Origin of the sequence: Microcoleus sp. D2_18a_D3 (genome assembly GCF_036702455.1) — a bacterium.
Taxonomy (GTDB): domain Bacteria; phylum Cyanobacteriota; class Cyanobacteriia; order Cyanobacteriales; family Microcoleaceae; genus Microcoleus.
Genome location: NZ_JAUBTK010000010.1, coordinates 57672 through 115342, shown reverse-complemented (window position 1 = coordinate 115342; position 57671 = coordinate 57672). Strand labels below are relative to the sequence as shown.

Genomic DNA, 57671 nt, shown 5'->3' with positions numbered 1-57671 from the left:
TCTTTCTTCGCCTTAGCCTCCAAATTTTCCATCCGACTCCTCAAATCTTGATTCTCCTTTTTCACCTGGTCTAATTCCTCCCGCAACTGCTTTACGGCTGCATCAGAACCAGCATTTTTCTGCACTCTTTGCACAGCTTCATCAGCCATGCGGCGAACGCGGCCATCGGGAGTTTGGTCAGCTAAAGAACGCAAAATGCGAATTGCTTTGCGAGTTTGCATTTGTCCTAATCCCACTACTACAGAGACTTGAGTCAAGAAAAACGTCTCTTTAGATAATTCTGCCAATCGCTGCAAAATCCGTTCTAAATTGACCTTCGTTTGACCAGTCGAAATTGTGCCCAAAGCTCGAATTGCAGCCAAGCGCAAAGCTTGCGGAGTACCGGCGGCTGTGTATTTCAATATTAAATTCAGCGCATCTTCAGAAGTTTTCATCTGCGCCAAACCGGAGATCGCACCCGATCGCACTACCTCATTCCACCCCTGACGTTCTTTCAGCACCAATTTTAACTCTTTGAGTACCTGTTCGTCGGTCGGTTTTTCGTCGGGGTTAGCCGCTGCAATTGAGCCCATAGCACTCGCTGCTGCTGCTTCTACGTAATAGCTGTCGTCGCCTTTTTCGACGATCGATCTCAGCGCTTTATAAGTTTCGTGAGTTTGGATTTTACCCAGCGCATTCACCACAGCGCGGCGAACGCGAGCATCTTTATCTTTTAAACCACTTACTAAACCTTCAAAAACTTGGTCGAGTTTAATTTCAACTAACTGACCGGCAACTTCTGCCCGTACTGCCCAGAACGGCTCTTTCTTGAGAACTTCTGACAGCGTTTTCACCGCTTCCAGCCCTCCTTTTTTCGCCAAAGCTTGAGCAGCGTAAATCCGGGAAACCGGGTCTGGATCGAACTGCAACTGAGCTTTTAGTTCTGCAACTCCATACTCTAACGCAACAGTTTTTAAGTATTTATTGCCTACATCAAAACTGATAAATGCCGGCTTCTCTTCAAGGGGAAAATAGAAGCTTTGCTCGCGCTCATGCACTCGGACTGTGAAAGTTTTTAGGTTCGGGGTTGAACGTGCCCAACTGTCATCATCTGCTTCTTTTTCCGGCTTGTAACCGAAGCCGATCGGGATTTTCAAATCAAATACATCTTTGCTGTTGCCGTTGCCATTTTTGCTATCTTTTACCTGAGTTTGGGTGACAGTAACTTTTGCTAATTTGCTGTCGCCATCCCAGGAATAAGCAACCTTATAATCTGGATGACCGCCACGATAAACGTACTGGTCAAACAAAAACATGAGATTGCGACCAGTAGCCTTTTCTATCGCCCTGAGCAAATCGATCGTTTCTACAGTTTTGTGAGCGTTATCCCGCACAAAAGTGTGAATTGCTTTGTAAAATAATTCGTCGCCCAACTCGGCGCGAATCATGTGATAGACGCAAGCACCTTTTTCGTACAAATGGCGATCGTACAATTCAATGGCTTCGCGGTAAACGTGAGTAACCATCGGGCGGCGGTAGCGGGAACTATCTTCAGCTAAATAACTGCGGGCTTCATTTAACATATAGTAAGCCGCGTCTTCTTTGCCATATTCTTTATCAGTCCACAGCACCTCGGAATAAGAAGCCATGCCTTCTTTCAGCCAAGCGTGAGACCAATGTTTGATTACTACTAAATCGCCGAACCATTGGTGAGCCAATTCGTGGGCTACTAAGCTTTCAGTACCTCGATTGTCGAGGGCGGCGCGTTCGTCTAGCAAGCACCTATCTGTTAGCAAAGTTGTGGAAGTGTTTTCCATACCGCCGAAGATGAAATCATCGACGCAGACTTGAGCGTATTTGGGAAAAGGGTAAGGATAGCCAAATGCTTCAGAGAAGAATTCAATCATTTGAGGCGTTTTGCCCATGCTGCGCTTAGCGTCTGCTTCGCGGCTTCTTTCCACGTAATAATTAACTGGTTTGCCGTTCCATTCGTCTTTAATTTCGGCAAAATCTCCGACTGCTAAGGTCATTAAGTACGTCGGGTGTACCTGGGTTTGCGACCAGTGATAAATTTTCTCGTCTCCGTCGTTTTTTGTGCTAATTAATTCGCCGTTGGAGATGGCAAAAAGTTGCCTGGGAACTCGCACTCGAATTTCGGAAGTTGCCAACTGTCCGGGATAGTCGAAACAGGGAAACCAGAAGCGGGAATCTTCGTCTTCGCCTTGAGTCCAAACTTGTGTTGGTTTGTCTGGATAGTTTTTGTCCGGGCCGACGAAATAAAGGCCGCGTTGGGGTTTTTCGACCGAGTAGTCGATCGCAATAGTAATTGGTTGGTAAGCTTCTGTTGGTTCGTGCAGTTGAATTTGCAGCACTTCGCCGTCGCTGTCGAAATTTTGCTCGGTTTCGCCAACTTTTACCGATTCAATGTTGAGGTTGACCGCATCTAAGGTTAATTTGTCAATACCGCTGCGGACTGGATTGATGCGGATGCTGCAAGTGCCGCGAAAGCTTTGTTTGGGAATATTCAGCACTAAGTCGAGGAAAATGTGCTCTACTTGACCGGGGCGATCCGGGTTGTAATGCGGCCGAGCACCGGGCATCTCGAAGGATTTGTGAGCGTTTTCAGAATCGAAGTAAGTATTTGACATTGTGATGGCAAAGTTGTGAGTCGAGCGGCGATCGCTGGCAGCGCCGATCCGGCTGAACTGCCAGCTTATTATAGAGTAGCGCGTCCTAGCTGCTGTTGTCGCTAACTTGTTAAAAACTGGGTCTATCGTTGAGGGGATGGAAAATATGATTTTTTCGTTACAATATCAGCAAGGTTAATGTCTGCAATCATCAGCCTGTAATTGAAATTCAGAGGGAAATCTGCATGACAGCTACACTATCAGTTCCCAATTCCATCGAGTCTTGGCTGGGCGACGAAGCCGAAGACTTGCTCACCCATCAAGCAAAAGTTTCTAAAGATTTTTTGCACCTGCCTGGCCCGGATTGGGTCGATCGCATTTTTGCTCAAACCGATCGATCTCCCCAAGTTTTGCGATCGCTTCAGCAACTCTATTCTAGCGGACGCTTGGCAAATACCGGCTATTTATCCATCCTGCCAGTAGACCAAGGAATCGAACACTCGGCGGCCGCTTCTTTTGCACCGAATCCCATTTATTTTGACAGCGAAAACATCATTAAATTAGCAATTTCGGCTGGCTGCAATGCTGTCGCGACAACCCTGGGAGTTTTGGGAAGCGTATCTCGCAAATACGCGCATAAAATCCCTTTTATTGTCAAGCTCAATCACAACGAATTGCTAACTTATCCCAATCAATTCGACCAAGTAATGTTTGCGACCGTCGAACAAGCTTGGAATTTGGGAGCAGTTGCAGTCGGAGCAACAATTTATTTTGGTTCGCCGGAATCGACGCGACAAATCCAAGAAGTCAGTCAAGCTTTTGCCCACGCTCACGAATACGGAATGGCGACAATTTTGTGGTGCTATCTCCGCAACGATATCTTTAAACAAGACAAAGATTATCACGTTGCAGCCGATTTAACCGGGCAAGCAAATCACTTGGGAGTGACAATTCAAGCTGACATTATCAAGCAGAAATTGCCAGAATGCAACAACGGTTACGAAGCTGTGGCTAAAGCTAGCGGCCACAGTTACGGCAAAACAGACAAGCGCGTTTATTCGGATTTGACAACGGATCACCCGATCGATCTAACTCGCTATCAAGTGCTCAACTGTTATGCGGGAAGGATGGGTTTAATTAACTCCGGCGGTGCTTCCGGCAAAAGCGATTTTGCCGAAGCAATTCGCACGGCGGTAATCAACAAGCGCGCTGGCGGCTGCGGCTTAATTTCCGGCCGCAAAACTTTTCAGCGTCCTTTTGAAGAAGGCGTAAAATTGTTCCACGCCATTCAAGACGTTTATTTGTCGCCAGAAATCTCGATCGCCTAAAAATTTACCGCACAGAGATTGGCCTCAATATCACAACCTAAACGTAGGTGTGCACGACCCACAAATCTTCGTAAACCTAGGGTGCACACTGTGCACCTTACGTGATTAAAATTCCTTAATCTAAGTTGCAACTTAGCTGTAGTATTAATACTAGCTGAACATATATACAGACACAGTATATAATTTAAAAATGCCCCACAGCCTTGTTTTAAACCTGCGGCCAGTTGCACCAATTCCATCCCAGTTTTTAACGGGGCGGCATCTCCACGCTTTATTTTTGAACCTTGTGAGTGCTGTAGACAGCGATTTGAGCGCGTACCTGCACGACCAATCTCATGAAAAAGCTTTCACTTTAAGCCCCTTTCAAGTAAGCAGAAAAGAGGCTTACAAAAGCACCACGCCCCCGCCACAAAAGAGAGTTTTGGCTCCGGCTTCCCGCACAATTTCGCAGGATGTACAGTGGGAACACAAGCAAGCTATTCAGGAAAATACGCCGATTTGGTGGCGAATTTCTCTGCTGGATGACGGTTTGTTCGATCGCCTAACTCAACTTTGGCAGCAACTTAATTTCGCTCGCCCTTGGCATCTCGGCCCGACAAATATATACATTACTAATATTTTGAGCGAACCGCAATCAAACCAGCCTTGGGTCAACTTTTGTACTTACGCCGAATTGTTCGATAGAGCTTCGGAAACTGAGCGCCAAATTGCTTTAAGTTTTTGCACTCCTACTAATTTTCGGCAAGGTGTCTACGATAGTGCTATGCCCACTCGTGAGAGTATTTTTGGCAGTTTAGCTAATCGCTGGAACAAGTACAGCACGATTGCGATCGAACCTACTTTCACAGAAGCTATTTTTCCCAGTTTCTTCGATATCAGAACAGAAGTTAGTACGGATTCTCGCAGTAAATTTATTGGCTGCGTCGGCGATATTAGTTACCGAATTATGGGAGATATAGCTCCTGCTACTATCAAGCAAATTAACACTTTAGCAGATTTTGCGCTTTACAGCGGAGTCGGGCGAAAGACGCCGATGGGAATGGGAATGACGCGCCGGTTGCATGATTTTTAATTATTCACCTTTGGGCTGAATTTCACTGACTATTTCATAAACATCAGTGTCTGGTATTTTCGCAAACAAAGGCGCCATCTGCTTCAATATTTCCTGATAAGCTTCGCTTTGATTGGCTGCCATATCTTCTACGCTTTCCCAAAAAATGATGGCAATACCTTTGTCTGTATTGGGCAATTGCAGCAGGTATGCTCCCTTAAAACCTGTGGCATAAGTTGCAACGGCTTTTTCAAAAAGTTGTTCTGCAGCTTCAAATTTTCCGGGTTTAAATTCGCCAATGGCAACGTAGGCAAACTGATGTCGGAGAAAGTCGAGAAATTCTGACATATCTTTTTCCTCACTTAATAGCGATACACTAAGTTATATTTTACCCGATCGCCCGAAATTTGTGAATATCGCTGTTTATAAGTAGATCGACCTAAAAAAACCTAACAGCGATCGATCTTTCGATTATTCTGCTCTATCCAACCAAACCATTAAATCGGATAAACTAGAAAATCCGACTACCTCCTCTACCAAACTCTCTAATTGCTCAACCGATAATTCCCCAATCCGCGAAACTACATCGGGATTTACGGCTCCTACTCGTCGCTCCAGCAGACGCAGAATTAATGCTCTTTGACCTGCTCTAATCCCTTCTTGCATCCCTGCTTGACGGCCTTCTTGCATCAATTGAATCCTAGCTGGCTCCAAAGCTCGCTCCAAAGCTCGCTCCAGACCTTCTTCTACGCCCCTAGTAATTATTCCCCGCTGTTCTTCGATCGCCATTTCTTGGGCTTCCATATCCTCGAACTCTTTCAAGCTTAAGTTAGCCTCATTGGCAATTTGAAAAGCTTTTTCTAGTTCTGGAACTGTTTCCATTGTGGCTGGGATTGTTTCTAGATCGGGAGTATTTTTCAGAAAATAAATCCATTTATCTGTCAAAGTTGTGAGTTCATCTAACTCTTTTTTGAACTTCGGCAACTCGACAAAAAACATTTCAACTTGGAGATGGGGATAATCAAATAGTTTCTCTTTTTCCTTAAACACAAAATGAGAAATAACATCAGGTTGTTCTTTAAACATTTCAAAATCAGTAATCGTCAAAGCAATTACTGGTTGTAATCTAGGATAACCTTCTCTAATTTTGAGTTGGTTGGCATAGGTTTTGGCTAAGTTGTAGATGACTCGTTTTTCAAAAGCGGCTACATTCAGAACTTGCATTTCAATAATTACCGTCTTGTTGCCGGTAATTCGAGCTTTGACATCCAAATAACTATCTTTGAGTCCGCTAACGGTAGCAGCCGAGTAAGGGTCAATAATTTGCAAGTCTTGGATGATTGGCTCACCGGCGTAAATTAGAGCATTTAAGAAGCTGATGAGGATGTCTTGGCTGTCGGTAGAACCAAAGATTTTTTTGAAGGCAAAGTCTGTTTTAGGGCTGATAAATTTCATGATATTTTTCCTAATCTGTTTTATTGATTTATGAAAGATTTTGATGAAGCGCGATCGCTTCGGGGCTGCGAAAACTGGGTAGCTGCAATAGCCCACTTGAATTTATGAAAATACGGGTGATATAAATTTAACATACAAGTAAAAATAAAACCAACATAAAAGTAACAAAAATGACCAAAATATTAGTAATTGAAGACAATAACTTAATCCGAGAAATGGTATTAGAACTTCTGGCATCGCGCGGTTTTGAAGCTGTAGGCGCTGAAAATGGAAAAGTTGGTATCCAGTTAGCTGCCCAAATTCCAGATTTAATTTTGTCTGATGTCATGATGCCGGAACTAAACGGTTTTGAAGTATTCGCAGCCGTGCGATCGCACCCTGCAACCGCCAGCATTCCGTTTATTTTTATGACAGCCTCGGAGATGGAAAAAGTCCTGGAACTCAAAGCAGACGGCTATCTCCAGAAACCTTGCAGCGCCACAGAAATGCTCGCGGCGATCGCCACTCAACTAGAAAAACCGACAGTTAGCAACCCACAACATCAAAAAGTACAGGACAATTCTGCACCATCAAATCTCAGCTTGCGCGCCAGCAATCAAAAATCTCGGTTTGAGATTGCCTCGGTTTGCTCGCAATGACACGCACAGTAACGTTATGGATACATAAGTTGAGGGAATTTCAAATTGGTTCCCCCCAGGGGTGGCTTAGACTGGGTATGTTGAATTTGGTTAAATATTTATGAACGCACAACCCAAAGGCCGCCTTGTTTGGAATCACTCTACCCACCTTCCCGGTTTGATACCAATTTTAGAGCGCCTCACCCTAAAAATGGGCATTCAAACAGTCACGCCTGGGGTCATCAACAAAGTTAAAGGACACATCCCCCGCATGACATTAAGAGTGTCAGTACCCATCCGCGGGGGATTTAAAATCATCGCCAGACAGGGCAAAACCGTACAAGAAGTCTTTATATTAACGACTCTCACTCAAGGGGACTTGGAAGAGACGATCGCCCAAACCCTAGCCAAGTGACAATATTTTCTTAGCAAGCAAAGCCCGAGCCTTAACTGAAGTAGTTTCATCGCTTTGGGTGATTTCCTCAAGTCGGGCCGAAACTTCCGCTAACCAATCCGGTTTAACAGTCGCAGCACCCGCCAAAGCTTGCAAACCCCCCGCTGCTGCGTAGCGAACCACCCATTCTGGATCTCGGGACGCTTGCAGTAGCGTTTTCACAGCGCGAAGTTGAGCATCTGCAATTTGTTCTGCCGGCATCAATTCCCAGTAAATCGTCCCCAAACCCCTAACCGCCGCCCGCCGCACGCTCAAAGCAAAGTCATTCGCCGCTGCATCGAGCAAAATCTCCAAACCCCTGGGGTCGCCAATTCCCGCCAAAGCCCGAACAGCCCAAGCTCTCGCCCCGTAATTGTAGCCGTCAAGCTGTTCTAGAAGCGGCAGCACCGCAGCTTCTCCGAGTTGAATCAGCCCGTCAACGGCGGCAACAGCGGCGCCTGGGTTGTTGTAACCGAGGACTGTAATTAAGGTAGGAATTGCTTGTTTTGAGGAAGCTGCCGCCAGTGCTTTGACGGAGTTTAACAAGCCTTCGGAAGAATCTGCTTGTTCGACAGCCTGAATTAGTTCTAATGCCATTTATTTGTAAGCTTTACCGTGACTATTGTAATCCTTGCAGGAGTCGTAAATTTTTGACCCCACCCCAACCCTCCCCTTATCAAGGGGAGGGAGTAAGAAATTTACAAATGATTTAGGATGGCTATATTGTAATTGTAGGTTGGGTCGATCGCGCGATCGAACTTTTTGCAGCGTGGGTGAGGCGCGGCGATCGACTTGGAAAGCTTCCCCTGCTCGAAGTAGGACAGTCTTGGTTAAAGAGTCGAATCCGCAAAAAACTCGACTCCATACCCGCCCTAGGAGGTGTTGCGGTGTGCATCCTAACCGTCTTGGCGGTTCCGATAAAACTTAGCCCAAGCATACCGCTGCGGATCTTTTTTCAGCAGATATTCCACAACTTCCCGACGCTTCCCATTTTTAGCATTTTTGACAACCCGCTTCATTTCCGCATCCTGATCTCTGGGTGAAGCACCGCGTTTAATTGCCTCGTTAAACCAACGCTCACCCTCTGAAAATTGACTCCGCTCAAAACAAATAGCTCCCATCAAAGTGTAAGGATGATGACTCTGAGGCTGATACTCAATAGCTTTTAGGGCACATCTTTCCGTATCATCTAGTTTATTAATATCTCGAAAAGCACCGCCCCTAGTTGTTAGCAAAGCTGACTTGAGCTTATTTTCTTTAATTTTGTCGAAGTCCAGATGTTCTGTCAGCTTCAATGCACTTCTCGGTTGTTCAGCCTTGCGCCAATGACTGCTGGCATTAGGCAACTTCCATTTATTTCCAGTATTTTTGTACTCCTGTTCATAAAAAAGTGCTTCGATTTTGTGGTAAGCTGTAAAAATCTTGCCAGAGAAGAGTCTCTGCCCTTGATATCGGCGTTCTTCCTGCCACCCATAATAGCTATAGCTGGGTTGAGATGCTTCAATTTTATTCTCCTCAAGCCAAGCAACATCTGTTGGTTCCAGTCGCTCTCCTTTATCCAGTTTTTGCAGAATTGCGTACAACGGACTAGAAGGTGCCCGATCTTTATAGTTCGACACATCATACTTAGACTTCAGAGCAGAAAATTCCTTTTCTTGGGCAAAAGTAATTACATCTTCACGTCCATTCTGTTTCAGCCAATCAATATCAGCCTCACTTAAATGCTCTCCCGATTGGATTTTGGATTTCAGACTAGCCACATACTTTTCAATAGCAAAAGTAATTACATCATCACGTCCATTCTGTTTCACCCAATCAAAATCAGCCTCACTCAACGGCTCTCCCGATTGAATTTTGGACTTGAGACTAGCAGCATATTTGTCAAGCGCCAGAGTAATTGTCTCAGTTAGTTTACGCTTTTTCAGAAAGTTAATATCCTGCTCACCTAGCTGACTTTCTAAATCAATTTTTTTGAGAACTTTATACAGATGGCTAGAGAGGGATGAATCCTCATAAGTAGTAGCTTTATACTTAACCTTCAGTTGAGCAAAGTGCCGTTGCTGTTCAATTTCCAAAACAATGCTAAGCGTTTCGCTAAGTTGATGCTCTTCCAGCCAGTTAAGTTCTGACTCGCTCAACTGCTTATCTGCCTCAAGATTTTTCAGGATGGGATACAACGGACTAGAGACAGATGTTTTTGGGTATTCACTAGCTTTGTACTTATCCTTGAGTTGGGCAAACTTAGCTTCCCGTACAGCTTTTTGTTGCCAAAAAATTTCTAGAGTATCAACCAGTTGGTTATTGAACAGCCAGTTAGCCTCTACATCACTTAATATTTCTCGTGCATCCAGTTGCTTGAGAATTTGATACAAGGGGCTATCAAGTGAACAATCTGGATATTCAGTTGCTTGGTACTTAGCCTTTAGTGCAGCAAATCGCGCCATCTCTTGAACGATAGCAACTGTTTCAGTAAGCCCCTGTTGTTGCAGGTATTTAACTTCTAAGTCAGTTAGCTGATTTTCTGAGTCAAGTTTCCAAAGGATAGGATACAAAGGACTGGATAGCCGTAAATCGCGATGTCTGGCTACTTTGAACTTAGACTTGAGTTGAGAAAAATTAGCATCTAGTTTTGTTCGTTCTTCAGCCTTATGTAGTGGCTCTTGCTCGATAGCTTTTATTGTTTCCAAAAGCTCTTGGTTTAGTAACCAATCCCACTCGAAGTCGGTAATTGCACATTCTAAATCAGCTTTTCGCAGGATGAGATACAGAAGACTAGAAGGAGATGAATCTTCATATTTTGTTGCTTGATACTTGGACTTAAGCGCTGCAAAATGTTGCACCTGGACTTCAAAAGGATCGTTGCTCATGATGAATCCCCCGATTTATACTTCTAGCTGCTACACAACCATCTCCCAGCATTCCGCGATCGCCCGCAGTCAAAACCCAAACTTTTTTAACTGAAAACTCATCCAGATGGTAATATTATTTTAACAGGCTAGCTTTCACCAAGTACAGCTACAAACCTCAGTATTTTCACTGAAATTTATAAAAATTAGTACCTAAAGCCTCCTCCCTCATTCCATCAAATCATCAGCGATCGGTTCACCCGGATAAAAGCGAGAAAATAGCAGTTCTCAACTCCATGAAATACAGATATGCGGTAGGGAAACAGCACGGCGCTGTGTCCTGAAATGTGCTGTCTCCTGAAAAGTGCTGTTTCCTGAATTTACGCGAGAAAATTGAGAATCGCTAAAGCCATCCTATTGCTGTTGCAAACTAATTTTGATCAAAGTAAACTATCCATTAAGTTCATAACTTGGATAGCTTCATCTGACAAAGATAGAGATTCTTGTTGATTGAGGTGATGCTCCAAAACTCCTTTGAGCGCAATCAATTTCAGGCTATTTTCTGCTAAAGTCTCTGAAATAGCTTGCGCTCCCGGCAAATAGCCGATCGCCCCCAAGTCCATCAAAGCCGATCGCCTCAACTGCAAATTATCCCCATTCAAAGCACTTACCAACCGCTCTCCGTACACCCGCTCACCAGTTAACTGATACATCGCCCGCGCCGCAGCGTACTGCACCCGCTCCACAGAATGTTCTAAAAAAGGTGAAATTAGCGGTATTGCTTCTGTGGCTTTCAGCGTTCCCAAAGCTTCAATTACCGAGTCGTAAGGTTGCACGAGGTGCGATTTTCCTGGCACTCGCACAGCCACAGCTACGCCCCCATCCAATAGCTTCATTAGCGGCTCAATAGAATCGCGATAGCCCAGCATTTCTAGAGCTTGAGCGGCCGCTTCCCGCACGTAATAATCGGCGCATTCCAAACAACGAATCAGGGCCGGTAAGGCTTGTTTGTCGCCCAATTTACCCAGAGCCCGCGCCGCATTTCGTAATAGGGAATAGTCGCCGATTTTTGTTTGTTCTGACTCTTCTTCCAATGCGGCAATTAAAGCTGCAATAGCTGCCGGTTCCTTGACTCTAAATCTGCCAACCCACCAAGCAGCATAATACCGGAGACTGTAATCTTGGGAGTGCAAATTTGCGATCGCCTGTTCAACAGTTAAAGACTCGCCCTCAGCTACACCCGCCGGCGCTGAGTCGGATTCGTAATAATCCATAGTGATTAGTTGTTAGTTATTAGTTATTAGTTATTCGGCTATTGAAATCGCTGCTACACAGAAAAAACCTGCAAGGGTTAGGGAAACTGGCCGATTAAAATCGCTACTAAACAGACAAAACCCGCCTGGGCGGGTTACATTAACTCTTAGTCCGCTTGGAGTGGACTTTGTTTGTCTAGCAGCGATTTTCATCGCCCCTTGTAGCTTGTGCCGGAGCGATTTTCATCGCCCCTGCAACCAAACTATTGGTGATCGTGCGATGATTCATGGGATGATTCATGCGATGATTCTGCACCCGCGTTTAAAGGATGAATGCTGACAATTTTCCCGCCCATGCGAGTAATCCGCTGCATTTCTTGATTCATCCGATTGTAAGGCACGTTGATAAATGTACTCGCGCTCGATCGAATCGAATAATCCACATTATCTGTTTCATCGCTTTGGCGCAAGCCGACAACTTCATACCGAAAGCAGCGACCAGCCGAAGCTGTATTGCCACTTTTTCCACCTACAATTTGACCCAACATAAGCTTCTTGGTAATTGGTAATTCTGACTGTTGACTGTTGACTGTTGACTGTTGACTGTTGACTGTTGACTGTTGACTGTTGACTGTTGACTGTTGACTAAAAGCTAGTAACTGCCAACTGCCAACTGCCAACTGCCAACTGCCAACTGACTAAATTGGAGTAATGCTGGCGATTTTCGCGCCCATGCGTTGAAATTTCTGCATTTGCGAGGACAACTCCTCAACAGGTACGATGAAAGCCTTGCTGCTGCGGCGCACGCTGGGATAGCCGCCCGTGCGAATGCCCGAAACTTCCACGCGCACCAGCCGTCCTTCTTTGCCGTAAGCTGCAGCGCCGCCGAAAGTGCTGCTGGGAGTTACGTTTCTGGCAGAAGGCCGATATGCCCAACCTTCGTTACCGCCAGAAGGCCCAACTACAGCCGTAGCGGTGTTAGTGCCGAGTTCGACAGCTAAGCGAGAGTTATTGCCTTCTAGTTGAGATGTATCGCTGTTTGCATAGCCACGATACAACCGGAACATCCGGGTAAAACCGACGGTTTTTTGACCGCGCTGGGTGTTAAAGCCGCGGTAGTAAGGCACGATACTTTCGCCAAAGTTTTCTTGATACTCTACTGAATCGATGTAAGAATCAATATCAGCGTCGTAGCCTTGTGTTTGGTACAAATCTAAGTGCTCAACTACTTCAGATTCGTCGTAGGGAGCGCGACCGAGCAAGTGTTTGTAGTTTAGTTCGATCGTCCGAGTTTGGAAGCTGTTGTAGAAAAACTTGGTTTTGTACAGTTCTGACTTAGCTACAGCGCGTACAAATTCTCGTACCGTCAAACTGCCGTCCCGCAGCAAAGACTCGGAACTTATAAGTCGCTCGGATTTCATTAAATAGTCGTTGCCCAGCACCTGACGGTAAACCGCACGAATCACAGTTTCAACGTCGTCTTTGGTGTAGTTTGGGCGCAGTTCTACCTTCGGCGCATCGCTCAATGCGGATGTTCCTAGTCTGGACGCTGCTGTTGTAATCGCCACCAGATTTTCTCCTAAATTATTAATGACAAAAGTTTTATGCTTGGTTGCACTTGAAATTTTTAGGACTAAAGATAATATGCCTCAAAGTAGGGTGTACACTGCACACCTTACATATCCACATAAAATTGAAGAATTTTTTAGCCTTAGTCCTAATTTGCTAAAGACGTTTCAAAAAAACGTCAATACACAAACTTTAAGCTGTGGTAATACTTACCACTTTGCCGCCACGTTTGTTGATTTGCTGCAAGCGGCTCGAAAGTTGCTCGTAAGGCACGAGATATTCGGTAGTAGTCCGCCGCACTTGGGGCGAAAAATTAGCCGAACCTTGCATTGCGGTGACTCGGTAGAGTTGGTCGCGAGAACCGCCGGAGGTGCCACCAAGGGCTTTTCCGGTGGAGGCCGTGTATATCGGCGAAGCCATATTTCTCGCTACTTCCCAAGTCAGCCGGGCTTGGGTTTGGTTTTGCGAGCGATCGCTAGAAGCAAAACCCCGGTACAGTTGAAACATCCGGTTAAAACCGACGGTTTTTTGACCTCTTTGAGTCGCGAAACCGCGATAGTAAGGCACTATACTTTCGCCAAAATTTTCTTCATACTCAACTGAGTCAATGTAAGAATTGATTTCAGCTTCGTAGCCTTCTGCATTGTACAAATCAACGTGGAAAGCAATTTCCGACTCGTCGTAAGGAGCGCGGCCCAACAAATGCTTGTAATTAAGCTCAATTAACCGCGTTTGCGAGTTCGGATAAAAAAACTTTTTCCGATAAGTTTCGGAATGTGCAATTGACCGCACAAAATCTTTCACTGAAATCTGCCCTTGCAGCAGCAGAGATTCAGCACTGGTAAGTCGTTCGCTCGACATTAAATACTCGTTGCCGAAAACTTGGCTGTAAGCAGCGCGAATTACTGCTTTCGCATCCTCTTGCGTCCAGTGGGGGCGCAGTTCTACCCGTCCCGCTTCTTCAAATGCTTTTATTCCCAACCGTTCTGCTGCACCTAATCCCGCCATTTTCGCTTCTTCCTTTTTTGCTTTAAAAATTGAAAACTGCTTAAAAAAGTATTTGCAAAACTAGGCTTGGATCGCAGATGCCCGGAATTCTAAACAACCGCTAACACTTAAGCTAACAGCAGCTTACAATTCCGGGCATCACGCAAATCTAGCTTAGAGCGTTGATTGCGTAGTCGATGTAGGAATTCGCTTCAGTTGCAGCGTCGCCACTCAGACCGTGGTTGCCTTTGATGTACTTGAGAGCTTCAACGTACCAGCTAGGAGACAATTCAAATGTCCGGTTGATTTCGTCAACACCTGCAATCAGGTACTCGTCCATCGGACCGGTGCCGCCTGCAACTAAGCAGTAGGTTACCATCCGCAGGTAGTAGCCGATGTCGCGAGAGCACTTGGCTTTACCTGTTGGGGTAGAAGCGTAGTTAGGGCCTTGCATTTGTTGTGTGTACGGGAATTTGTTGTACACAGCTTGAGCTGCACCGTCGATCAAGCGCTGAGAGTTGGCGGTCAAAGCCTTGGCTGCTTCCAAACCGGCTGCTGCTTGGCGGAAACGTCCGAAGGCGACTTGCAGTTCAGTGCTGCTCAGGAAACGGCCTTGAGAATCGGCTGCGGTTACTGCTTCAGTCAAAGGGGTTTTCATTGTTCTGGTTTCTCCCTAATGTTGTGTTGTTTTTGTACAAAAATGATTGTTTGCAAAAATGCGATGCTCGCTTCTTTACAAGAAATGTTCGCTTGGCTATTTTTAGCCGACTGCACTGGCTGCGCGGTCGAAGTAGCTGCCGATTTCAGACATCAGCGAGCTGCAATCACCACGGGTAACGCCGTTGGGGTCGTTAGCGATCGCGATCGCTGCTTCTTTCATTTTTTGCACGCCGGCTGCAACTGAGCCACCGGGAACTCCCAGAGCTTGGTATGTTTCACGCAGACCGTTCAAGCAGCGGTCGTCCAAAACGCTGGCGTCGCCTGCAAATGTTGCATAGGTGACGTAGCGCAAAATGATTTCCATATCGCGCAAGCAAGCTGCCATGCGGCGGTTGGTGTACGCATTGCCACCAGGAGCGATCAGTTGAGGCTGTTCGGCGAACAGGGTGCGAGCTGCATTGGCTACGATGCTGGATGCGTTGCCGGTGATGCGGTTTACTGCATCAATCCGCTTGTTAGCGTCGGAAACCATGCTGCTGAGAGCATCTAGTTGACCCGGAGCTAGAAATTCGCCGCGAGCGTCTGATTGGGAAACCACTTTTGTAAATGCGTCAAACATGAAAGAACTCTCCTATTTGAGTTAATTGAGTTTGGTTGCGGTATAAAACCGTTAAGTTAAATTTGTTCAGGCTACGAGTGCCTGCAAGGGTTGAAATTTGATGCCAGCTAATCTGCTGGTCCCATCGATCTCTCCCTTTCCGCTACCTGCACTATTGTTACATTGCAACGGAGGTTTAAGAAACCTTAGAAAATTTTACACCTTTTATGAGATGCGACAAACCTTGTCAATCAGGGTTTTTGTTAACTTTGGCCTGTCGTTTCAACCCTCTGATAATCTTTATACAATGCTCGCCTGCGTTTGTTTATTACAAATTATTACAGAAACTTATCTCTCTAAGAAGGTAAATATTTGGGGGGCAAGTACGGGCAAATCTCATTCCGACGGTAGATGCGCGAGGGTACTTCTAAACGAAGAGTTTGCTTCTATCGCCCTGCTGTGGGGGTGGAACCCCCCCGAACCGTCCCGTGACCCGATCGCCTTTGTTGGCTTTCTCTGGAAAATCGGAATTGTTAAGAAGTATTAAGTAAATTAAAGTTTTCGTAAAAGAAGGCTGGGGAATAGGGAAAAAACCAAAAATTATGCCCAATGTCAGGAGGCCTGCAAAATTCGGTGTGGGAAAAATCCCCAAGATTGTGAGCCCCCTCGCCACAGCCTCAGCTTTTACCGGAACTATCAGCATTTAGCGACCAAACTCAGCCTTTGGAAGTTGAAAGACCGGGCCCGGTATTTCATAACGCGGGGATGCTTGGTCTGGGGAGGGCTTTAAACCCATTATTTTTGGTAAGGTGGATAGGTGCTATCAGCCGTAGGCGTACAAAGGGCGCGATCGAGCCGCCAGACGCAGTGAAGTTAAAAGCTTTTTGCTTCCCCGGCATCGAACCGCCCAAAACCAGTCCCAAGTTAAACAGTTTTTTATTCAAAACTCAAAACTTAAAAGTCTCTCACTGTAATCAGCCAGATGGATCGGCTGTAGCTGTCCGGCCACAACCACCTTTATGCCCCACGATTGATCGTAATTTATGTCTTCAAATTCTCCCTCTTCTTGGCACACCGTAGCAATTGACCAAACTCTCCAGCAGCTAAGCAGCAACAAAGACGCTGGCTTGAGCAGCCAACAGGTGTCAGAACGCTTGCAGCAATACGGCCCCAACGAACTAGAAGAAACAGGAGGCCGCAGTCCGTGGTCGATTTTTGTCGATCAGTTCACCAACATTATGTTGTTGATGCTGATGGGTGTGGCCGTGATTTCGGGTTTTTTGGACTTTCGGTCGAATACTTTTCCCAAAGATGCGATCGCCATTTTTGCGATCGTCATACTCAACGGCATTCTCGGCTATTTCCAAGAGCAAAGTGCTGAAAAAGCCCTCGCAGCCCTCAAAAACCTCGCTTCCCCCCTAGTCAGAGTCGTGCGGGACGGCAAAACTTCAGAAATAGCAGCCAAGGAACTCGTACCCGGAGACGTGATGCTGTTAGAGGCTGGGGTAAAAATAGCAGCAGACGCACGCTTGATCGAAACATCAAATCTGCAAGTCAGAGAATCTGCTTTGACAGGGGAAGCCCTAGCAGTAACCAAGCAAGCCGATCTAGAACTTCCCGAAGATGCTTCCTTGGGCGATCGACTCAACCTGATTTTTCAGGGCACAGAAGTGGTTCAGGGACGAGCAAAGGCGATTGTCACCAACACCGGAATGAAAACTGAACTGGGCAAAATTGCCACCATGCTTCAGTCAGTAGAAACCGAACCGACTCCCCTGCAACAGCGGATGAGCCAGTTGGGAAATGTTCTAGTCTCCGGTGCCCTAGCCTTAGTCGCAATAGTCGTCATCGGCGGCATGATTACCTTCCAAAACGGCGGCATCGGGTTCGATACCAGCAGGTTTGAAGAGTTGTTAGAAGTTTCTCTGAGCATGGCTGTGGCTGTGGTTCCCGAAGGACTCGCAGCAGTCGTGACAGTCACTCTGGCACTCGGAACTAGGCGGATGGTGAAGCGAAACGCCCTGATTCGCAAACTGCCTGCAGTAGAAACTTTGGGATCAGTTACTACCATTTGTTCTGACAAAACAGGTACCCTGACTCAAAATAAAATGGTAGTTCAGCTAGTCTCGACGGGCGACTGCACAGTCGCCGTAGCAGGCGACGGCTATGCCCCGATCGGAGATTTTACCGATCGCCTGACATCGGCCAAAATTAATAATTTAGAGGAATATCCAGAACTCGAATCTTTATTAATTGCCTGTGCAGTTTGCAACGACGCAGTATTGCAACAAGAAAAACAAGAATGGCAGATTTTAGGCGACCCCACAGAAGGAGCTCTGCTTTGTGTAGCCGGAAAAGCAGGCATTTATAAGGAAAAACAGTCTCAATTGCTGCCACGGACGGCGGAATTTCCTTTTTCTTCCGAACGCAAGCGGATGAGCGTGATTTGTGAAGTACCCGGCCGATCGGGACATTCGGGATTTCCCGCAGCAGAAGGACAGCAGTCGAATTATTTGATGCTGACCAAAGGCTCTCCAGAGTTGACTTTGGAGCGCTGCAAAGGCATTATAGTCGGCGATCGAGTACAACCTTTAACCCAGGAAATGCGCGATCGCATCCTCGCCGAAAACAACAACATGGCAAGCGGCGGTTTGCGAGTCCTCGGGTTTGCGTACAAACTCTGGGAAAACCTGCCGCCCGAAGGTTCTGAGGAAACCAGCGAACAAGACATGATTTGGCTGGGACTCGTCAGTATGCTGGATGCCCCGCGCCCGGAAGTGCGGGAAGCAGTGAGGAAGTGCCGCGATGCAGGCATTCGGGTGGTGATGATTACAGGAGACCACCAGTTGACAGCAAAAGCCATCGCCTACGATTTAGGTATTGCAACAGAGGGCGATCGAGTTCTCACCGGTCAAGAATTAGAAAAGCTCAGCCAAGAAGAACTCAAACAGCAAGTCGAACAGGTTAGCGTTTACGCCCGCGTTTCCCCCGAACACAAATTGCGGATTGTCCAAGCTTTGCAAAGTTGGGGCAAATTTGTCGCAATGACCGGCGACGGCGTTAACGACGCCCCAGCCTTGAAACAAGCCGATATCGGCATCGCAATGGGGATTACCGGCACCGATGTCAGCAAAGAAGCTAGCGATATGGTGCTCCTCGACGACAACTTCGCAACTATTGTCGCCGCCGCTGAAGAAGGGCGAGTGGTTTATAGCAATATTCGCCGCTTTATTAAGTACATTTTGGGCAGCAACATCGGCGAAGTTTTGACAATTGCGGCCGCACCTTTAATGGGTTTGGGAGGAGTGCCGCTGACGCCGCTGCAAATTTTGTGGATGAACTTAGTAACAGACGGCGTTCCCGCTTTGGCTTTGGCCGTGGAACCGGGGGAACCGAACGTGATGAAAAGGCCTCCTTTCAGTCCGCGAGAAAGTATTTTTGCGCGGGGTTTGGGTTCTTACATGATTCGGGTCGGGATTATTTTTGCAATTTTGACGATCGCGATGATGTCCTGGGCTTACGGATATACCACCAACCCTAACCATGTTGGAGATCCCGAAGCTTGGAAAACAATGGTGTTTACAACTCTTTGTTTGGCGCAAATGGGTCACGCGATCGCAATTCGGTCTAACACTCAGCTAACTATCGAGTTAAATCCCTTCACTAATGTTTTTGTGTGGGGGGCTGTAATTGTGACTACTATGCTGCAATTAATGCTGATTTACGTTCCGCCACTGAGAGCCTTTTTCGGCACTCATTATTTAACGGGGTTTGAGTTGCTAGTTTGCTTCGGTTTCAGCGCTCTGATGTTTGTCTGGATTGAAATGGAAAAACTGTTTGTGCGCTTTTACAACAAATCTAGGAAATAGTGTTAACGGCTGACGAATAGTGAGCGATGTTTCATTATTCGTTAGATGGCTCTCATTCCGCGATCTTCTCAACATCCGCAAGATATCCCGCAGGGGTTTTTAACCCCTGCCTCAAAGCAAAAGTCCTCGCTATGAGGACTGAAAAAACTATGTTTTAAAAATACAAAGAAAAATAAAGATTTTTCTGGCAGGGTGATTATCAATAACCCACGTCAACAGTCAACAGTCAACAGTCAACAGTCATTATATTATGTATTTAAAAACGCTGCACCTACGGCAGTTTCGGAACTACTTCGATCAAAAGGTAGCGTTTGACGCTCCCAAAACCATTTTAGTAGGAAATAACGCTCAAGGAAAATCTAACTTGTTAGAAGCGGTAGAGTTGCTTTCTACATTAAAAAGCCACAGGGTAGGGCGCGATCGCGATTTAATACTCGACTCAAAGCCGATCGGGCAAATTGATGCTACACTCGAACGTCAAACCGGAGCCATCGACTTAGCTTTAACTCTTCGCTCTGGGGCGCGTCGGACACTGAAGCTCAACGGTGAACCGCTGCGCCGCCATTTAGACTTTTTGAGCGTCTTAAATGTAGTGCAATTTTCTTGTTTGGATTTGGACTTAGTGCGCGGCGGGCCCGAAGGAAGGCGCAATTGGATCGATCGCCTAGTCATCCAATTAGAACCGATTTACGCTCACATTTTGCAGCAGTACAATCAAATTTTGCGCCAGCGAAACGCTCTGTTGAAACGTTCTAAAGAAATCAGGAAAGCGGAATTTTCCGACAGTTTTGACAAAATGCGATTTATTGCACCCGAAAGTCCCGAACCGGAAAATACAGAAGACTTCCCCATTCCCAATTCCCCATTCCCAATTCCCAGTTCCCAATTCCCAATTCCCAGTTCAGAATTAGCTTTGTGGGACGCGCAGTTGGCTACAGCGGGCGCTCGCGTCATCCGCAGGCGCGATCGAATTTTGGAGCGTTTGATGCCTTTAGCTCGAAATTGGCACCGTTCCATTAGCGGTTCAGCAGAAGTTTTAGATGTAAAATACGATGCTAATATTGAAGTAAGTTCAGAATTTATCGCTAAAGACAATCTCGAAGGAGTGCGGCAAGCATTTTTAGAGAAAATTCAAAAAAGGGCGATCGCAGAACAGTTTCAAGGAACCACTTTAGTCGGCCCCCACCGCGACGACATTACATTTACAATTAACAATACGCCAGCTCGTCAATACGCATCTCAAGGTCAGCAGCGAACTCTGGTATTAGCATTAAAATTAGCCGAATTGCAGCTTATTGAAGAAGTCGTCGGTGAAGCGCCTTTACTGTTGCTCGACGACGTACTTGCAGAACTCGATCTGAGCCGCCAAAATCAGCTTTTAGAAACAATTCAAGAACGATTTCAAACTCTGATTACTACAACTCACCTAGGGGCTTTTGATGCTCAGTGGCTGCGACAAACCCAAATTCTCTCCGTCGTTGCTGGACAAATCAATCGATTTTAGATTTTAGATTTTAGATTTTAGATTGACAAATTTTCTGTTTCATGGTATGAGAACAAAAAAAGGTAGAAAGTGGCATTATTACCTCAATTCGAGATAGGATAAAGGTTAATTTTGATTGCAGCTTTCGCTTCCATTTTTCTAACCCTTGTCAACGACCCAGGTCTAAAGACACTGGGCTTCTAGCCTAAGACTTAAACCACAGTTGACCAGACTAAGTACCTCGCGTACTACGTTAACGGTAAGAGTTTAAAGACCTACCAAGGGATGCGAAGCTAGTTCCTTGCTCTAGAAATTTAGGATTAAACAGACTTATTGGGTTAAATCAGTGTCCTAGATATAGTACCGGCCGTTAACTTTGTCGAAGCTAACATTACCCCGAAAGGGAGGCTCATAAAAGAGCGAACATTATGCGTACAGGGTTGCGAAGTTTGAGATGGTAATTGTCCCATCGAAAGTACACTACAAAAGTACACCGAATCTAGCAATCCCAAGGCGGTAATGGAAAGATTCACGCCGGTTTCAACCGCCGAGTCGTTTCCCTCTCAGCACTCTTCGTGACTGAGTTTCCCACTTACCGAATTTTTTATGAAGCATTACATTTCCCGTCTGTTAGCCCTGGTATTAGTTGTTGTCATCGGCATAGCGGGCTGTACCAATGTTCCGGCCACTCTGAGTGGAGATTATGGTCAAGACACATTAGCATTAGTTAAGAGCTTGAGAACAGCGCTCACTTTGCCAGAGGGCACGCCGGAAAAAGCAGCCGCTCAAGCCAAGGCTCGCACAAGTATCAACGATTTTTTTGCTGAATACCGCCGCGATCCCGCTCTTACCAAGCTGGCCTCTTTCACGACAATGCGGACGGCATTAAACTCTTTGGCAGGACATTACAGTTCCTATCCAAACCGTCCGGTTCCTGAAAAATTGAAAAAGCGTCTTGAGTCAGAATTTCAGCAGATTGAAGCTGCTCTTAACAGAGGAGCTTAATCTCAAAATTTAGGATCGAGGATAAATTTTAATAATTGATCTTTCATCCTTGATATTTGAGTGTTAACAATTTTTAGTAGAAATATCACCTGCTTTTAGCGCCCACTGTATTCAGGCGCTTTTTTATGCAGCATTTAGGGAAAAAATACTGCAAAACCTTTTAATCGCGGAGTCTTGTCTTACCCGATCGCCCTTATGGAATTTAAATAGCCGCCAGATAGAATTTGCATTGTGCGATCGACTTGTGCCATAACTAAGTCAACCGAAAAAAGTAGAAAATTTGTAGCTGCTTGTTGAGCGCGATCGCATTTTTGCGATGCCACCCAATTTAAACCAGAAAACCCCATCCAACTCTCCCATGAAAATTGCACCAACTCGCATCGCGAATTTTCAACACCAGCGACGCTTTTTAAGTGCGGTAACTGCTGTTTTAACCAGTAGCTTCATCAGCCAGCTTGTGTGGCAGTTTATCGGAAATCAACCAGCTTTGGCCCAAACATCAGCCTATTGCCAATTATCCCCAGAACAAGTCAATCAAAAAGAAGACTTGCGTCGCGCCGCGCTGTCGGGAAAACGGGAATCTCAGCAAGCATATTTTGCTGTTTTGAACAAACACGCGCGGGAAATAGCAGAATGCCGCAAAAAAACTTGGCCCGAAACCCAAGCAGTTTGGCTGCGTTTGTATCCCTGCGATGTCAGACCCGGAGAACTCGATCGAGTATTAGACAAAGTTGTGAATAAAGGCTACAACCAAGTCTATATAGAAACATTTTACGATGGTCAAGTGCTGCTCCCAGTTGCAGACAATCCAACGGCTTGGCCTTCTGTTGTGAGAAATCGCGGTTACGAGAAATACGATTTGTTAGAAAAGGCGATCGCCAAAGGCAAACAGCGAGGTTTAAAAGTATACGCCTGGTTATTTACCATGAACTTTGGCTATAGCTATTCTCAGCGTCCAGACAGACAGCAAACCCTCGCTATCAACGGTAAAAATCAGACAAGTTTAACAGTAAGCGAAGAGGCAGCAATTAACGAGGACTTCGGAGAAGTTCCGGGCAATCAAGCCTTTATCGATCCGTACAACCCACAAGCACGGCAAGACTATACTTTGTTAGTAAATCAAATACTTAAGCGCAAGCCGCAAGGAATGTTATTCGACTACATTCGCTATCTAAGGGGCATCGGGCCCGCTTCAGTTGCTACCAAAGTTCAAGACTTGTGGATTTACGGCCCAGCATCGCAGCAAGTTCTTTTGCAGCGGGCTAGCAATCAGCAAGGCCGAGATTTAATTCAGCGGTATTTGACTAAAGGATTTATCAATACTAATGACGTTCAAGCAGTAGTCAAACAGTATCCAACTGAGCGAGAACCTCTTTGGCAGGGCCGAATTCCGCAGCCGATATCAGTAGCAACTCCACCTTCTAGAAGAGAGAATGCCGCATTAAGATCAGCCTCAACAACTTCCGCCACTAACAAGCCCAACCCTGCAACTCCCACACCAAAACCGACACCGCGACTTCCCGATACCGGCACTCTGCAAAAAGACCTGTGGAAACTGAGCGTTGCTCACGCAGTACAAGGGATTTTAGATTTTTTTGGAATAGCAATTCAACCAGCTCAAAGGATGGGAATTCCTGTAGGAGCGGTGTTTTTTCCCACTGCAAATCAAGCGATAAATCAAGGGGGATATGATTCGAGATTGCAGCCGTGGGACACCTTTCCGGCTGCTGTGGAATTCCACGCCATGTCTTACGGAAATTGCGGGGATGTAAGCTGCATTGTGCCGCAGGTGCAGCGGACAGTGAGTTTAGCGCCGGCGGGAGCAAAAATCATTCCTGCCATTGCTGGAGATTGGGGAAAACCTCTTAAAAATCGGCCGTCTTTGGAGATTCAAATGCGAGCAATTCGTTCGGCGACGCCGCAAATTAATGCTGTGAGTCATTTTGCTTTTGGGTGGCAAGAACCGGAGGATGAAAGGGCGCGGCAAACTTGCAGATTGTAGATACATTTCTGGACGCACAGGGTGTCATCATCTAGTTTTATGGTCGCCGCAAGAGCATGAAAGGGTAGATTTTTGATCGATAAACCGGGTTTTTCTATCGGAATCGGCGGCGAACCACGATTGATTTGCCTAAAAAAACCCGGTTTTTGCCTAAGTCTTGCTTGAGTGCGATCGACCTTTTGCCAAAAAAATAATTTACCCAACTTTTAAGCTAGCAGAACCAGGCATAATGAGATTGTTCAAAATAAATCCGTAAGGATTCAGGTCTAAAAACTTGCGGCTCCAACGCTTGTCTGGCAAGGGTTTTAGGGCAAAATAAGGGTTTTTGTCTTTCGTGGTTAATTGTCAATAAACGAGGAGAAGTGACAGTTTTTCGTGGTTTATTGAGGATAGAGATTGATTTAGTATCAAGCTCCATATCTAAAGTCTTTGCCCAGCAAGGAGTTCAGTGACCTGAATCCTTACATAAATCCTATACCTGATGAGTCGCAAACGCAATAAAAAATCGGTAATTAAAACCGTTCTACTTATCGGATTGAGCCTCACAACTGCCCTGTTGTGGGAAAACAGAAAAACCGCCAATTCAAATCCGCTAATACCGATCGCACCCGTTGAAAATCCCCCGCCAAACCTGCTGAAACCCCGAAAACTAAAAACACCCCCTTCTCCCTCGGTAACTCCCTCTCCCAAACCTCCCGAACAACCTTTAGTCTTCGCACCGCCCGCGCAATTTCGCAGCCAAATTGTTTATAAAGCCAGTATTAACAAATCAAAAGTTATCGCCCTGACATTTGACGATGGCCCTTCGCCTGAAACTTTGAAAATATTACAATACTCCGGACAGTTTTTAGGCAGCCAGAGTACCATAAGACAAGACTGAAGGAAGATTTGGATGATTTAAAATCAAATCCGGGTCTAAATCTAACTTATCAATAAAGGTAGAAAGTAGATGCTTATTGAATTCTAGGCGTTTATAAGAAGCCATTGAAAAGACAAACGACTTGGCAGATGAATGACAACTAGAAAGTTCATGTTTGGCTAAGTTTAAGGCAATTAGACTGGCATTAAAGTGAAAATCAAGCCGTGGTAAATGACGAGCTTGACAATCAGACAATCCCGTAAATTGCTTGGCATCACGAAAAATAAATTCAATCTGGAAACGAGCCTGATAATATTCAACAATTTGCTCAGGCAGTAAGTGAATATCAGTGCTAAATAATAAAGCATTTTTAATTTCTCCGTTGGCTTGAACCTCAGAGATACAAGCCAACCTAATTTGGCAATTTAAACAACAACTCCACACCACCAATGTATATAATGAAACTCCCGGTTTTAGGTCTTTAACAAAATTAAGACGGCTCAAATCATGGCAGTCAACCTTACCATCATATTTACGTGGAGCTCCCAGTTTCTTTTGTTCACCTGTATAAAGATAGCGTAGGTTAGCATCAACTCTTAACTTGCCAATAAAGTCTAAATTTAACTCCCGCACAGCATCCCAGAATTTAGAGCGGTAGTAATAGCCATCAGCGACCAAATAACGTACAGAATTTGGGAAGAAATAACGAGTATTCTTTAGATGTTGTGCATAGTCATCAACTCTTGTGATGTCAGGCGTTGAGCTTTGAGACTCCTGTTTTTTGCGAGATTTTTTTGACCCGCTATTCTTCGGTTTTTGTGGCAGTTTTTTCACCTTCTTTATTTGAGGGCGTGATGGAGTTTGTTGTACGCTCAAGCTATAAGATAAACGACTCTCAATTTCGACAATAGAAATTACAGAAATTTCCAACCCCTGTTCCGATTTCCCCGCTACACCATTATAAAAATAACCCTTACCGTCAGTTTTTTTGCCACTTTTTCTTAAAAAAGAACAATCGATAACGGCAATGACTGTGTGTTCAGGATTTAAGGCAGATTCGAGGAAATATTGATTAAATTGTGGAAAATTAAAGCTTTTGAGAAAGTGACGACGGTAGGTTTTTTCGCTCAAATAACTATAACGACTGAGATTCGTGAAGTTGACCAAACCAAAGGACCAGCAAAATAGTTGAGAATAAAGTGATTAAAAACTTCTTTTGGGGTTGACTAATCCCTGGCATTTGTTGTAAGATGGATTCAATAATCTTCATAAGGCAATCTGTTGAGCTTGTGTGTTTTTATAGCTTAACCTAAAAGAGTGCCTTTTTTTTTGTTTATTTTGGGTTCAGATAGCACTCAGTTTTTTCGCTTCTGTGCTTTATTGCGTAAGCATCCCTATTTAAAAACTGTCCGGAGTATTGATATTAGAAGTTTTGCACAAACATAACGCAGTAGCTACATTTTTCTGTTTGGGTGCAAATTTGCGGGAGTATCCAGAAATTGCGAAAAGAGTTGTGCAAGCGGGAAATGCGATCGGCAACCATACTTGGCATCACTATTCTCACAATGTTACGGAAAAAACAGCATCGGATGAAATAGATAATACTGGCGTTCATATTTATCGATCGACTGGGGCAAAAAGTTTCTTGTTTCGCCCCCCCGGCGGCCGCTTAAATAACGGTTTGGCAGATTACGCTAAAAAGAAAAATTATGTAGTGGTGATGTGGTCGATCGACCCTAAAGACTTTCTGCAACCTCCGGCCGCTGCGATCGCCCGTAGCGTGCTATCCCAAGCGACATCGGGGGCGATCGTATTGTTGCACGACGGCGGCGGAAATCGCCAGCAAACAGTCGAGGCGCTATCTGCAATTATTCCCCAACTCAAACAGCAGGGATATCGTTTTGTCACCGTACCGCAATTGCTGCAAATGCAAGCTGGACAAAAACAGCGAATTACCGATCAAAAATCTCCATAAACAGACATCTCACCAAAATTAACTTACTGGGAATTTCATCTGAGTTCATTTGCGTTAATCTACGGTTATAATTTCAAATTATGCTAAACTTATTAATAACAATAAAAGCCTTGCTTAATCATAATACAAAAAGTACAAGCAAGAAATATAAACCTCCGCTATCTAATCGATAACTTCGGCTTGCAGCGAGTTCGCAACAGCGAATTTTTCCGAGAATGGCAAGAAAACTTACCCGAAGTAACAGACTCAGAAAAACAATTGCTCGATCGCGTCCAAGACATATACTTCAACTTGGTAGACAACCCGCCTGTATTGGAAAATGCAGTCAAGCTAACAATCATCAGCCCCATTTTGTTTATTGCGGGTCTGTATGAGTCTCCTTTTCAAGTCAAAGCCGAAAAGTCGATCACCATTCAAGAGGAAGACGAAGGCAAAATCATCGAAGGCAGAATAGATATCCTAATTATGAAAGCAAACTTGTGGGTGACAGTAATTGAATCCAAACAACTTTCCTTTTCAACTGACGAAGCACTTGCCCAACTCCTGACATATATGCTCGCCGAGCCCGATCCAGAAACTCCTACTTTTGGGATGATTTCCACAGGTGCTAACTTCTCTTTTGTCAAGTTAGTCAGAGGGGAAACTCCCCAGTATGCCTTATCTCCCGAATTTGTAATCCGCAATCCCGGCAATGAATTGTACCGAGTTTTGCAGATTTTAAAACGCCTGAGTAAACTTTCAGACTAGCAATAAAAGCCATTTTGAGTTATCTTTCAAAGCAGACAATATCTAATATCTCAAATTTCAAACTGGTGCGAGCATGGTAAATTACTGGATAGTCGGCGCTGTGGCAATAGGTTCTGTCTGCTGGGCAGAAATAATACGAGACTTTTATCACGTCGTGTCCCATTATTGGGCACCCCTGCAAAAGCTGCACACTTGGCATCACCGCGTTTTCCGCCCGAATTTGACCCCTGTCAGCGAGACTATTTACAAGCAAGCACACTGGCGTCACGACGTGCCCGAAGGTGCGGCGATGATGGTTTTAGGCTTGTTGCTGTGGCTTGTAGCTTATTTTGGGCTGCCGGAATACCACTGGGGTGCAGCAGCGGGTTGTATTTATACTTTAGGCTTTTTGTTGAGCGCGATCGCCCGCGGGTGCGGCATCAAAGGCGCAGACGAATTAACCGACATCACCCACCAACCGGGAGACTTCCTGACTCCCCCTGGCAAGTGGTTAGTTAATAAACCTTATCACTGGCGGCATCACTTCGACAATCAAAATGCTTACTATTGCGGTACTTTCACCTTAATAGATAAACTTATGGGTACAGCACTTTCTCTCAAAGGCAAAACTGTAGCCGTCACCGGTGCATCGGGAACTTTAGGGCGTTTGCTACTCAAACACCTGCACAAAGCTGGTGCAAAAGTGATCGCCCTCTCCTCTGGAAATGAGGAAATTACTTTGAATTTAGACGGCGAAAGTTTACCTATAAAAACCGTAACTTGGCAAGCTGGCCAAGAGGCAGACTTAGCCCTATTGTTAGAAAAAATCGATATTCTCGTCATCAATCACGGGATTAACGTACAGCGAGAAAGAACAGGAGAGGCGATCGCCAACTCATACGAAATTAACACTTTTTCCGCGTGGCGGCTGATGGAACTCTTTTTCTTAACAGTTCGCACTAACGAAAACATCGCTTGCAAAGAAGTCTGGATCAACACTTCCGAAGCAGAAGTAATTCCCGCTGTCAGTCCCCTGTACGAACTCAGCAAACGCGCCCTGGGAGATTTAGTCACCCTGCGCCGGCTGGACGCGCCCTGCATCGTTCGCAAACTGATTTTAGGGCCGTTTAAAAGCAATTTAAACCCGATCGGCATCCTGTCTCCTGACTGGGTAGCGCAGCAAATTGTCAAACAAGCTAAAGCCGATGCGCGCAATATCATCGTGACAATTAATCCTTTGACTTTTATCGTTTTCCCAGTTAAAGAATTCTTTGTTTCTCTCTATTTCCAAATCTTCAGCCGAAAGGCTATTCCAGAGATTAAAGCAGCGGCGGCCTCGGAAAAATCTAGCGTTGAATCTAAGATTAATTAATCAACCAAAACCGGGTTTCCGCAGGGGCGGCGGCTGTGACTGTCCGCCCTCCTGCTAAATTCCACAAAACTAAAGCGTTTCTCGCATCGTCACGAGTAAGCTGACGCCCGCACTCCCACAGTCGCAAACCTACTCTTCTAACTCATTGGGCCAAAACGGTTGGGGGGGACTGGAATCGAGAGCTGTTTCGGGCCCCATTCCCAACAGGGTTATGCTTACTGATACAAATTATTAAGTATTTTTACTAGCTACTGTCTCTCCTGAGTTACTTCTATCCGCAATAGGGCGTTGGTGAATCAGGGTATGATGAAGCTAAAAGGCGATCGCCGACAACAAAAATGATTTTTTTGATTTTGAGCAGGAAGAGGAATATCTCCAAATTTTAGATAGTGAATTAATAATCGGATTGAAGACCTTAACATTTGTTCAGATTTAGAATAACAAAGAGTTTTTCGTTTCAAACGAGCTATCCGGGTGCCTTAATCTTGTATTCTCACCCTCAACTTGGGTCATATAGGTTTTAGGCGTTGCTGATTCACGGTATGAATCAACTTTTCGCTTGATGTTACAAAAGGCTTTTCAGGATTTCTGGTGAAAACGGTAGTGTTAGCCTCTGGCTCACGCAGGCTTTCGGATCTTTCCCACGAGAAGTTTTATTTTTATTATCCGCTAAAACTCACCAGAGTCGGGGCTTTAGCAATCCTTACTCGCAGTTTACCGCCAGTGTGCCATCTGCTACACCGATTTTTGGGAAGATCCGGAATTTGACGGGGTTGTCACCCCGTGAACCCATACCGTGTTTACTTTTCCAACTGATTCACCAAGCCCTGAGTATAAAGACTGATTGCTGTGTCATCTATCTATAGTATGATGTTTTTATCCCATCGCACTTAATCAAGAAGCCAGAAAGCATCAAGATTATCGTCACCAACTCTATAGTAGACGAATAAATTGGCTGTTCTCAATAGCTGGTGGAAACGGTAGTGTGAGCCTCTGGCTTACACAGGCTTTCGGGCCTTTCCTACGCGAAGTTTTATTTTTACTATGGGCTAAAACTCAGGAGAGCCTTACAAAACTCACCCTCAAGCGGGCTTATAGCAATGCCGAAATATTGAATTCATACCTGTATTCAGCAACACCTCTTTTCATACGTTGTCCGAGGCAGGCAAAAGTTTGGCGATCGGGATCTTCAGGATGCGTCTTTCGATCGAATCTACCTTTTCAAAAGGAAAAACTAAAATGCCAAGATCACTTGAAATCTTCGGCGATGGTCGCTTGTACGAAATAAAAGACGACCTAGCCGTTAAAGTCACGGAGACAAATGGGCAAGTAAAAGCATTAATCGATGCTTTAAAGTTCAGCGTAGCTAAAACATACAACATTCATCCTCCAGACGAACAACCGCCTGATGTGGTAGAACGCAGAGGTTCAAAGCATCTTAATGAAGAAGGCTTTAAGCTTTTGACTACGTTTGAAGGATGTGAGCTGACTGCTTATGATGATGGCGGTGGAGTTTGGACAATTGGTTACGGACACACTGGCGACGATGTTTTTCCCGGACTGACGATTAGCCAAACGCAAGCAGAAGAATTGCTGCGCCTAGATTTAGAAAAATTTGAATCCTTTGTTGAGGATGCCGTTGAAGTTCAGCTTAATGAAAATCAGTTTTCTGCACTGGTTTGTTTCTGCTTCAACGTGGGGCCAGGAGGTTTTGGAGATTCAACTCTTCTGAGGCTTTTGAACGAGGGAAATTATCAAGGAGGTGCTAATCAGTTTCCTCGCTGGAATAAGGTAAATGGTGAACCCTGGCTAGGGCTGACACGCCGACGATTGGCTGAACGATCGCTGTTTTTGGGAAAACCCTGGCAGTCATTCTTAACCTATGAAGGAACAGGCGAAGAAGTAACAGGGGAAACAATCTCAGAAGTACCTCGCACATTGAAACTCACCGAACCCATGATGCAAGGTGAGGAGGTTCGTCGAGTACAAAAAGCTTTGAAAGCAGCAGGAATCAATCTTGAACCTGATGGATTCTTTGGCAATGATACTGACAAGGCAGTGAGGCAGTTTCAGCAGCAGAAAGGGCTAGCGGCGGATGGTGTTGTAGGTGCCCAAACACGAAAAGAATTGGGACTATAACATCGATTGTGTAACCAAATTCAAACAAATTGGAGAAAACCATGACTGACTCAAGCGATCTTCTCTTTAATCAACCTGTAATTGTCGAGGCCTGTGAAGAATTTGTCGAACGGGATCGGTTGGGAATTAAAGGCAGTTTCCCCGGATTGCTCCAAGATGCGCCCATGTCTTCGACTGCTGTGGTAAACGGCTTATCCCAGCAGTTGATCTATCAACTGCAACTGATTGTACCCGATGCCTTTGTCAGTTTTGATGACCTGAATGTAGATTTGCTGGAGGCAGCCTTTCCCTACGTACAAACCCCAGCCAAACAGGCACTCCAGAGAGCGATTCAAGATCGAGGTCAAAAAATGGAAGTCAACTCTGCCTACCGCACGATCGCTCAGCAAATGCTGCTGTATAACGATCGCTTCAACAATCCTAATCCTGTAGCTCCACCGGGAGCCAGCAACCACCAAACTGGATTAGCGATCGACATTGAAGATGCAAGAGGCTGGGAACCTTATTTGATGCAATATGGCTGGAATCCATTACCAGGCGATCCGCCTCACTTCGACTACCAAGGCGGCGGCACGATCGACCTTCGCAGTCAATCAATACTTGCTTTTCAGCAACTTTGGAATCTGAATTATCCTAATCAAAAGATTACCGAAGATGGCGGTTTTGGCCCTCAAACCGAGAATGCCCTTAATCGTTCTCCTGCTCCAGGGTTTTCTAAAGCGCCGTGGGATGGCAAACCCAGAACGTTGCGCTTGGCGATCCCGCGAATGGAAGGCTCGGATGTACTCAAGCTTCAGGAAAGCTTGAAGAAAGCTGGGATTGTAGTTGGGGCTGATGGTGAATTTGGGCCAGCCACAGATAAAGCCGTCAAGGAATTTCAGCAGAAGAAGGGTTTGAAGCCAGACGGAATTGTCGGAACCAGCACTCGCCAACAACTGGGTTGAGCTGTTCGCGATCGAGTTAACAAAATCTTGAGCTGAAGAATAGGTTGCTGAATGGGCAGAGTTTTCTGAAGAGCTATAACTTACGGCTCTAGAACTCTGCCGATCTGCAACTCTCTGAGTTAAATACGGATGCTGGAGTGATGAGGTAAAAATGGCTGACCAACCCGATCGACCACTGAATTTTTACGCCTTATTAATAGGTATTGACTACTACCTACCCAATCGGTTGTACAAGAGTCTTAAAGGAGCCGTGCGTGACATTAACCTTGTAGCAAGCTACCTGTCCGAGACACTGAAGATTCCATCCGAACGGATTTTCAAGCTGACTTCTCCGAATCCTGAAGTCGCTGAAACGATCGCAACCAAAGACCCGGAACCAACTTATGCAAACATTGTGGCAAAGTTTGATGCTATTACAGAAATAGCTCAGCCGGGAGAGCAGGTTTACATTCACTATTCTGGACATGGAGGACGGACGACAACCATCTATCCAGAATTGAAGGGGGATGACCAACTCGATGAGGGAATTGTGCCAAGAGATGTTGGCAACGAATCTGGGCGCTACCTGCGGGATGTGGAATTGGCTACACTGTTGAAGCGGATGACGGACAAAGGGTTGATTGTCACGCTTGTCTTGGATAGCTGCCATTCTGGAGAAGCAACTAGAGGCGACGATGTTGCAATTCGAGGTGCTGGAGAAACCGATACAGCATCGCGAGACTCTGAAAGCTTGGTTGCCCAGCGACAAGAGTTGATCGCAAACTGGCAGGCTTTGACTGATGGAAGTCCTGCAAGTATTACCCCCGGGCAGTGGCTTCCTCAACCTAGAGATTACGTTTTGCTAGCTGCCTGTCGTCCTAGCGAGTATGCTTACGAGTATGCGGTGAGTGGTAAGGAGCGACATGGGGCGCTGACGTACTGGATGATCGATACGTTAACCAGTAGCCCTTCAGGATTGACGTACAAAACATTGCACGATCGCGTCAGTGCGAAAATTCAAAGCAAGTTTCCTCAGATGCCAATGTTGGTGGGCGAGAGCGATCGCTTTGTCTTCGGAGTTGAGCGCGGATCTTTACAATATGCCATCAACGTGCTTGAGGTAATTGAGGCAGAGGTAACAGAGGCAGACTCAGAACCGAAGAAAGTCGTCAAGCAAGTTCGGCTGAATGCGGGGATGGCAAACGGTCTGAGTCCAGGTTATCGTTTCGCAATCTATGCGTTTGGCACGACAGATTTTACCCAGAAAAATAAGCAATTGGCGATCGTTGAAATTGCCAAAGTTGGTGCTTCTGATGCCTGGGCAGATGTAATTGAAGTGCTACGTCAGGACAAGATTGACCAAGGTTCTCAGGCAGTGATGCTGTCAGCCCCTGTCGATTTGGTACGGGGAGTACGCCTTTTCAAAAAAGAGGTTGGTGAGAAAGACAATGAACTGCCTCAAGCAATTGCGGACAAGCAAGATAATGCACTCTCAGCAGTTAAGGAAGCATTGGCAGGAAATGGGTGGTTGAAACTGGCGGATGCACAACAAAAGGAAGATTATCAAGTTGCGGTTAATCAAAAAGGGGAGTATGAGATTTGCACTGGTACACCGATCGAAAACCTCACACCTGCACTAAAGATTGACGACTCTGATGCTCCGCAACAAGTAGTGAAGCGATTGGTACACTTAGTAAAATATCAGGCGATTCAACAGTTGAGCAATCAATTTTCTGATTTGACGAGCAAATTAGAGGTGGAATTACTCACACAACAAAACTGGCGACCAGGGATGTCTAAAAAACCGCAGCCGTTTCCCGATCCGACTAATCTAGTTGTTAAATCGGGTGAGTACGCATTCTTGCGAATTAAGAATACTTCCTCTCAAGTTTTGAATGTTGCTGTGCTGGATCTCGAATCAAACTGGGCGGTTTCTCGCCTCCAACTCCAAATACCAGAGGCGATTTTTTATCCATTCAATCCCAATCAAGAAATGTTAATTCCGCTTGAAATCAAGCTACCGGATACTGGTAAATATTCCAAAGGAGCCGAAACCTTGAAAGTTTTTGCGACTGTCAGACCGAATGATTTTCGTTGGCTGGAGTTGCCCTCACTTGATGAAGAAATTGAGAAAAAGGCAGAGAAACTCTCTCGCGGCGATAATCCGCTGGGACAACTTCTGGCTGCGATCGGTGCTGATGTTGATACTCAACCAGAAATTCCCAGTTTTAAAGCAACAGCGATTTTCGATCCGAGTCAGGAATGGACAACGAAGGAGATTAAAATCACAATAGCGCGATAGGTGTTTGGTAAATTGGGCTATTCACCAGATTAGAACGGTTCGACTGCGCTCACCGACCACAGATTACTGCTTCTTGGTATGAGTTCTATGTTGAGTTCTGGAATAGCCCTCAAATTATCAGAGGAGGTTGCTTTGTATGTCCGAATTTCAACACAGCTACGCTCTAATTATTGGCATTAACGACTACAAAAACGGCATCTCTGCACTCAAAACAGCCGTCAGCGATGCGACAGAAATTGCCCGTATCCTCGAAACCGAGCATGATTACACCGTTACTCTGCTTCTGAATCAAGCAGCTACCCTCAGCCAACTTCGGCAGGTATTAGAGATAGAACTGCAAAAAAAAATTCAGGCAGGCGATCGCTTTCTCTTCTACTTCGCTGGACATGGGATTGCCCTCAATGGTGAGGATGGCCCTGAAGGCTATCTGATTCCTCAAAACGCTAAGTTGGGCAATGTTAGCACTTACCTGCCGATGTCACAGGTGAATAAAGCCTTGCTTCAGCTTCCCTGCCGTCACTTTTTAGGCATTCTCGACTGTTGTTTTGCGGGTGCTTTTCGCTGGTCAAGCCTACGCAAAGCGATTCCTGTTGAACTGGTTACGATCCACAAAGAACGGTACGATCGCTTCATTCAAGACCCCGCATGGCAAGTTCTTACTTCGGCTTCCCATGACCAAACTGCACTGGATGCTTTTAACCTCAAAGACGATCGCGGACAAATTGGAAGCCATTCACCGTTTGCCTCTGCCTTGATAGAAGCACTTGAGGGTAAAGCCGATGCTTTTCCACCAGCCGAACCCGGTAAGCCAGCCGGGGATGGTGTAATTACGGCATCTGAACTCTATGTGTATTTGCGCGATCGTGTGGAAATTGCCACAGAAGCCCGTGCCATCCGCCAGACGCCAGGGATTCATTGCCTCAACAAACACGACAAAGGCGAGTACATTTTCCTGACACCAGGACACGCCCTGAATCTACCGCCCGCACCACCATTGGATGTTTCCAAAAATCCCTATCGTGGCTTGTTACCATTTGAAGAGGAACACAACAAACTGTTTTTCGGTAGAAACGAACTAATAGAAAAGTTACAAAATATTGTCCAAACTAATTCTCTAACAGTGGTTTTGGGTGCTTCGGGTTGTGGTAAATCCAGTTTGGTAAAAGCCGGATTAATCCCCAAATTGAAACAGCAAAAAAGCGACAAATGGTGTATTCTATCACCAATACGCCCCGGAGCAACACCTTTTCAAGCCTTGAATAATGCGCTGATTGATGCCCAATTACCCAAAATTGAATTACAAAATCAACAAAAAACTCTGAGTCAAAGTATTGCGGTTTGGGCTAAAAATCATCCCGATTCCCATTTATTAATCTTTATAGATAAAAGCGAAGAAATAATTACACTCTGTCAAGATGAGGATGAGCGCCCGGAATTTTTCCAACAAATACTTACAGCAATTGATGCCCATCGGGATAAATTACGAGTAGTGTTAAGCCTACGTTCTGACTTTGAAACCCAAGTCAGAGATGCTGGCTTAAAGTGTTTCCCCACAGTCCTTAAAAAAGAAGTAGGAAACACTGACACTGAGCTTAAAAAGCGTTGGCTCAACGGACAATTTATTGTACCAGCGATGACACGAGCCGAACTACGGGAAGCGATTGAGAAACCCGCTGAAGCACGGGTCATGTATTTTCAACCCCACGATTTAGTAGAACAATTAATTAATGAAGTGGCAGATATGCCGGGAGCATTGCCACTGCTTTCTTTCGCGTTGAGCGAACTTTATCAGAAGTATTTAAAGCGACAACGGGATGCACAAAATCGAGGAATAACAATTGGCAGGGCGCTGACTCAAGAAGATTATCAAGCTTTGGGAGGAGTCATCCAATCGCTAACTCAAAGAGCTGATGAGGAATATCAGGCGCTAGTTCAAGAAAATCCAGCTTATAGCCAAGTTATCCGTCATGTAATGCTGCGGATGGTAGCCCTGGCTGGGGGTGAATTAGCGCGCAGACAAGTCCCGTTATCGGAATTGGAATATCCGCCAGATAAAAATAGTTTAGTTAAGAAAGTAATTGAGCATTTTAGCACAGCCAGGTTGTTAGTGAAAGGGCAAGATGCAGAGGGAAGTCCCTACGTGGAACCAGCCCATGATGCTTTGGTGCGGGCTTGGCAAAAGCTGCTGAATTGGGTAAAAGAGGAGAAAGATTTAGCACTGCAAAGGCGTTTAACTCCATCCGCTTTAGAGTGGAACGCTGGGCAACACGCCAAGTTTCTTTGGAATGCTAATCCCTATTTGGATGTATTGAATAAGGAGGTACTCAACTCCCCTGATAATAATTGGTTAAACCAGGTAGAAACTGAGTTTGTGCAGTACAGTTTGCAAAAAAGGCGAAACAGTCAGCGTAGTTTGGTTGCCACTGTGACTGGAGTCATTCTTTCTCTAAGTGGATTTGCCATTTTTGCTGGATATCAGTGGAGACAAGCAGAAATAGGACTAATTGAGGCTTTAATGCAATCTTCAAAAGCTAATTTCACGGCGAATAAAAATTCTTTTGATGCCCTGATTGATGCACTGAGAGCTAATAAGCGTTTGCAACAATTACCTTGGGGCAGCACAGACCAAAAACTCCAGACTAATGTTCTCACAACTCTGGCGCAATCCGCGAGCTGGGTAAGGGAGGAAAACCGCTTGCAAGGGCATCAAAATACTGTTCAGAATATTAGTTTTAGCCCGGATGGTCAAATGTTTGCTACAGCTAGCTACGATCGCACAGTTAAGTTGTGGCGACGGGATGGAAGTCTAGTCAAAACTTTGTCAGGACATACAGACGCGGTGATGAGCGTCAGTTTTAGTCCTGATGCGAAGATGATTGCTTCCGGCAGTCTAGATGGAACAGTCAGACTTTGGGACAGCAACGGCAAGCTGATACGGGTTATTCATGCTCATAAAAATGATTGGGTGATGAGTATCAGTTTTAGTCCAGATGGAAAAACAATCGCTACTGCCAGTGATGATAAAACCGTAAAACTCTGGCGGTTGGACGGTCAATTGATTGGTACCCTTAAAGGACATAAACACTGGGTATGGCAAGTGGGTTTTAGTCCTAGTGGCGATCGGATTATCACAGTCAGTGATGATAAAACCGTAAAACTGTGGAATCGGGATGGCAAGACTCTAATCAAGACTCTCACCAACCACTCTCAGCCTGTTGTAAGTGTAGATTTTAGTAGTGACGGTCAGATTTTTACCACTAGTAGCCTAGATGGAACCGTCAAGATATGGAGTCGAGAGGGGCAACATTTAAATACCCTTTCGCATTCTGGAGAGGTATGGAGCGTTAGTATCAGTCGAGATGGACAAACCATTGCTTCTAGCACTCAGGATGGAATCCTAAGACTATGGGCGCAAGATGGCAGATTACTGGATACTTGGGTAGGCCATAACGGGCCCATTTCCTGTGTTACTTTTAGTCCAGATGGAAAGACGCTGGCAACTGTAGGTAACGATAACATCACGAAGCTTTGGCAGATCGATCGAAACTGGTTAACTGTTTTGTTTGGACATCAAAAAGAGGTGAATTCGCTTCAATTTAGCCCAGATGGTAAACGGATTGCCAGTGCAAGCTCTGATGGAAAAGTGAGGATATGGAATCGAGAAGCTAAGCTACTTTTGACTCTGAAAGCAGACAACAGTAAGGTGAATGCCGTTAGCTTTAGTCCTGATGGAAACACGATTGCTAGTGGCAGCGACGACGGCACAATCAAGATTTGGGGTCTAGATGGGCAACTCCAGAGAACACTGAAAAGGCATCAAGATCAGGTCATATCTGTTAACTTCAGTCGTGACGGACAGACAATTGCCTCTGCGAGTGCTGATGGAACCGCAAAACTTTGGAGTTTGGAAGGTAAAAGACCGATCACGCTAAAAGGACATAAGAAGAGAGTGTTGAGTGTGGCTGTTAGCCCTGATGGACAAACCATTGCCACTGCTGGTGATGACACAACGGTAAAATTGTGGACTTCTAGGGGGCAAGAATTCCGAACACTGAAAGGACATACAGATGTAATTTGGTCTGTTAATTTTAGTCCTGATGGAACCAGGATCGTTACTGCTAGTGATGACCAGACAATCAAACTTTGGCACCGAGATGGAAGGTTAATCACCACACTGAACGGACATACTGCTGCAGTGCTTGATGCCAGTTTTAGTCCTGATGGAAAAACGATCGCCTCTGCGAGTATGGATCGGACAATAAAGCTTTGGCAACCGGATGGAACGTTAATCACCTCCCTGAGCGGACATACTGCGGGGGTGTATGCGGTGAATTTCAGTCCCGATAGCAAATGGTTAGCCTCTGCCGGGGCAGATCGAGTTGTTTTGCTATGGAAGGTGTCAGATATGACTTTTCAGGGGTTGTTAAAGAAAGGATGCAACCATATCCACAATTACTTGCAAACTCAACCAAAAAAATTAAAAGAATTATGTAATTGATCTCAGTTTTGCAAGTTAACTATTAAGTTAACTCCCGTTTATGTATGTAAAAATACAGTACTTTTGCTGGGTTTGTAGGTACGCAAAGCCGGGTTTCTTGAAAAAAACAAGTTTGTGGGCAAGAAACCTGAAGAAACCCGGTTTCTGGGCGGTACTTCATAAAAGAACAATTTGCTGTATGTGTTGGATTCTCCCCACTATTTATTTTAGTTTCCGCCTCCTTGGTTGCGGTTTTCACCTTTTTTAGGCTAACCTTCTACTTCGTTGTGGCTTCCGCCTCATTTAGGCTGACCTTGCTCCCGTCCCTTACCTAAACTGGAATTCTTGGTTGTGGTTCCGCCTCCTCCAAGCTGACCGAGCTCAAGTTCATCTTCTCCGATTGCAGACTTCGGTAGATTTTTCTCCCAAGTCTCACAAATTCCAGTAGCCAGGTACTTGGAAACTTTTTTGATAATGAGAGTTGCCAGAAGAGTAGCAACAGCAGGAGCTAACCCAACTCCATTGACTAAAACAGGAGCCAACATCCCAGCCGCTTTGGTATAGTTCTGATTTATTGTTTCATCTAAAATCTTCCGAGTCTCTGCATCGTCTCCTCCGATGGGTTTGCACATAAGTTCGTAAACTAACGGGTTTACGCGATCGACAAGCTGCCGACCAGCATCTAAAAATCTTGGATCGATCGATGCTCTAGCCGCAAAGTTCACATCAATAGATTCCAAGGAAGCTGGGTCTATCCCTCTTGCTCCACGTCCAGCAACATCATCCTCTATGGCTTGTACGCGAGAGCCTAGCTGAGCTTCCAATACATCATCATCAAGCTCCCACAAACTTGCCACAATGGCTTCAACTTCTGTCATTTCTACTTATCTCCAGGCTTTAGTTAACAAGAGAGTTACTGATTATTCTGGGGATATAAAAAAATCTCCCGAAACCAATCAAGGTAGTTTAACCAAAATATAGTGATATTTCAAAAATCTCAACTATTCTTATCATTTTTTGATTGAGCGACTATCTCTCTGGAGATGAGCCGTGTTCGCGACTAATATCATTCCGGGTGTGCCGGAATGATATTACCCAACAAAAGAAGCCGGGGGTAGCACGCGAGATCCTTTTACCTTTAATTAGAACGACCTACTTAATTACTAACCTCAGCCATTTCAATCACGCGACCGTCGTAATCCTTGACTAAAAAATTTAGCGGCTTTTCCCGGCGAATTTTATAACTAATGCCGCGAGTTTGTACCCTCATCAATAGCTGATCCAAACATTCGCGATCGAAACAAACGTGACGCGGGCGATTTTTTTCCCCTACACCGGCCCCGCTAATAATGTGCAGTTGGGTATTTTTCATCAACTGATACCACAAACCATCCGGACTCCCCATCGTTTGAGAGGTTGTTGCCCTCCCGACATTCGGCGATAAATACAGCGGATCGATACCAGTTGTCCCCAAAGTTTGCTCGTAATTGTAGTAGTAGTGCAGCGGCACTTCTGCTACGGGCAGGTTTAGCATACCTTCATAGAACTCCCTCGCCTGTCCGAGATCGGATACCATCACCGTGTGTACCTTCGGAGCACTGGTGAGAAACATCCACATCGCCCCCGCATAAGCGGCCAGCAGCATCACCATAATCCCTTGAGTCGAAAACAAGCTGTCCAGGGACGGCAAAAAAGAGCTCAGGTACAAAGGCCGAAGTCCAAAAGCAATAAAACTAACTGCTAGAGTCATGAATTATAAGAAAGGGTAAACAACGAAATTTATCAAGATTGCAGTCGCGATCGCCCGCGAGACTTAAACTATTAGCTTAGCCATCTATGTTAGCAAAAACTAGCGGTTAAGCCCTACCCGATGAAAGTCTTTGTCTACGGCACACTCAAACCGGGGGAGTCCAACTACCTCCGCTACTGCGAAGGAAAAGTTGTGAATGCTTACCCCGCGATCGCCCGCGGTCAACTTTTTGCGCTGCCGATCGGCTATCCTGCGATGATGGCCGGAGAGGGCATCGTCTGCGGTTTTCTCCTCTGTTTCGCAAACTCTGCTATTTTGGACGATTTAGACCGATTGGAAGACTATCATCCGCTGCGGGAACCGACACAAAACGAATACCAGCGGCAGGAAATCGAAATCTTCGATCGACACCTCAAACCTTTAGGCACGGCTTGGGCATACTTCATGTTACCCGATCGCGTTCGTTCCCTAGGAGGCATCTGGCTGCCCGATGGGACGTGGGAAAATAGGTTTTTCACCAAATAAGGTCGTTAATGCCGATGAGCTTAGGAAATTGCCATTGCAGTGCACGAGGGTGGCTCGAACCTGTAACCGTAACCCCGAATAGTTTTAATAAACTGCGACCCCGTAGCATCAACTTCAATCATTTTCTTGCGAATCTGAGCGATATGTACGCTAACAAGTTGCTTTTCTCCTGTGTCGTGGCAGTTCCACCCCCAGATTTTTTCAATTAGCTGTTGGCGACTCCAAGATTGACCGGAATGACTTGCCAAAAAATACAATATCTTAAATTCCAAGGCTGTTAACTTGATAATGCGATCGTTGAGTGTTGCTTCCCGGCGCGCTGAATCGATCGCGAATTGATCGAATACAATACGTGATGAAGTCACAGGTCTCATCCGTCTCAACACAACTTCTATACGAATTGCCAACTCCGCCAAACCAAAGGGTTTGCAGATATAGTCATCAGCACCTGCAGACAGGACTTTAAGTTTATCAGCTTCGTCGGTGCGGCTGCTTAGCATAATCACAAAAACATTAGTACGGCGCTGCATTTCCTGGCAGAGGTGATAGCCTGTAGTATCCGGCAAATTCCAATCGAGAATTACTAGCACAGGCTTGAATTTCTCAAACAATGTTAAAGCCGTCTCGCCATCTGCTGCCGAATCTACTTGATATTTCTGATTTAAAAAGCGATGAACTAGATTGCGGATGGATGCGTCATCATCCACAACGAGAATCTTGGGAGTAGTATCAGTAGTCATCACAAAAAAGTTTCTTTCTTTTGTCAATTTCAACCGGGCAATTACAGCACAGCTTTAGTGAAGCAAAAATCCCAGGTCTTTCCAACTAATACAGACTTTTTTGGGGCAATTCTTCTCTCAACTTCGCTTGAATGTCAAAAGGCTCTCCCCAATCCCAAATTTTTACTTCTAGGTGTTCGTTAAATACCATTATTTCAAGCTCTATCGGAGTTTCTAATGGCAGATTTTTGTGAGCGTGGCGAACAGCATTCGTAAACCCTTCAATCACAGCAAGTTTACACTGATGCAAAACGACTAGGGGAATTGGTAGAGGATCTAGCTGTTCAACCCAGGATAAAACTTGAGCAACAGCCTTGATATCCGTATTTACTTCAAGCCTAAATTGGTGAAGTGGTTGGTTAGAACTTGGCTCGTGTTGGGGAACTCGTTGCTTTTGAAACCCGAAATTAAAGCTGGTTAAAACATCGATCGCGCGCTTAAAAAAACCATCTTCAATGCTGCGTTGGGATGGTACTAGACCAGGCTGCTGATAATATTTTACAATGAACAGACAGTTCCGACCGTCAGAAGTGCGGGTATAACTTAGCTCATCGGCAATTTTGCCAATAATTTTTATACCTATCCCACCTGACGGAATTTCATCTATGTTATCTATCATGGTGCTATCCTTTGTCATCATTTAATGTGTACTTTTTTACCTAAAAAAGACAGTGGCATTCTGAACGATTAAGTTTGCATGATTTATGCCTGACTTTTCCCGTAGGCCGTGCAGTTGTTGTCCCGATCATTTTCTCTTTTTTGATCGGGTCTTGACAAACTCAGTTTGCGATCGCTAAACTGATCGAAAACTGACATTGACAATTAGATAAGTAAATTATACAATGACCACCCTCAAAGCCTCTGAGGAGGGATTAGTAAAAATTAAGCAAGCTAGAAGAGAAAGGGGCTCGACTATAGAAGACCCCAGATGGCTAGTAGAAGCTAGTCAAAAATTAGAGCCCGATCGAACTTGGACAGAGGCCGGGCCCTATGCCGATGGCCTCTCCCTGCCAACTTGGAGGCGCTTTTTAGGAGGAAGAGAACCCATTAAAGCTAATGCTTTCAAGGCTTTCTGCAGGGTTTTGCATTTGGATTGGGAAGAAATTGTCGATCGTCCTCCTTTAGCCCCCCCTTACCAAGAGGGGGTTGGGGGGGTTAGAGATTTTTGCCAACAGGATATTGATTCGGTGGTGGAAGAGATACGGCAAAAATGCCACAGCAAAATCCAACAGCTTTACAGCAAAATGCAACTGTTGGATATTGCACAGCCCGTTGATGTCAGCAACCTCTACGTTGAACTCAACATTTTGGAGGAAATTACCAGTTGGCAGCCGGGAGAAATTAGCGATTTACTCAGAGAGTTCAACCCAGATGCGGATAACTTTAACCGCTTGGGATTAGGTAAAATATGCCAGAAACGAGTACCAGGATTGGATGCGGTGAAATCTCACTCTAAACTGATGGTACTCGGCAAACCCGGTTCCGGTAAAACTACTTTTTTGAAACACATTGCCATTCAGTGCGATCGCTCTGAATTTGAAGCAAACAAAATACCGATTTTTATCTCTCTGAAAACCTTTGCTGAAATCGCTAATCTTGACTTATTAGAATATATCAGCGACGAATTTGCCAGTTGCGGAGTTGAGGCGCGATCGCAAACTGAATTCGTACTCAGTCAAGGCAGAGGCTTGATTTTATTGGACGGCTTAGATGAAGTGCCAGAATCAGATAGCGATGCAGTCGTCAGACAGATTCGTAAGTTTGTCCAAAAGTATTACAACAATCAGTTTATTATTACCTGTCGAATTGCCGCTTCTAAGTACAGATTTCACGACGCAGGATTTACCAATGTTGAGGTAGCCGATTTTAATAATAAGCAAATCGCTGCCTTTGCTCGCAATTGGTTTGTGGCTTTTTCCCAGAATATCGAGGCAGGGAAAGGTTTAGCCTCTCAATTTGTAGAGAAGCTGAAACTGCCAAAAAATCAGCAAATCCGAGAACTGGCAGTAACGCCGATCTTGTTGAATCTGACTTGTTTAGTATTCCAAGCCAAAGCAGATTTCCCATCCAACCGAGCCAATTTGTATGAGGAAGGATTGGAAATTATGCTCAGAAAATGGGATGAAACTAGAGGCATTCAACGGGATGAAGTTTATCGCTATTTAAATTTGTGCCGCAAGAAACATTTACTTGCTTTTGTGGCAGCTATTACTTTTGAGCGGGGCGATTACTTTTTTGAAAAAAATCAAATCCAGCAATTGATTGCCGACTATCTGGCTAACTTACCCGATGCCACAACTGACCCGGTTCAGTTGGAGAGCCATAGTGAGGTTGTGCTGAAGGCGATCGAGGCACAACATGGATTATTAGTGGAAAGGGCAAGAGGAATTTATTCGTTTTCTCATCTAACATTCCAAGAGTATTTTACTGCTACAGAAATAGTTAACAACTCCACTCCACAAGCTTTGGGAAAACTGGTCAGCAACCTGACAGAGAAGCGTTGGCGAGAAGTCTTGTTTTTAGCAGTTGGGATGTTGCAAAAAGCTGATGACTTGTTACTATCAATGAAACAGCAAGTTGATGGGATGGTTGCTGACGATGAGCAGTTACAGCAGTTCCTAGTGTGGGTAAGAAATAAATCTTTTTCCATTAAGGCTCCCTATAAACCATCAGCTATCCGCGCTTTTTATCTGGGTCGAGAGGTAGAGCGCGTTAGTAACCCTCGTTCGGACTTGAATTTTGACCTAAGTTTGATCCGTATTCTTGCTTATGCCATTGACCATACTTTTAAACCACCCCTTGAACTTTTTTTCTTGGACTTTACTTCTTATTATGACAATGAACGTGACTCTGGCTTGGCTACTGAACGCCACTCTGACTTGGCTACTGATATTGTTCTTGATGTTGCAATGTTTTATGCAATTGACCTTAATATTGCCTATACTTATGCTGCTGGTTCAGGTCGCAATCTTCTCTCTATCCTCGCCTTTACTCTCAATTTAAATCTGGAACCAGAATTGAAGCAATCTCTGCAACAAGTCAGAGACCAACTATATGATTCAGCATATACAAACAGAGTACAGGAGTGGTGGAGAAGCGAGCGGGAGTGGTGGAATGCTAAAGGTAAAGATTGGACTCAGCAATTAATAAATCTGATGATTAAGTATCGCAATATAGGTCACGATTGGCAATTTAGCGAACAGCAGAAGTCATTGCTGAGGAAGTATTACGATGCTAATAAATTGCTGGTAGATTGCCTCAATAGCGGTTGTAATGTATCTCCTGCTGTGCGGCAGGAAATTGAGGAGACATTGCTATTACCGATCGCAAATCTGCAAAAAACCGATGACAAGTGCGTGAAGCGAAGCTATCCCGTAGGGAATCGCCCCGTCTAATTCCACTCGCTACCTACTAGGATATTAAGATGCGATCGCCCCACAATTCGTCATTCAAAGCCAGGAAAGCGTCAAAGGATATATCCACCTTGAAAAACTGGGAAAAACGGCAAAAAGCCCCCTTTTTTAGGGAGCTTAGCAACTTTCGTTATTGCTCAAAACAGAAATCCTACTGCGCCTTTAGCAATTACTTTTGAGGGGTTGCTACACCAACTTTGGGAATATCCATGATCGGTGCATTCACCCCAAGCATCAAATCATTGGGATTAACCATCTCCACCAGAGGCTCGTTTAAAGCCATAATCAAACCGTCTGATTCAGCAGGAACGGGCGATCGAGCAAACTGAGGAGCAAACAATTGGCGATCGCCACCGACACCAGACACCACCGCAACCAACAAAGCTGCGATCGCACCTCCACCCACAATCCAAGTTTTTTTCGGCTTGCGTTCCACCCGCTGCAAAACCTTCGTCGCCAACTCCTCGGCAGATTGTTCCGCAGCAGGCACCGGCATTGCCTGAAAACTCTGCTGCATCATCAGCAGTCGCGAGTACAAACGCTTCGTAGTGGGGTCATTTGTCAGCCACTCCTCAACTTGCCGGCGTTCTGTCGCCGTCACTTCACCGTCGAGATAGGCACTTAGCAATTCAAAGCGATCGCGCATCATAGTAGTTACATTGCCCTGGGCATAATTGTTGTTAACTTCAGTTTCAGCGAGTGAATCCCCTACGCCTTGCTGATGCTGATTTTTATCGGATTCAAAGTTACCATTCATATTTCACACTTGCTCTAATTGGGGAATCACGCACTCGCTATTAGAATGATTTACTGCTTACTTATATTTTAAAAGAGAAGTTTTGATGTCACAGCAAACTTCACCAAATCTTCTTAACCCGCCTCTGAAATTACTCTTGCTAATTACCATCGAGATATTTTTGCAATTCCAACTGCAATCTTTGGCGAGCTCTAGCAATTCTCGACTTGACAGTTCCCAGAGAAACTCCGGTCATTTCGGCTATTTCCTCATAGGCTAAACCTTCTATTTCTCTCAAAACAATTGTTGTGCGGAATACTTCCGGCAAATCTGCGATCGCCACCCGCAACTGGTCGTAAAATTCTCTAGTCGTCAAATCTTCATCAGGCCCCGGACTGTCGGCCGGAATTTCCCAATCAACCTCGCCATCTTCCAGGGTACGGGGTACGTCGAGCGACAGCGGAGTTCGCACCCGCTTGCGCTTCCGCAACTCATCGTAAAACAAATTAGTGGCGATGCGGCTCAGCCAGCCCCGAAATTTAACAGGCTCTTGCAAGCGGTTAATATTGCGGTAGACCCGAATCCACACTTCCTGAGCCAAGTCTGCTCGGTCTTGCCAGTCAGGGGCCAAGTGATAGAGAACCCTGTCTACGTGGGACTGATACCGCTTCAACAGTTCTGAAAAGGCCGTGGTCTCAGGTCGATTTCCTTCCTGACACCGCAACACCAAGTCATAATTAGAGAGTTTTTCGGCTGGCAATTGCACTCTTTGAACGGTCGCCACAACCGCAGACCAGGACACGGAAATAAAGTCGCTCATCGGTGGAATTGGCTCATCGAACATTCCACACTTTTTGACGTTACGAGATCGTAACAAGTTCCCCTCTTCAATCTCAAATCTCAAATCGATTGACTAATGCCCGACAACCTCGCAGGCTCCAATACTAACCCAACTGCTAGAACCATCGGCCCAATGTTCCTTTTTCCAAATCGGTACATTGTGTTTGAGCGTATCTATGGCGTACTGACAAGCTGCAAATGCCTCCCCTCGGTGGGGACAGCCAACAGCCACCAGTACGCTGATTTCGCCCACCTGCAAGTGTCCGACGCGGTGGTGAATGACGACCCGATTGACATCGGCCCACTGGCGGCGGATTTCAGTAGCAATTTGTTGGAATACTCGCACGGCCATCGGTTCGTAGGCTTGATATTCTAGGGAAACTACAGCTTGACCGTCAGTTTGGTTGCGGACTGTACCGCTCATCATTACCACGGCTCCGTTCGCGGGGTCATCTGCCAAAGCGTATATTTCCTCTACAGACAGCGGCGCTAAGGTAATGGCGAAGCTGTCGGATTCATGGCGTTGAGGAATTGTGCCGATCGAAAGTGCAGCGAAGGAGTTCATTGCCAAAGAAGTGGTGCTGGATAAGTTAATTGATCTTGACACAAATCAAGTCGCGATGGATTTGTCTTGCATTCTTGTCGGGGACACAGGGAGACTAATTTTTAGACCCATCTCGTAGCACGGGCAAGGGCCCAACGCCATCGCCCCGAACTTCTGCACCAGTGCGATCGGCTACACTATGACTGACTCGAAGCAAATTAAGACCGTGCTTGAATACGAGCCGGATGCTTGTTATATCGAATTAACTGCCGATATTGCTGTAGCAATTCAATAAATAAGCACCAAAATAAGTAGTGTCATTCGCAACTCAGTACAAGCCATTCCCCACCCCAATCGATAACTTCGTTCCCTTTTTAATGACACAGTTAAGTTTAATTCTGCCCGGAGTTCTGATCCGCGTCGGCAAAATTTTTAGCAGCCGATGTAAACTTTATTTATTTTTTTGTTCCGGAAAGCTACATCAATGACATGATATACCTGTGCAGGGTTCAGGAACATTAGCCAATACTCGGCAACCGCAAGACCTTAACGCCCTTTTGTGGCTTTTCTGAAACATAAGTTAATAATTTGGGCTGTTAATTGAGGTTTTGACCTGAGTCTGCACCAAGAAAGGTTAACAACAATCACGAGGAAACTATGGAAGCACTAGCATTGAGCCACTCTTTTGTTGCTTATGAATCTCCAGAGTCCGAACTCCAGGTCAAGTCGTTAGACCAACTGGGCTTGAAAATTCCTAATTCTGCATGGATAGGCGTTGCAGGTATGGCAGTAGCCCTATCTGTTCTGAGTGTCGGTGGCGAAGCCCAGGCGGCAAATTGCTACCGCAAACACTGTGGCCATCGCGCTCATCACAGCCATCACAGCTACGCCAAAGTTGTCACGAATGGCGGCCGACTGAATATCCGCAACCGCCCCAGTAGCTGTTCTCATGTAATCGGCAAGTTATATTATGGAGACCACGTAAAATTGACCGGTCGTTACAAAAAGGGCTGGGCACAACTCAAAGGTGGCGGCTGGGTGTCTGCGTCCTGGCTTTCCTAACTCTTAACTAGAGCAATTTACGTTTCTAGAAAGAGTTTTAATCGTTACCCGGCCATACTGGGTAACGATTATTTTAAATATGAAATCGATCCTGAAAATCATGGAATATCCGAAATTCATGACTAACAACTAACAGCCTAAACTTTACCCCCGCCGATTAGATAAAGTAATGCCATCCGCACCGCCACGCCGCTGGTAACTTGCTGAGAAATCAGGCTAAACTGGGCATCGTCCATCAAATCCGAACTAATTTCCACGCCACGGTTAACCGGGCCCGGGTGCAACACCTTCACATCCGGCTTGCAGAGTTTCAGTTGATCGCGCGTAATCCCGTACAAAGAATGGTACTCTCGTAAACTCGGCAGCAAATGGTCGCTCATCCGTTCCTTTTGCAGCCGCAAAGTCATCACAAAATCAGCATCGGCCAAAGCAGGTTCCAGATGCCAGTGCAAAAATAACTTGCCTTCCCTACCATCGCCACACTCAGCAAACAACAGCGGTAGCAAAGTCGGCGGCCCGGCCAAATGAACCTCTGCCCCAGAAGCCGTTAGACTCCAAATATTAGACCTAGCCACCCGCGAATGCAAGATATCCCCCACCACAGCAATTTTTTTGCCCGCTAAAAGTTCCAGCCGCGGACGTTCGGTATCTAACAGAGCACAAATAGTAAATAAGTCTAGCAAACCTTGCGATGGGTGTTCGTGCTGACCGTCTCCAGCATTGAGAACGCTGACTCTTGACCCCAAGCGATCCATTTCCGAAGCAATCGTGCTGGGAACTCCAGCTTGTTCGTGCCGGATCACCATCAAATCCGTTCCCATCGCCAGATAAGTCTTAGCCGTATCCAGAATAGTCTCCCCCTTCGTCAGAGAAGAACTTCCCGGGGTAAAATTTAGCGTATCCGCCGACAGCCGTTTCGCCGCCAACTCAAAACTATTGCGAGTCCGGGTAGAAGGTTCAAAAAACAAATTCGCGACCACTTGACCCTGCAGGGCCGGCACTTTCTTCGTGCGGCGGCCGAGCACCTCCCGAAAACTGGCCGCAGTTTGCAGCACTGTATCGTATTCGTCCGAGGTAAAATCAGCCAGAGTGAGAATGTGTCGCCTTGTCCAAGTCATACAATTTTAGATTTTAGATTTGAGATTTTAGATTGACTCAATCAGGACGGACGATGGGTTTGGAACTTGCTGGTACGCCCGCTCTGCAGTCGCCTTTGAATGTTCGATCGACATTTAGGGGTGGCGATCAACAGTATCCAACAATTTTTGATCGCTTTTGCGGTGAGTAGAGTTATAATCAGTTGATCAAGGAAATTGGGTCTAAAACCCTGTCCTTCTAGGACGGCTTTAATTTCTTAAATCCCTTCCTAAAAGTCAAGAAATTTCTAGTATACTAGAGTAGTCAAGGTTAAACTCCTGCGCCATCGTGCATAAAAACAGTTAACGACACACTTGGGCGCGTAAACCGGGGGACAAAGAGCGGCGAAAACTCTATAAACAGCTAGGGGCTTAACACAGTTCCTTTAACCAGAGAAACAAACTATTTAGAGACGTTCTGGCAGAACGTCTGTACAGTAGGGTAGGGCATACCCGAACTTTAGGTTCATATCCTAGTACGCTTTTGGAGATAGACCCTCTGGGGTTGCTGTGAGTTGAACTCGTCAATTGGTATTTTGTACGGTTGAAAGGTTTAACAAGTGCCGAAAGGACATAGCGCTTAAAGGTCAGTCGATGAATTAAGAATCCCCACGCCTTTAGGCTGGGGAGTGTCAAGTAGCTCAGACCCCACTCTCACAGCGAACCCAGCGTCGAAGGTCAAACAGGTGTGGTTTACCCGCAGGAAAGCGGAAATTACGCTGTAGCAGCCAAAGCGCAGTAGTTGCAGTTTCTCCTACCCAAACTCAGCCTTGTCAAGAACAAGCCGAACGCAGCCCTTGCATCTACCACTATGTGGAAACAACGATGTGGAAACAATCGAGGCGGCCAACCTCCCACTGTCGATCGACAGCATATAGCGGGACATTTCAAAGATGATTAATTCTTTGAAGTCGGTCTTGACTCTTCAGTCCTGCTTATAGGGCCTTGTCAAAACGAACTCTGTTAAGATACAAGTTGAATATGTAGCTTCCCGACAAAAATCTACACGTATCTTGGCGAGACTGTTCTTGGCGAAACTGCGGTAAAAAGTGAGAGCTGGGAAGTGGTAATTACACAAGATTTAAACAATTCAAGAGGTATTATGAGCCAGCAGGTTATACAGCCGATGGTTAAGTTCCAGCGTCAGGTGCATTCTCTCGTCACGTCTGACATTATCAAGCCGACAGACAGTATTTGGAAAATTGCTCTGCTTTACGGCGACGAATGGCCGTACTGGAAACAGCAATTGCTAGAGTTTGATTTTTCTATGCAAGACCCCGTGAGCGAGTTGATAGCTGTAGAAGCTTGGGACGAGGAATAAAAGAGAAGACGGAGGACTTGGGTGTCGGAAAGAAATTTCGAGGCGATCGGGTAAATTTTCTTTCATAAATTTCCGTTGCTAGCTTCTTCCCTCTTCCCTCTTCCCTTTGCCCTCTTCCTAATGACTTGTGACTTTTGACTTGTGACTTTTGAGTTTTGGCTTCTATTAAAGGGAAGCTGCTAAAGCTCGAGCTAATTGTTGAGCAGTTTGAAAGCGATCCCCAGGCTTAGATGCCGTGGTTCGCAAAATGGTCTCTCGCAGCTTGGGGGCGATCGTCGGAATATTTTCGAGCTTAAACCCGTAACCTCCAGGTATTTTCCCGTAAAAGTTTTGAGGGCTTTGGGCCGTCAGCAAAAAAATCAAAGTAGGCCCAATAGCATATAAATCCGACTGAGGGAGAGGCTGTCCCCGGTCTTGTTCTGGTGCGGTGTAGCCTTCCACGCCGATGCGAGTGCCCGGAGGAGTGCCGATTTCTTTAACGGCACCAAAATCCAGCACTGTAATGCGATTGTCGCGGTGCCGCACCAGCAAATTAGCAGGTTTAATATCCCGGTGGACGATCGGGGGTTTTTGAGAGTGAATGTAGTCCAAAACCTCACAGGTTTGGATCATCCACTCTATTGCTTGTTGGGGAGCAACAGGGCCGCGGTTGTAGATGCGTTTTTCTAAATCCTCGCCGTGGAGCATTTCCATCACCAAGTATTTTTTGCCCCCTTCCACAAAAAAGTCAAAAAACTGAGGAATTCCCGGATGGTGGAGGGCCTTGAGAGTTTTAGCTTCACGTTCAAACAGTTCTTGAGCTTTGACTATTTGAGCCATATCAGCATTCATTTCCTTGAGGACTACCAGAGAAGCTGCGGGGGAACTTCCGGGTTGTTGAGCTTTCGCTTTATCTCGATCCCAGGCTAAAGTCGTTGTTCCCATACCGCCTTGGCCCAAAGTTCTCAGCACTTGGTAGTGACGGACAGTGCGCTCGACTTTAATCGGTTCGCCACAGTGGATGCAGAATAAATTCCCCGGCGGGTTTCCCGCGTGGCTGCACCGTGGGGCGGCGAGATTGACGGTGGGGTTCGCCTTAATTTGGCCGCCGAGTTCAATAGTAATCACTTGGAAATGCAGAATTGGGCCGCCCCGCGCCAACTGGATCAGGGCACCGTCGGATATCCAACCCTGAGACATGAGAATACCGTTCACCAAAGTGCCATTTGTCCCGGAATTGACTAAGTACCACTGGCTCGACTTCCCGCTATTAACTCTTTGCAGTTCCAGATGCTGCCGTGACACTAGAGCATTGGGGATCACAACGTGATTTTCAGGAGACCGGCCGATGCGAATAACGGATTCGCTCTCGAAACTCCACTGTTGCAGGGGGGTATGTTTTTCTGGATTTAAAAGAGTCAGCAGCATTTTCGATTGATGTGGTTGAACTCCCTGATTTGGCAGTGAGAGTTGACGGGAATTTACAGATGTGGGGCGTAGGGCTTTGAAAAATTAGAAATTAAAAATTACTTATGAGCTTCACGCGTTAGCTTCAGGAAAACTTTATAATATCCTGATTATGATTAAAGATTTCATAAACAATTAAGTTATAAATAGTTTTTTGGGAACAATTATCCGTAAATTTTCTGAGGGGTCGATCGCTCCTTAAAACACAGTCGATCGATTTAACACTTGAAACTACAAAAACTAGGTAAACAATCGCTAAAGTTTTACGTAAATTTGCTGTAGCAGCAGGTTGTGATTTACCCCCCACATCTATAGGTAGGGCGGGCACTTCCCACCTATGCCCAAATTTCCCCGACAGCGATCGAGTATAAAGCAGATTTCGCATCAGCCCGCCTGCCGACTCACTTCATTTTAGTTAATTTTTTTTGCATTAGACTAACTATTTTTGTAAGTGAAAGCTCTTTCAACTATGATGAATCCACTTACTATCAAGCCAATTTTTCCGGTAGATTCCCGGAACCGAGTCTCAAAATTAAAGCTACGGATAAATGGTTGGTACTCCACAGCTTTTCTGCAATCTTATGGGTCTGCAATCAGTTTTTGAGCAATCAAACTGAAGCTGTTTCAACACCGGATACCTAAGAACAGAGCGAGTAGTAAAGCCTTGCCCGAAAAAGGCAGAAGCTGTTTCCTTTCCCTGCAACAATTGCCGATTTAACCCAGGGGGTCACGGGGGAAAGCACCACCTTTGAAAAAGTTGGCAGCATCGAAAGTCTAAAATCGAAATGCGCCTACCTGGGCCCGAATGATAATTGCCGTGATATTGTCGTGACCGTTGCGTTTGTTGCCCAGTTCAATCAACTGGGCAACTCCCTGGTCGAGATCAGCTTGGGGATTGAAGAGGGGTTCAAGAGTGTTCTGCCAGTGAGTTTCCAACAAATCATTATCTGTCAGGCCGTCGGAAGCCAAAATTAATAAGGTATCTTCGCACAAGTCTAAAAACTGTACCTCTGGCTTGAGAAAATTACTGTCTCGCGGGCCGATGGCTTGAGTTAGTTGATAGGCGTCGGGACGGGCATAAGCAGTTTCCGGGTCAACCCCGCGCTTAATTTCGCGCTGACCTACTTCGTGGTCTGAGGTGATTTTTTCTAGGGTTTGTCCCTTTCTCAGTCGGTAGAGGCGGCTGTCGCCGACGTGGGCAACGGCGAATTGGGTGTCTTGAACTAAGACTGCGACTAGAGTTGTACCCATGCGGGCGCTGCCGGAGCGCCCGTCTTTTTGATTGATTTCAAAGATGGCTTTGTTGGCTAGCAGCACTCCCTCGCGGATGGTGTCTGCCGGAGGTAGTTGATTTTCCCAACGGGTTTGAAAGAATTCTCTGAGGGTTTCAGCCGCTAGTTGACTGGCTACTTCTCCGCTGTCGTGTCCGCCCATGCCGTCGCAGAGAATGTAAAGCCCTTTGGTTTGAAAGATGCGCCCGAAGGAGCTTTCGAGTTTGTTGAGCTGAGTCCAGATGCTGAAGAAGTCTTCGTTGTGGTCGCGCGTGCGGCCAACATCGGTGAGGCCTGCGTCTTCTAAGCTGTAAATCTGGAGTGGCATGGGCTGGGTTAAGACCTCGCCAACCTCGGGGGGCGACTCGTCGGGGCTGCGGTAATGCCTGCGCGTCGGGGTTGAGCTTGGTGAAGGTGCGGGTTGGAGTTCCAGAGGAACAGTTTCTAGGCGCGATCGCAATTCTTCGATTGTGTTAATCTCGCCTCTGTACATTTGTTGTAGCAGGTCGAGCAAGGCGCCAAACTGAGTGCGATGATCGGACTGGCTAAATATCACCTGCCACAGTTGCCCCAAATCTACCAGTTGCAGGTTTGATCCTGCGGGTTCGGGATAGAGGTATTGCAGTCGCAAAGAAGCCAAGGAAAAGGAAGAGTCGGGGTTGACTCGCAAATTTGTCAGTTCCAACAAGCTTTGCCGACAGCGCCAGGGTTCTAGGGCAGCCCAGAGTTCTGTCATTTCGTGCAGCCAGTATAAAATTTGCTGGGTGGAAGTTTCGGGTTGACTCCACCGTTCTACCAGCAGTGGCCATTGGGAGCAGTCTTCTAGCAGCAGCACTGCCTGTTCGTTGTCTGACCAGCTATCGTGAATGACTGGCAGGTTGTGAGAGAATTGCCACCGGAGTGCCAGATAAGGTTCAGCTATGCCTTGGCAAAGCTCTGCTAAGGCGGAATTGGTTGAATTTTCTCCGCGTTTGATTGCTGCGCTATAGGGGGATGTTCGTCTGGCGACGCTGGCAGAGTTGGCTGCTAGCATGGCTTTGAGGGGTGACATTTCCAGCGGCTGACAGTCCAATACTGTTACTTCTACTGTGTCTGAGCGTTTTCTCGGCGGCACGGTTTCTAGGAGTTGGTAGCGCTGCTGAGTGTCTAAATAAGCTCCTGCTTGCTGGGAAGGGATTAAATATTCTGAATTGGGGACGGGGAATTGTGGAGATTGGGGGGAGATGTCAGCTATGTTTGGGCTGTCGGGGTTCTGTGTTGCTTCCTGGATTTGTTGAGGCTGTGGTGCGGTTGTAAAATTGTGCTCAGATGGGGTTATTTCGCGCTCTGGTGCTGTAGTAGAGCTTTTTTCTGTTGTTTGAAAGGATGCTGGTGCGATCGCCCCCACGGCTACCACAGCGTCTATTTCTGGGCTGATTAATTCGGCGACTTCGGTCTGTGGAGAAGTTGGCGCGACTGCTGTTGGGGGTTCGGCTGGGGTGGTTATTTCTGTTTTAATGCTGTCTGCGATCGGTTCAGCAGAGTTTTGGGGCGATGCGATTTCTGGAACCATCTCTGGTTTTTGGGCAAACTCGGCTGGGGGTATGGTTGACTCGTGTGGCTCGACTGCTGGAAAATTCGATCGACCGCAGATAATCGCCCGCCACACTTGACCTGTTGCGACGCCGCAATTCTGACATTCTTTGGCGCTAAAAGCGACTTGGGCACCGCATTCGTGGCAAGGTTTGTAAATTAGGGAATTTCCGCATTGTTGACAAAACTTGTTTGGATTGGGATTTTCAAATTGGCAGCGGGGACAGAGAAGCATAGGGGTTTTAAATTGGAGATGGGCGATCGAGTTTGGCGGTGGGGAGTTTTGGGTTGTGGCCTGTGAGTTAGGAGTTATGAGTTTTGGGTCTGACTCGCAACGGATAACTCCCATTGCCCTATGCCTTATTTTATCGGGATGAATTCAGAAGTAAGATATTTCTTAGAACTGAGATGTTGCATCGGTGTCAGGAATAGGCCTCTTAAGCCACATCCATAAAAATTTCTCTCGCTTTAGGGGCCCAAAAGCCAGCCCTACCGGTGGTAACAGCGTGCGGGCCCGACAATAAAAGTTATCTCATGAGTGGAACGGGCCGAAGAGCCCGTTCTTAACAACGGTGCAATATGTCAGTCAGAACTCATGTGTTGCACCATTCTCAATAAGCTTTTTATGAACAGGCAAGATGCCTGTTCCACAAAGAGTGAATTTTCTTGTGGAACAGGCATCTTGCCTGTTCTTGAGAATAGTGCAATATCTCAGTTAGAAGGGATTTGCTGTAGAATCTTCTTGGAAAACTGTCTCTCGGGCGATCGACACAATGGTCGAAAGGGGTACTTCACAGAAATATTTCCGCCGGAATTGTTCTTCGGAGACGGCTGCTAAGAATTGCGCTGCACAACGGGCAGCAATCGGGGAATTTGGCACTGAGAATTGAAGGGATTGGCTATCTAATAAGGGTTTGGGGATTTGATCGGGCGCGTCTTGACGCTGTGCGGTTTCGGGTTGTCTGGTGATGTGGAAAGCTCGATCGCGATAATTGATTTTAAAACCGAGATATGTTAGGGTTTTGAACCCCAGTTGCAAGGATGTGTCGCTGATGCCGAGTTTCTGGCGGAGTTGCTGTCTGGTGACGGGTTTTTTGGTGCGGCTGAGGTATTTGGCGATGCCGATTAGCTGTTGGCAGATTTGCTGTGGGGGTACGAATGGGGGTAATGTGTAGGCGATCGCGAGTTTTTTCTGAGTGTGCTGTGCTTGCCGAAACCAGATCCGCAGTTCGTCCCAGCTTGCGGGGCATTCTTTGAGGACGATCGAGTTTTCGCGATCGACCTTTTCGGAATTGTAAACTAGATTGTCGATCGGCATTTTAGATTCTAAGTTTGTGCTAGTTGCTAATAAATTTTCCTCATTATTTCTATTGCGCCAGTCTACGATCCAATCTATTTTAGTCAGCGAATTGATTTGGTTTTCTTCCGTGCGTTCTTGCACTGCTACGAGGCGCACTTCATACCGCGATTTGTAAGTATTAAAATCTAGTTCAACGGTGACATCGCAGCGGCCTTGGGGAACTTCGTTTTGATTGTGTCCCCACCAAATGCCGGGAAATCCCATATCGGTAGATTCATCCCTAATTGTAAATTCTGTTTTAAGATATTCTACTTTTTGCCCTTTCAAATCCTTAATTTTTTGATTCCAGAGATTTTCAAACCAGCAGTTTTCAATTAGCAATTTGGGGGCGGGGTTGCCCATACCGCACGGTTCGAGCAATTTTAGTTCTTGAAATAAGTCCTTGCCTAATTCGGAGACAGTAATTTTTAGGTCTGCTTGAACGGGGGCTGCTGTTAAACTATCGGTGGTATATTGTTGTCGCAGTTGCTGATTTACCGCATCTGTAAATAGGGGGATATTTTCAACTGGGAGACTCAATCCGGCGGCGAAAGGATGACCGCCAAATCTGTGCAATAAATGCGCTTGGTCTTTGACTAATTGGTAAAGGTCGATTTGATTGGCGGAACGCGCCGAACCCCGGGCAATTTTGGATGGGGAAAGTGTTGGTGATTCGGGATTTAAGAAGGAGGTAAATTGCGTTTCCGAGGCATTTTCGTTAATTTCTTCGCTTCCTTCTGTACAGAATAAAATCACGGGGCGGCCGTATTCTTGGGCGATTTGTCCGGCTACTAATCCTAATACTCCTACGGGCCATTGGGGGTCGCTGAGGACGATGACGCTAGTAGTTGAAAGGTCGAGTTTGGCTAATTTGTGGGCGGCATCTTTGGCAACATCTTTTTGTAAAGATTTACGTCTGCTGTTGGCAATTTCGGTTAAATTTGCTAGTTCTTCGCAGCGTTTTTTGTCGCGGCTGGTGAGGAGTTCTACGCAGAAGCTGGCATCGCCTTGAATGCGGCTGACGGCGTTGATTCGGGGGCCGAGGCCGAAGGAAATGTCGGTTGGGCGATCGCCCGATCTTTTGCACAGTTCGAGCAATTTTGCAACTCCTGGGCGGGTGGGATTTGCGAGTTGTTTTTGCAGTTGTTCGATTCCGAGTTGTGCTAGGTAGCGGCTGTCTCCTGTAAGTTGGACTAAATCGGCAATTAAGCCGATCGCTACTAATTCTAATAAATCTGTGAGCGGGCGCTGCGGAATATCCGGTAATGTGTGATATAATGCTTCAACTAATTTGTAGGCTACTCCAACTCCTGAAAGGTTAAATAGTTGGTGGTTTGGGGGAAAGTAGCGGGGATTGATAATGGCTGTAGCTGGCGGGCGATCGTCCGGTAATGTATGATGG

The 57671-nt window shown here is 45.9% G+C and carries 47 protein-coding genes and 1 pseudogene (2 of these 48 cut by a window edge); 21 read left to right on the top strand and 27 right to left on the bottom strand.

The features are described 5' to 3' along the window. On the bottom strand, nucleotides 1–2627 hold the 5' portion of the coding sequence (locus QUB06_RS07375; protein WP_333434735.1) for a M1 family metallopeptidase. Its footprint begins 4 nt before the window's first position; the window shows 2627 of its 2631 coding nt (coding positions 1–2627); the start codon lies at nucleotides 2625–2627; its stop codon lies off the left edge, out of view. Nucleotides 2628–2851: 224 nt separating this feature from the next. Here QUB06_RS07375 and QUB06_RS07370 point away from each other — a divergent pair, with 224 nt between their 5' ends. Further along, nucleotides 2852–3934 (top strand): class I fructose-bisphosphate aldolase, encoded by a 1083-nt coding sequence (locus QUB06_RS07370; RefSeq protein ID WP_333434734.1) that lies wholly within the window; start codon nucleotides 2852–2854, stop codon nucleotides 3932–3934. A 190-nt stretch (nucleotides 3935–4124) separates the two neighbouring features. After that, a complete protein-coding gene (gene cas6 / locus QUB06_RS07365) occupies nucleotides 4125–5006 on the top strand; it encodes a CRISPR-associated endoribonuclease Cas6 (RefSeq protein ID WP_333434733.1) in 882 nt (293 codons plus the stop codon). Here the strand turns inward: cas6 and QUB06_RS07360 are convergent, their stop codons facing one another. Next, a complete protein-coding gene (locus QUB06_RS07360) occupies nucleotides 5007–5333 on the bottom strand; it encodes an antibiotic biosynthesis monooxygenase (RefSeq protein ID WP_333107428.1) in 327 nt (108 codons plus the stop codon). It abuts the gene before it with no gap. A gap of 123 nt (nucleotides 5334–5456) precedes the next feature. Continuing rightward, nucleotides 5457–6440: an Rpn family recombination-promoting nuclease/putative transposase gene (locus QUB06_RS07355; protein WP_333434732.1), complete on the bottom strand. Its 984-nt coding sequence runs from the start codon at nucleotides 6438–6440 to the stop codon at nucleotides 5457–5459. Nucleotides 6441–6610: 170 nt separating this feature from the next. Between QUB06_RS07355 and QUB06_RS07350 the strand changes: the two genes are divergently transcribed. Together QUB06_RS07350 and QUB06_RS07345 are read left to right on the top strand one after the other, a co-directional pair. Continuing rightward, the gene (locus QUB06_RS07350; RefSeq protein WP_333434731.1) at nucleotides 6611–7078 is read left to right on the top strand and encodes a response regulator transcription factor; all 468 of its coding nucleotides are present in this window, start codon (nucleotides 6611–6613) and stop codon (nucleotides 7076–7078) included. Nucleotides 7079–7178: 100 nt separating this feature from the next. Next, nucleotides 7179–7472 carry a DUF2103 domain-containing protein gene (locus tag QUB06_RS07345; RefSeq protein WP_333144464.1) on the top strand — a complete coding sequence of 98 codons (294 nt, stop codon included), beginning with the start codon at nucleotides 7179–7181 and terminating at the stop codon, nucleotides 7470–7472. Here the strand turns inward: QUB06_RS07345 and QUB06_RS07340 are convergent. The 9 genes from QUB06_RS07340 to QUB06_RS07300 form a co-directional block, all read right to left on the bottom strand. Further along, on the bottom strand, nucleotides 7461–8087 hold the full coding sequence (locus tag QUB06_RS07340; RefSeq protein WP_333434730.1) for a HEAT repeat domain-containing protein: 627 nt from the start codon (nucleotides 8085–8087) through the stop codon (nucleotides 7461–7463). The genes QUB06_RS07345 and QUB06_RS07340 overlap by 12 nt on opposite strands. 121 nt (nucleotides 8088–8208) lie before the next feature. Further along, on the bottom strand, nucleotides 8209–8385 hold the full coding sequence (locus QUB06_RS07335; RefSeq protein WP_333434729.1) for a hypothetical protein: 177 nt from the start codon (nucleotides 8383–8385) through the stop codon (nucleotides 8209–8211). A gap of 1 nt (nucleotide 8386) precedes the next feature. Next, nucleotides 8387–10357 carry a hypothetical protein gene (locus QUB06_RS07330; protein WP_333434728.1) on the bottom strand — a complete coding sequence of 657 codons (1971 nt, stop codon included), beginning with the start codon at nucleotides 10355–10357 and terminating at the stop codon, nucleotides 8387–8389. Nucleotides 10358–10776: 419 nt separating this feature from the next. Then, complete coding sequence (locus QUB06_RS07325) at nucleotides 10777–11610, bottom strand: HEAT repeat domain-containing protein (RefSeq protein WP_333434727.1); 834 nt, start codon at nucleotides 11608–11610, stop codon at nucleotides 10777–10779. 242 nt (nucleotides 11611–11852) lie between these two features. Beyond that, nucleotides 11853–12269, bottom strand: coding sequence for a phycobilisome linker polypeptide (locus tag QUB06_RS07320; protein WP_333434726.1), 417 nt, complete (start codon nucleotides 12267–12269; stop codon nucleotides 11853–11855). 18 nt (nucleotides 12270–12287) lie between these two features. Further along, the gene (locus QUB06_RS07315; protein WP_333146100.1) at nucleotides 12288–13157 is read right to left on the bottom strand and encodes a phycobilisome linker polypeptide; all 870 of its coding nucleotides are present in this window, start codon (nucleotides 13155–13157) and stop codon (nucleotides 12288–12290) included. 193 nt (nucleotides 13158–13350) lie between these two features. After that, nucleotides 13351–14166 (bottom strand): phycobilisome linker polypeptide, encoded by an 816-nt coding sequence (locus QUB06_RS07310; RefSeq protein ID WP_333434725.1) that lies wholly within the window; start codon nucleotides 14164–14166, stop codon nucleotides 13351–13353. 148 nt (nucleotides 14167–14314) lie between these two features. Further along, nucleotides 14315–14803 (bottom strand): phycocyanin subunit alpha, encoded by a 489-nt coding sequence (cpcA, locus tag QUB06_RS07305; protein WP_006631256.1) that lies wholly within the window; start codon nucleotides 14801–14803, stop codon nucleotides 14315–14317. Between the two features lie 102 nt (nucleotides 14804–14905). After that, the gene (locus tag QUB06_RS07300; RefSeq protein ID WP_333146104.1) at nucleotides 14906–15424 is read right to left on the bottom strand and encodes a phycocyanin subunit beta; all 519 of its coding nucleotides are present in this window, start codon (nucleotides 15422–15424) and stop codon (nucleotides 14906–14908) included. Nucleotides 15425–15710: 286 nt separating this feature from the next. On the opposite strand from QUB06_RS07300, the gene QUB06_RS07295 reads away from it, so the two are divergent. Further along, on the top strand, nucleotides 15711–15950 hold the full coding sequence (locus QUB06_RS07295; RefSeq protein WP_333434724.1) for a hypothetical protein: 240 nt from the start codon (nucleotides 15711–15713) through the stop codon (nucleotides 15948–15950). A gap of 205 nt (nucleotides 15951–16155) precedes the next feature. On the opposite strand, the gene QUB06_RS07290 is transcribed toward QUB06_RS07295, so the two are convergent. Beyond that, nucleotides 16156–16347: a hypothetical protein gene (locus tag QUB06_RS07290; protein ID WP_333434723.1), complete on the bottom strand. Its 192-nt coding sequence runs from the start codon at nucleotides 16345–16347 to the stop codon at nucleotides 16156–16158. 99 nt (nucleotides 16348–16446) lie between these two features. Between QUB06_RS07290 and QUB06_RS07285 the strand changes: the two genes are divergently transcribed. From QUB06_RS07285 to psb27, 3 genes are all read left to right on the top strand, one after another. Beyond that, entirely contained in the window at nucleotides 16447–19272 is a 2826-nt protein-coding gene (locus QUB06_RS07285; protein ID WP_333434722.1) for a cation-transporting P-type ATPase, read from the top strand. 250 nt (nucleotides 19273–19522) lie between these two features. Further along, nucleotides 19523–20776 carry a DNA replication/repair protein RecF gene (locus QUB06_RS07280; protein WP_333434721.1) on the top strand — a complete coding sequence of 418 codons (1254 nt, stop codon included), beginning with the start codon at nucleotides 19523–19525 and terminating at the stop codon, nucleotides 20774–20776. Between the two features lie 585 nt (nucleotides 20777–21361). Next, on the top strand, nucleotides 21362–21760 hold the full coding sequence (gene psb27, locus QUB06_RS07275) for a photosystem II protein Psb27 (protein WP_333158758.1): 399 nt from the start codon (nucleotides 21362–21364) through the stop codon (nucleotides 21758–21760). A gap of 179 nt (nucleotides 21761–21939) precedes the next feature. Here psb27 and QUB06_RS07270 read toward each other — a convergent pair whose 3' ends face one another. Continuing rightward, entirely contained in the window at nucleotides 21940–22107 is a 168-nt protein-coding gene (locus tag QUB06_RS07270; protein ID WP_333146110.1) for a hypothetical protein, read from the bottom strand. A gap of 11 nt (nucleotides 22108–22118) precedes the next feature. Between QUB06_RS07270 and QUB06_RS07265 the strand changes: the two genes are divergently transcribed. Together QUB06_RS07265 and QUB06_RS07260 are read left to right on the top strand one after the other, a co-directional pair. Further along, a complete protein-coding gene (locus QUB06_RS07265; protein WP_333434720.1) occupies nucleotides 22119–23762 on the top strand; it encodes a family 10 glycosylhydrolase in 1644 nt (547 codons plus the stop codon). Between the two features lie 481 nt (nucleotides 23763–24243). Next, nucleotides 24244–24642 (top strand): hypothetical protein, encoded by a 399-nt coding sequence (locus QUB06_RS07260; RefSeq protein WP_333434719.1) that lies wholly within the window; start codon nucleotides 24244–24246, stop codon nucleotides 24640–24642. Here QUB06_RS07260 and QUB06_RS07255 read toward each other — a convergent pair. Continuing rightward, nucleotides 24610–25752 (bottom strand): transposase, encoded by a 1143-nt coding sequence (locus QUB06_RS07255; protein ID WP_333434718.1) that lies wholly within the window; start codon nucleotides 25750–25752, stop codon nucleotides 24610–24612. The genes QUB06_RS07260 and QUB06_RS07255 overlap by 33 nt on opposite strands. Nucleotides 25753–26038: 286 nt before the next feature. Between QUB06_RS07255 and QUB06_RS07250 the strand changes: the two genes are divergently transcribed. The 3 genes from QUB06_RS07250 (at nucleotide 26039) to QUB06_RS07240 (ending at nucleotide 28694) form a co-directional block, all read left to right on the top strand. Beyond that, nucleotides 26039–26596, top strand: coding sequence for a polysaccharide deacetylase family protein (locus tag QUB06_RS07250; protein ID WP_333434717.1), 558 nt, complete (start codon nucleotides 26039–26041; stop codon nucleotides 26594–26596). 120 nt (nucleotides 26597–26716) lie between these two features. Then, nucleotides 26717–27343 (top strand): restriction endonuclease subunit R, encoded by a 627-nt coding sequence (locus QUB06_RS07245; RefSeq protein WP_333434754.1) that lies wholly within the window; start codon nucleotides 26717–26719, stop codon nucleotides 27341–27343. Nucleotides 27344–27416: 73 nt separating this feature from the next. Further along, entirely contained in the window at nucleotides 27417–28694 is a 1278-nt protein-coding gene (locus QUB06_RS07240; RefSeq protein ID WP_333434716.1) for a bifunctional sterol desaturase/short chain dehydrogenase, read from the top strand. A gap of 296 nt (nucleotides 28695–28990) precedes the next feature. Here QUB06_RS07240 and QUB06_RS07235 read toward each other — a convergent pair. Then, a pseudogene (locus QUB06_RS07235) lies at nucleotides 28991–29216 on the bottom strand (IS1 family transposase); the annotation flags it as partial. A gap of 717 nt (nucleotides 29217–29933) precedes the next feature. On the opposite strand from QUB06_RS07235, the gene QUB06_RS07230 reads away from it, so the two are divergent. From QUB06_RS07230 to QUB06_RS07215, 4 genes are all read left to right on the top strand, one after another. Continuing rightward, nucleotides 29934–30833: a glycoside hydrolase family protein gene (locus tag QUB06_RS07230; protein ID WP_333434715.1), complete on the top strand. Its 900-nt coding sequence runs from the start codon at nucleotides 29934–29936 to the stop codon at nucleotides 30831–30833. Nucleotides 30834–30874: 41 nt separating this feature from the next. Next, nucleotides 30875–31777, top strand: a complete 903-nt coding sequence (locus tag QUB06_RS07225; protein WP_333434714.1) for a peptidoglycan-binding protein — start codon at nucleotides 30875–30877, stop codon at nucleotides 31775–31777. A 151-nt stretch (nucleotides 31778–31928) separates the two neighbouring features. Further along, entirely contained in the window at nucleotides 31929–34058 is a 2130-nt protein-coding gene (locus tag QUB06_RS07220; protein WP_333434713.1) for a caspase family protein, read from the top strand. Between the two features lie 136 nt (nucleotides 34059–34194). Beyond that, nucleotides 34195–38556: an nSTAND1 domain-containing NTPase gene (locus QUB06_RS07215; RefSeq protein WP_333434712.1), complete on the top strand. Its 4362-nt coding sequence runs from the start codon at nucleotides 34195–34197 to the stop codon at nucleotides 38554–38556. Between the two features lie 278 nt (nucleotides 38557–38834). Here the strand turns inward: QUB06_RS07215 and QUB06_RS07210 are convergent, their stop codons facing one another. Next, on the bottom strand, nucleotides 38835–39413 hold the full coding sequence (locus tag QUB06_RS07210; RefSeq protein WP_333434711.1) for a hypothetical protein: 579 nt from the start codon (nucleotides 39411–39413) through the stop codon (nucleotides 38835–38837). Between the two features lie 278 nt (nucleotides 39414–39691). Then, complete coding sequence (locus tag QUB06_RS07205) at nucleotides 39692–40285, bottom strand: glyoxalase-like domain protein (protein ID WP_333410194.1); 594 nt, start codon at nucleotides 40283–40285, stop codon at nucleotides 39692–39694. A 120-nt stretch (nucleotides 40286–40405) separates the two neighbouring features. On the opposite strand from QUB06_RS07205, the gene QUB06_RS07200 reads away from it, so the two are divergent. Next, complete coding sequence (locus QUB06_RS07200) at nucleotides 40406–40810, top strand: gamma-glutamylcyclotransferase (protein ID WP_333434710.1); 405 nt, start codon at nucleotides 40406–40408, stop codon at nucleotides 40808–40810. Between the two features lie 20 nt (nucleotides 40811–40830). Here QUB06_RS07200 and QUB06_RS07195 read toward each other — a convergent pair whose 3' ends face one another. Together QUB06_RS07195 and QUB06_RS07190 are read right to left on the bottom strand one after the other, a co-directional pair. After that, complete coding sequence (locus QUB06_RS07195; protein WP_333434709.1) at nucleotides 40831–41550, bottom strand: response regulator transcription factor; 720 nt, start codon at nucleotides 41548–41550, stop codon at nucleotides 40831–40833. A gap of 85 nt (nucleotides 41551–41635) precedes the next feature. After that, nucleotides 41636–42208 (bottom strand): ATP-binding protein, encoded by a 573-nt coding sequence (locus tag QUB06_RS07190; protein WP_333108358.1) that lies wholly within the window; start codon nucleotides 42206–42208, stop codon nucleotides 41636–41638. Between the two features lie 223 nt (nucleotides 42209–42431). Here QUB06_RS07190 and QUB06_RS07185 point away from each other — a divergent pair, with 223 nt between their 5' ends. Continuing rightward, complete coding sequence (locus QUB06_RS07185; RefSeq protein WP_333434708.1) at nucleotides 42432–44984, top strand: NACHT domain-containing NTPase; 2553 nt, start codon at nucleotides 42432–42434, stop codon at nucleotides 44982–44984. Nucleotides 44985–45171: 187 nt separating this feature from the next. Here QUB06_RS07185 and QUB06_RS07180 read toward each other — a convergent pair whose 3' ends face one another. The 3 genes from QUB06_RS07180 to QUB06_RS07170 form a co-directional block, all read right to left on the bottom strand. Further along, a complete protein-coding gene (locus QUB06_RS07180) occupies nucleotides 45172–45759 on the bottom strand; it encodes a zf-HC2 domain-containing protein (protein ID WP_333434707.1) in 588 nt (195 codons plus the stop codon). A gap of 139 nt (nucleotides 45760–45898) precedes the next feature. Next, a complete protein-coding gene (locus QUB06_RS07175) occupies nucleotides 45899–46558 on the bottom strand; it encodes a sigma-70 family RNA polymerase sigma factor (RefSeq protein ID WP_041622468.1) in 660 nt (219 codons plus the stop codon). Nucleotides 46559–46651: 93 nt separating this feature from the next. Beyond that, nucleotides 46652–47143, bottom strand: coding sequence for a molybdenum cofactor biosynthesis protein MoaE (locus QUB06_RS07170; protein WP_333434753.1), 492 nt, complete (start codon nucleotides 47141–47143; stop codon nucleotides 46652–46654). Nucleotides 47144–47779: 636 nt separating this feature from the next. On the opposite strand from QUB06_RS07170, the gene QUB06_RS07165 reads away from it, so the two are divergent. Further along, a complete protein-coding gene (locus QUB06_RS07165) occupies nucleotides 47780–48184 on the top strand; it encodes an SH3 domain-containing protein (protein WP_333434706.1) in 405 nt (134 codons plus the stop codon). Nucleotides 48185–48321: 137 nt separating this feature from the next. Here QUB06_RS07165 and QUB06_RS07160 read toward each other — a convergent pair whose 3' ends face one another. Continuing rightward, the gene (locus QUB06_RS07160) at nucleotides 48322–49302 is read right to left on the bottom strand and encodes an aspartate carbamoyltransferase catalytic subunit (protein ID WP_333434705.1); all 981 of its coding nucleotides are present in this window, start codon (nucleotides 49300–49302) and stop codon (nucleotides 48322–48324) included. Nucleotides 49303–50422: 1120 nt separating this feature from the next. On the opposite strand from QUB06_RS07160, the gene QUB06_RS07155 reads away from it, so the two are divergent. Beyond that, complete coding sequence (locus tag QUB06_RS07155) at nucleotides 50423–50641, top strand: DUF4327 family protein (RefSeq protein WP_006631282.1); 219 nt, start codon at nucleotides 50423–50425, stop codon at nucleotides 50639–50641. 165 nt (nucleotides 50642–50806) lie between these two features. Here the strand turns inward: QUB06_RS07155 and QUB06_RS07150 are convergent, their stop codons facing one another. The 3 genes from QUB06_RS07150 to QUB06_RS07140 form a co-directional block, all read right to left on the bottom strand. Continuing rightward, on the bottom strand, nucleotides 50807–52048 hold the full coding sequence (locus tag QUB06_RS07150) for a protein kinase domain-containing protein (protein WP_333434704.1): 1242 nt from the start codon (nucleotides 52046–52048) through the stop codon (nucleotides 50807–50809). Between the two features lie 813 nt (nucleotides 52049–52861). Continuing rightward, entirely contained in the window at nucleotides 52862–55165 is a 2304-nt protein-coding gene (locus tag QUB06_RS07145) for a serine/threonine phosphatase (protein ID WP_333434703.1), read from the bottom strand. A gap of 480 nt (nucleotides 55166–55645) precedes the next feature. Then, nucleotides 55646–57671 carry the 3' portion of a DHH family phosphoesterase gene (locus QUB06_RS07140; RefSeq protein WP_333434702.1) on the bottom strand. 530 nt of this gene lie beyond the right edge of the window, so only the last 2026 of its 2556 coding nucleotides appear in the window; the start codon falls outside the window, past its right edge; its stop codon occupies nucleotides 55646–55648.

Excerpts from the sequence above, each read along its gene's own strand:
- QUB06_RS07370 (WP_333434734.1), top strand. The coding sequence starts at position 2,852 with ATGACAGCTACACTATCAGTTCCCAATTCCATCGAGTCTTGGCTGGGC.
- cas6 (WP_333434733.1), top strand. The coding sequence starts at position 4,125 with ATGCCCCACAGCCTTGTTTTAAACCTGCGGCCAGTTGCACCAATTCCA.
- QUB06_RS07360 (WP_333107428.1), bottom strand. The coding sequence starts at position 5,333 with ATGTCAGAATTTCTCGACTTTCTCCGACATCAGTTTGCCTACGTTGCC.
- QUB06_RS07355 (WP_333434732.1), bottom strand. The coding sequence starts at position 6,440 with ATGAAATTTATCAGCCCTAAAACAGACTTTGCCTTCAAAAAAATCTTT.
- QUB06_RS07350 (WP_333434731.1), top strand. The coding sequence starts at position 6,611 with ATGACCAAAATATTAGTAATTGAAGACAATAACTTAATCCGAGAAATG.
- QUB06_RS07345 (WP_333144464.1), top strand. The coding sequence starts at position 7,179 with ATGAACGCACAACCCAAAGGCCGCCTTGTTTGGAATCACTCTACCCAC.
- QUB06_RS07340 (WP_333434730.1), bottom strand. The coding sequence starts at position 8,087 with ATGGCATTAGAACTAATTCAGGCTGTCGAACAAGCAGATTCTTCCGAA.
- QUB06_RS07335 (WP_333434729.1), bottom strand. The coding sequence starts at position 8,385 with ATGCACACCGCAACACCTCCTAGGGCGGGTATGGAGTCGAGTTTTTTG.
- QUB06_RS07330 (WP_333434728.1), bottom strand. The coding sequence starts at position 10,357 with ATGAGCAACGATCCTTTTGAAGTCCAGGTGCAACATTTTGCAGCGCTT.
- QUB06_RS07325 (WP_333434727.1), bottom strand. The coding sequence starts at position 11,610 with ATGGATTATTACGAATCCGACTCAGCGCCGGCGGGTGTAGCTGAGGGC.
- QUB06_RS07310 (WP_333434725.1), bottom strand. The coding sequence starts at position 14,166 with ATGGCGGGATTAGGTGCAGCAGAACGGTTGGGAATAAAAGCATTTGAA.
- cpcA (WP_006631256.1), bottom strand. The coding sequence starts at position 14,803 with ATGAAAACCCCTTTGACTGAAGCAGTAACCGCAGCCGATTCTCAAGGC.
- QUB06_RS07300 (WP_333146104.1), bottom strand. The coding sequence starts at position 15,424 with ATGTTTGACGCATTTACAAAAGTGGTTTCCCAATCAGACGCTCGCGGC.
- QUB06_RS07295 (WP_333434724.1), top strand. The coding sequence starts at position 15,711 with ATGCTCGCCTGCGTTTGTTTATTACAAATTATTACAGAAACTTATCTC.
- QUB06_RS07285 (WP_333434722.1), top strand. The coding sequence starts at position 16,447 with ATGTCTTCAAATTCTCCCTCTTCTTGGCACACCGTAGCAATTGACCAA.
- QUB06_RS07280 (WP_333434721.1), top strand. The coding sequence starts at position 19,523 with ATGTATTTAAAAACGCTGCACCTACGGCAGTTTCGGAACTACTTCGAT.
- psb27 (WP_333158758.1), top strand. The coding sequence starts at position 21,362 with ATGAAGCATTACATTTCCCGTCTGTTAGCCCTGGTATTAGTTGTTGTC.
- QUB06_RS07270 (WP_333146110.1), bottom strand. The coding sequence starts at position 22,107 with ATGGGGTTTTCTGGTTTAAATTGGGTGGCATCGCAAAAATGCGATCGC.
- QUB06_RS07265 (WP_333434720.1), top strand. The coding sequence starts at position 22,119 with ATGAAAATTGCACCAACTCGCATCGCGAATTTTCAACACCAGCGACGC.
- QUB06_RS07260 (WP_333434719.1), top strand. The coding sequence starts at position 24,244 with ATGAGTCGCAAACGCAATAAAAAATCGGTAATTAAAACCGTTCTACTT.
- QUB06_RS07240 (WP_333434716.1), top strand. The coding sequence starts at position 27,417 with ATGGTAAATTACTGGATAGTCGGCGCTGTGGCAATAGGTTCTGTCTGC.
- QUB06_RS07230 (WP_333434715.1), top strand. The coding sequence starts at position 29,934 with ATGCCAAGATCACTTGAAATCTTCGGCGATGGTCGCTTGTACGAAATA.
- QUB06_RS07225 (WP_333434714.1), top strand. The coding sequence starts at position 30,875 with ATGACTGACTCAAGCGATCTTCTCTTTAATCAACCTGTAATTGTCGAG.
- QUB06_RS07220 (WP_333434713.1), top strand. The coding sequence starts at position 31,929 with ATGGCTGACCAACCCGATCGACCACTGAATTTTTACGCCTTATTAATA.
- QUB06_RS07215 (WP_333434712.1), top strand. The coding sequence starts at position 34,195 with ATGTCCGAATTTCAACACAGCTACGCTCTAATTATTGGCATTAACGAC.
- QUB06_RS07210 (WP_333434711.1), bottom strand. The coding sequence starts at position 39,413 with ATGACAGAAGTTGAAGCCATTGTGGCAAGTTTGTGGGAGCTTGATGAT.
- QUB06_RS07205 (WP_333410194.1), bottom strand. The coding sequence starts at position 40,285 with ATGACTCTAGCAGTTAGTTTTATTGCTTTTGGACTTCGGCCTTTGTAC.
- QUB06_RS07200 (WP_333434710.1), top strand. The coding sequence starts at position 40,406 with ATGAAAGTCTTTGTCTACGGCACACTCAAACCGGGGGAGTCCAACTAC.
- QUB06_RS07195 (WP_333434709.1), bottom strand. The coding sequence starts at position 41,550 with ATGACTACTGATACTACTCCCAAGATTCTCGTTGTGGATGATGACGCA.
- QUB06_RS07190 (WP_333108358.1), bottom strand. The coding sequence starts at position 42,208 with ATGATAGATAACATAGATGAAATTCCGTCAGGTGGGATAGGTATAAAA.
- QUB06_RS07185 (WP_333434708.1), top strand. The coding sequence starts at position 42,432 with ATGACCACCCTCAAAGCCTCTGAGGAGGGATTAGTAAAAATTAAGCAA.
- QUB06_RS07180 (WP_333434707.1), bottom strand. The coding sequence starts at position 45,759 with ATGAATGGTAACTTTGAATCCGATAAAAATCAGCATCAGCAAGGCGTA.
- QUB06_RS07175 (WP_041622468.1), bottom strand. The coding sequence starts at position 46,558 with ATGAGCGACTTTATTTCCGTGTCCTGGTCTGCGGTTGTGGCGACCGTT.
- QUB06_RS07170 (WP_333434753.1), bottom strand. The coding sequence starts at position 47,143 with ATGAACTCCTTCGCTGCACTTTCGATCGGCACAATTCCTCAACGCCAT.
- QUB06_RS07165 (WP_333434706.1), top strand. The coding sequence starts at position 47,780 with ATGGAAGCACTAGCATTGAGCCACTCTTTTGTTGCTTATGAATCTCCA.
- QUB06_RS07160 (WP_333434705.1), bottom strand. The coding sequence starts at position 49,302 with ATGACTTGGACAAGGCGACACATTCTCACTCTGGCTGATTTTACCTCG.
- QUB06_RS07155 (WP_006631282.1), top strand. The coding sequence starts at position 50,423 with ATGAGCCAGCAGGTTATACAGCCGATGGTTAAGTTCCAGCGTCAGGTG.
- QUB06_RS07150 (WP_333434704.1), bottom strand. The coding sequence starts at position 52,048 with ATGCTGCTGACTCTTTTAAATCCAGAAAAACATACCCCCCTGCAACAG.
- QUB06_RS07145 (WP_333434703.1), bottom strand. The coding sequence starts at position 55,165 with ATGCTTCTCTGTCCCCGCTGCCAATTTGAAAATCCCAATCCAAACAAG.